The organism is Streptomyces sp. NPDC031426, from assembly GCF_055581585.1.
Window position 1 is genome coordinate 1 of record NZ_JBVIJE010000031.1, and the last position, 54,225, is coordinate 54,225.

A 54,225-nucleotide genomic window follows, 5' to 3' on the forward strand; every position below is an offset into this window, starting at 1 on the left:
GGGGGTAGGGGGGGGGGGGGGGGTTTGGGTGGGATGTCCCCCCCCACGCCCTTTTTTCTTTTAGACACAAAAAACCCCCCCCCCCCCCCCCCCCCCCTCTCCTCCCTCCCCCCCTCCCCCCCCCCCCCCCCCCCCCACCACACGATGCGCTGACCTGGCACCGATCGGTGCGTATGCCGGTGCGTCGGCTCTACGGGCAGGCAGCTGCACCACCTCGACCCCGTACCGCTCCATGAGCCGAGGAAGCAGGTCTGGGAGGCGCTGACCGACGCCGACCTCACGGTCGCCTACTGGGGTCACCGCAACGAGTCCGACCGGCGGCCCGGCTCCCGCTGGGCGCACGTGCGCACCGACGGCTCGGGCATCGAGGACGTGGCCGGCAAGGTGGTGGAGAGCGAGCCGCCCACCCGGCTGGAGCCCTGGCTGGTGCCGGGACGCCGAGCGGACGGGGAGGGAGGCCGGCCCGCCCTGCGGACCGGCCTCCCTGCCACCGGTTCTCTTTCGTGTCCTTTCCCCGCGTCTCCCTTACGGCCTGGGGGTGCTCCGCGCCGCCGTACCGGCACAGACCAGGCCGAGTACGAGCGCCACTGCGCCGATGATGACGTTGTTGATGATCACTCCCTTGTCCGGGCCGCTGCCCACGATCCAGGGAGCGATGATCAGCCAGATGCCCATGGCGCACATGGCCCAGCTGAGGCCGTACATCCGCTCGGGGGCCCGGGTGAATCCCAGTGCCAGCAGACCTATCGCGATGCCCATGATCAGGTTGTGGGTCATCAGCGCGGGCTGGCTCGTCGTGTAGTGCACTATCCACGGCGATGCGGCGCAGTAGAGCCCGAGCAGGAAGACCGGGCCGTCCACGAGTGCCACATCACGACCACCGAGCATGCGGGCGTAGCGTTCCCGCATTTCGGAGACATCGGGGTGAGTCGACAGATCACCCCTGTGCAGGTTGGCCATGACTCGTCTCCTTTGACCGTGCAGGCCAGACTGCGTCTGGTGCGCTGTGCGGTTACCACCGCATACACCCAGTTTGCTCTTACTTTTTCTTTATGTGTAGGTCTCTGCCGCCTCCGTCAGTTCCCGCGCCCGGCGCACGAACGCCGCGTGCAGGTCGCGGGCCGCCCGCGGCACCGACTCCGCGCGCCGGCGCTGCAGCATCAGCAGCACCCGGGTGGTGTCGTCGGCGATCGGCCGGCAGGTGATCGTGCCGGACCGCTCCAGCGGATCCCCGACGACGCTGAAGTCCGGCAGCACCGTCGCCCCGAGCCCCTCGGCGACCATCAGCTTGCCCATCTCCGCCCCGTCGGTGGAGTACGAGAACGCCGGCGTACGACCGGACAGCAGCCGGTGCACATACCGGTGCATCACGTACCCGGTCCGCATCGCGATCAGCGGCACGCCGCGCAGGTCCTCCGCGCCGACCGCCCGGAGCCGGGCTAGCGGGCTGTCCGGACGCAGGCACACCACCGGGCGGCCGCGCAGCAGCTCCGTGGACTCCATGCCGGCGGGCACGTCGTCGCCGTCCAGGTGATTGACCAGCCCGAGGTCGAACCCGCCCTCGGCGAGCCCGCGCCGGATGTCCGTCTGCTGCGCGCCCACCACCTCCACCTGGGTGACCGGGTGTGCCGACCGGAACTCCCGCAGCACGGGAATCAGCAGCGGCACGGTCGCCGCGTTGACCGTGCCGACGCGCACCATGCGGCTGATGCGGTGCTGCTCGCCGGCCGCCGCCCGCAGCCGGTCCACCGCCTCCAGCACGTTCACGATGTGCGGCAGCAGCTCCCGGCCGGCCGCGCTCATCGTGGCCCCCGACCGTTTCCGCTCGAGCAGGTCGACGCCGAGTTCGCGTTCCAGATTGCGCACGGTCTCGCTCAGGGCGGGCTGGGACAGGCGCAGTTCGTCGGCCGCCCGGCGCAGTGAGCCGAGCCGGGTCACGGCCGCTATGTATTCCAGCTGTTCGGTCCGCACCGTCGCACAATGCGTGCTCGCACAGGCCCGGTTCAAGGGTTTTCCTGTCACACCTTCGTGAAATTCAATGGTCCGCGATACGAGACCGGTCGGGTTTTCCTTGACGGTCCTGACCGGCGGCTGCCACGATCGACGGCATGATGATGCGACTGGACCTCACGCGGCGACGCCATGTCGACCTCGCGCGCGTCTCCAGCGCCTCCTGTTGCGCCGCGGCCTGATCACCCGACTCCTCCCGTCGATCCGCCGCTCTCCGCTGCCCCTCCGGCACCGCCCGAATTCCCGGCCTTTCCCGCGCCCGGAATTCCGCATGCCCGGAAAACGTCACCGAGCAATTGCGCACCAGGAGTTCCGCATGCCCGCAGCGCCCGTGAAATTCGCCTACTGGGTCCCCAACGTCAGCGGGGGACTCGTCACCAGCACGATCGAACAACGCACCGACTGGGGATACGAATACAACCGCGAACTCGCCGTCCTCGCCGAGAACAACGGGTTCGAGTACGCCCTCAGCCAGGTCCGCTACATGGCCAGCTACGGCGCCGAGTACCAGCACGAGTCGACCAGCTTCAGCCTCGCCCTGCTGCTCGCCACCCAGCGCCTGAAGGTCATCGCCGCCGTCCACCCCGGACTGTGGCACCCCGGTGTCCTCGCCAAACTCGGCGCCACCGCCGACCACCTGTCGGGCGGCCGTTTCGCCGTCAACGTCGTGTCCGGCTGGTTCAAGGGCGAGTTCACCGCGCTTGGCGAACCCTGGCTGGAGCACGACGAACGCTACCGCCGCTCCGAGGAGTTCATCACCGCCCTGCGCAGGATCTGGACCGAGGACCACGCCGAACTCGCCGGTGACTTCTACCGGTTGCGGGACTTCTCCCTCAAGCCCAAGCCCCTCGCCGCACCCGGACGGCCGCACCCGGAGATCTTCCAGGGCGGCAACTCCACCGCCGCCCGTCGGATGGCCGGCCGGGTCTCCGACTGGTACTTCTCCAACGGCAAGGACTTCGACGGCGTCGTCGAGCAGATCGCGGACGTCCGCGCGGCCGCCGCCGAAGCGGGCCGCACGGCACCGAGGTTCGGCCTCAACGGCTTCCTCATCGCCCGGGACACCGAGGCCGAGGCCCGCGAGACGCTGCGCGAGATCGTCGCCAAGGCCGACACCGAGGCGGTGGAGGGGTTCGGCGCCGCCGTGAAGCAGGCGGGGCAGTCCACGGCCGACAACAAGGGCATGTGGCAGGACTCCGCCTTCGAGGACCTGGTCCAGTACAACGACGGCTTCCGCACCGGGCTCATCGGCACCCCGGAGCAGATCGCCGAACGCGTCGTCGCCTACAAGAAGCTCGGCGTCGACCTGCTCCTGCTCGGCTTCCTGCACTACCACGAGGAGGTCGAGTACTTCGGCAAGCGCGTGCTGCCCCTCGTACGGGAGCTGGAGGCCCGACTCCCCGACAGCGAGCCCGAGTCCGTCCCGGCCCACGCCTGACACCGGAGGTCACTCAGTATGAGCAGCACCGCCACGCCCACCGACTGGTCCACCCGCCCCACCCCCGCCACCGCCCAGGACTGGATCGCCCGCGCCACCGAGGTGGCCGCCGTCCTCGCCACCGACGCCGCCGCCCGGGACAGGGCCGGTGCCACCCCGCACGCCGAGGTCCGGCTGCTGAAGGACTCCGGACTCGTCACCCTGCTCGGTCCCGTCGAGCACGGCGGCGCGGGCCAGGACTGGCCGACGGCCTACCGGGTCGTCCGGGAGATCGCCAAGGCCGACGGCTCGATCGGACAGCTCCTCGGCTACCACTACCTGTGGTTCTGGGCCGCCCGTCTGGTCGGCACCCGCGAGCAGTGGGAGCAGGTGGAGGCCGAGGCCTCCCGCGGCCGCTGGTTCTTCGGCGGCGCCGTCAACCCGCGCGACAAGGACGTGACCGTCACCGAGGACGGCGACGACCTGGTCTTCACCGGACGCAAGTCCTTCTCCACCGGCAGCAGGGTCTCCGACGTCACCGTCCTGGAAGGCGTCTTCGAGGGCACCGACCGGCACGTCTTCGCCATCGTGCCCTCCGACTCCGCGGGCCTGACCTTCCACGACGACTGGGACAACATCGGCCAGCGGCTCACCGAGAGCGGCAGCGTCACCCTCGACGGCGTCCGCACCCCGTGGTCCTCCGCCGCCGGATACGTGGACAAGGAGTTCCGGCCCCGGGTCTACAACACCCTCAACGTCCCCACCATCCAGCTCGTCTTCGCGAGCTTCTACCTCGGCATCGCGGCCGGCGCGCTTCGGACGGCGGCCACCTACACCCGTACCAGGTCCCGCTCCTGGCTGCACGGCGGCCATGAGCGCGCGGTCGACGAGCCGTACGTCATCGACACCTACGGCGACCTCACCGCCAAGCTCTGGGCCGTGGAGGCGTTCGCCGACGCGGTCGCCGCCGAGGGGCAGAGGCTGCACGACGATCCTGACGCGGTGACCACGCAGGCGCGCGGCGAGTTCGAGGTAAGGGTGGCCGCGGTGAAGGCACGCGCCACCGAGGTCGCGCTGGAGATCACCAGCCGCATCTTCGAGGTGACCGGCGCCCGCTCCACCGCCACCGCCGAGGGCCTCGACCGCTTCTGGCGCAACGTGCGCACGCACACCCTGCACGACCCCGTCGCCTACAAGCGCCGCGAGGTCGGCCGCTGGGTCCTCGAAGGCGAACTGCCCGAACCCACCTGGTACTCCTGACCGATCTCCTCCCGGGCGCCCGTCCCCGTACGGGCGCCCGGCGCACCCCAGAAACGAGGCACCCATGGCCACCGTCCTGTCCGTCTCCGGCAGCCCCTCCGCCTCCTCGCGCACCGGCCGCCTGCTGCGCCATCTCGATCAGCGGCTGACCGCCCAGGGCCACGAGGTGATCCAGCTGGACGTCCGCACCATCCCGGCCGAGGCCCTGCTCGGCGCCGACTTCCGGCACCCGGCCATCGCCCGGGCCACCGAGCTGTTCGCCCGCGCCGACGGCGTCCTGATCGGCACACCCATCTACAAGGCGTCGTACTCCGGGGTTCTCAAGGCGCTGCTCGACCTGCTCCCGCAGTACGCGCTCACCGGCAAGACCGTGCTGCCGCTGGCCACCGGTGGCTCCACCGCCCATGTCCTCGCCATCGACTACGCGCTGCGCCCGGTGCTGAACTCCATGGGTGCCGCCCACATCGTTCAGGGCTGGTTCACCCTCGACAAGGACATCACGGTGCACGAGGACGGCTCGGTGACCGTCGCCCCGGCCACCGACGAGGCGCTGGGGCAGGTGGTGGACCAGTTCTCCGCCGCCCTCGACCGCACCCCGGTGCTGGTGGCGGCGAGCTGACCGTCATGACCGCACATGTCATCGCCGACGACGCCGAGGCGCTCGCCGTCGCCGAGGCCCTGGCTGCCGGGTTCCGCGCCGGGGCCGCCGAGCGGGACGCACAGCGGCGGCTGCCCCGGGCCGAGGTGGACCGGCTGTCCGCCTCCGGGCTGCTCGCCGTGACCGTGCCCGCCGAGCACGGCGGCGCCGACGTACGGGCCGTGACCCTGGCGGAGGTCTTCCGGCTGCTCGGCTCGGCCGACGGCAGCCTCGCCCAGATCCCGCAGAGTCACTTCGTCTACGTCAATGTGATCCGCCGTCAGGGAACCGTGGAGCAGCGGAAGTTCTTCTTCGCCGAGCTGCTGGCCGGGCGCCGCTTCGGCAACGCGCAGTCCGAGGCCGGCACCCGGCACGTCCAGGACATCCGTACCCGCCTGGAGCCGCGCCCCGACGGGTCGTACCTGCTGACCGGCGTCAAGCACTACTGCACCGGAGCGCTGTTCGCCGACTGGATTCCGGTGCTGGCCCGCGCCGAGGACGACAACCTGCACGTCGCGTACGTCCCCCGGGACGCCCCCGGCGTGAGCGTGGTCGACGACTGGGACGGCATGGGCCAGCGGACGACGGCCAGCGGCACCGTCCGCCTGGACGCGGTCTCCGTGCCCGCCGACCGCGTCCTGCCGCACCACCTCACCTTCGAAGGACCCCAACTACACGGGGCCGTCGCCCAGTTGCTGCACGCGGCCATCGACACCGGCATCGCCGGGGGAGCGCTCGCCCAGGCGGCGGAGTTCGTCCGCACCAGGAGCCGGCCCTGGTTCGAGAGCGGGAGCGAGACCGCCGCCGAGGACCCGCTCCTGATCCAGCGCTTCGGCGAACTCGCCCTTCAGGTGCGGGCGGCCGAGGCACTGCTGAAGGAGGCCGCCCGCACGGTCGACGCGGCCCGCGACCGCCTCACCGACGACTCGGCGGCCGAGGCGTCCATCGCGGTGGCCGCCGCCAAGGTGCGGGCGGCCGAGGCCGCGGTGGAGGTGGCGAGCGCCCTGTTCGAGGTGGCCGGCACCCGCTCGGCCCTGAACTCCCTCAACCTGCACAGGCACTGGAGGGACGCCCGCACCCACACCCTGCACGACCCGGCCCGCTGGAAGGTCCAGCACATCGGCCGGTACGTGCTCAGCGGAACCCGGCCGCCCCGGCACGGTCTGCTCTGACGGACACTCGCGAACGGAGACCCACGTGTCCCTCACCTTCCACTGGTTCCTGCCCACCAACGGCGACAGCCGCCATGTCGTCGGCGGCGGCCACGGCACCCCGGCCACCGCCTCCGGCCGGGACCGGCCCCCGACGGTCGCCTACCTGAGCCAGATCGCCCGGGCCGCCGAGGACCTCGGCTTCACCGGCGCGCTCACCCCGACCGGCGCCTGGTGCGAGGACGCGTGGCTGACCACGGCCATGGTCAGCCAGAACTCCGAGCGGCTGAAGTTCCTCGTCGCCTTCCGGCCCGGCTTCGTCTCGCCGACACTCGCCGCGCAGATGGCGTCCACCTTCCAGCGGCAGACCGGCGGACGGCTGCTGCTGAACGTGGTCACCGGTGGTGAGAGCCACGAGCAGCGGGCCTACGGCGACTTCCTCGACAAGGACGCCCGCTACCGTCGTACCGGAGAATTCCTGCACGTCGTGCGGGAGCTGTGGGACGGCAAGAGCGTCGACCTGCACGGGGAGCACCTGCGGGTCGAGGACGCCAGGCTGAGCCGGGTGCCCGATCCGGTGCCGGAGGTGTACTTCGGTGGCTCCTCGCCGGCCGCGGGCGAGGTCGCCGCCCGGTACGCCGACGTGTACCTGACCTGGGGAGAGCCGCCCGCCCAGGTCGCCGAGAAGATCGCCTGGATCCGCACGCTGGCCGCGGCACACGGCCGGACCCTCCGCTTCGGCATCCGGCTGCACGTCATCACCCGCGACAGCTCGGCGCAGGCCTGGGCGGAGGCCGACCGGCTGCTCGACGGCTTCGACCCGGAGACGGTCCAGGCCGTACAGGCGGGGCTCGCGCGCAGCGAGTCGGAGGGCCAGCAGCGCATGCTCGCCCTGCACGGCGGCAGCCGGGCGGGCCTGGAGATCCATCCCAACCTGTGGGCCGGGATCGGCCTGGTGCGCGGCGGCGCGGGCACCGCGCTGGTGGGCAGTCACGAGGAGGTCGCCGAGCGGATCGAGGAGTACCGCGCCCTGGGGATCGAGGAGTTCGTGCTGTCCGGCTACCCGCACCTGGAGGAGGCGTACTGGTTCGGTGAGGGGGTGCTGCCCCGGCTCGCCGCTCGGGGCCTGTGGACGCATCCCGACGGTCACGCGCCCGCTCCCTCGGCCCAGGTGCCGTTCGCGGGCTGACCGACCGGCCCTGGCAGACTGCCCGTTCATGACACGAGAACCGAACGAGGTCACCGGGGCCGTCACCTGGGGTCTGCTGGTCGCATGGGCCGTGCACGACACCGAGGAAGTGGTCATGGTGCCGCGGTGGGTGCGCACCCAGGTGCCGGAGCTGCGCAAGAGGTTCCCCGGGGTGCCGGAGTCCGTGTGGCGGCGGCTGGAGGCCGTGGACGCGCGGGAGTTCGGCACCGCGGTCGGCGCGATGGCGGTGGTGCTGGCCGCCGCGTGTGCCGACGGCCACCGGACCGGGGGCCGGTCCGCCGTCTACCAGATCGCGCTCAACGCCTTCGGCCTGCACGGTCTGGTCCATCTGGCCCAGGCGGCGGCGATGCGCGGCTACACCCCGGGCTCCGCGACCACGCCCCTCGTGGTGCTCCCGTTCACCCTGTGGGCCCGCGGCCGGCTCCGCCGCTCCGGCGCCCTGCGCCCCACCCGCGCACGGCAGCTCGCCGAGGGCCTCGCCTTCGCGGCGGCGGCCACGGTCGTCACCCACGCAGTGGCCCAGGGCGTGCTGCGCCGGCGGTGACGGCAGTACTTCCGGCCGGCGGTGATGCCGAAGCCCCGGCTCAGGCACCGCCCAGCGCCCGCAGATGCGCCGACCGCGTCTCCGCCGTCTGCCCCTGCACCAGCAGGAACAACGCCTCCCGGGCGAGGCGCTGGGCTCGGCTCGTCAGGGCCATCGACCGGCCGCCCCCGGCGACCACCGCCGCCGTAGTCGCCGTACGCAGCACCTCGTACGCCTCCGCGCGCACCGCCAGCCGCTCCGCGACCCGCTCCAGCGGCGCCGGATGGTCGGCCAGGGCGTAGGCGCGCCGGCGCACGTCGGCCAGGCGAGCGCGCAGCGGCGCGGCCGTGTCCTCGTCCGGCAGGCAGAGAGCGGCCTCCGCGACGCCGAAGACGGCGGGGTTGGCGTTCAGCGTTCTGGCCCGGTCCCCGGGCGCCCACCGCTCGTACGGCGTACGGAGGGCCACCGCCTCTTCCGGCAACCACAGGCCGGCCAGCTCCAGGGAGACCGTGCGCGAGGCGGTGAGCGCCGCCAGACGCATCGGCTCCGAGGCCCGCAGCCCCGGCTGGTCGCGGGCTTCGGCGAACGCGAACAGCACCTCGCCCGCCTCGGTCGCCCCGGCGAGCAGCATCACGTCGTTCAGGCCCCACCCGGTGTACCAGGGCACGGTTCCGTCGAACCGCCAGCCGTCGCCCTCCCGGCGGACCCGCACCGGCACGCGCGGGTACGACCGCAGATGCGCGTACGCCACCCCGGACAGCAGCTCCCCACGCGCCAGCGGTCCCAGCAACCGCTCGCGCACGGGCAGGTCGCTCTGGGCCAAGGTCTGCACGGGTGTGTGGTGCTGGGTCTGCACGAACCAGGTCGCACAGCACGCCCCGGACAGGATCTCCGCGATCCGGCGGACCACGTCCGGCGGCGCGCCTGAGCCGCCGTACCCGACCGGAGCGCCCGCTCCGAGCAGCCCCGACCGTTTCACCGCCTCGATGTGGCTCGCGGGCACGCCTTCCCGGTCGACCCGCTCGGCCTCGGGAATCAGCAGGTCCGAGGCGAGCCGGTGGGCGCGGTCGAGGAGCGGATGCGCGGTGGAGGCTGTCATACGGAAGATTCTTTCGAAGATTTCTTCCGGCGCCGTGTCGATCGGGAGGCGGGCCGTTCGTGTAGGAGGTGACACAGACCCGAGAGACCCTTGAGTCACCGAGGAGGACGTCATGAAGCACTACCTGCTCAGCGTGGTCCAGCCGGCCGGCGGGACCCCGCCGGCCACCGAGGCCCTCGCCGAGATCATGCGCAACGTCGAGGCCTTCAACGACGAGTTGCGCGCCGCCGGGGCCTGGGTCTTCGCCGGCGGCCTGCACGGCCCGGAGACCGCCACCATGCTGCGCCCCAAGGACGGCGAGGTGCTCATCACCGACGGCCCCTATGCCGAGGGCAAGGAGTACCTGGGCGGCCTCTGCCTGATCAGGGCCGCCGATCTCGACGAGGCGCTGGAGTGGGGCCGCAAGGCCGCCCTCGCGACCACGCTGCCCATCGAGGTACGGCCCTTCGTCGACCAGCACTAGCCTCTGACCGGAACACCTCGGGAGGCTGGTTCATGCCAGCCTCTCGTCCTTGATCGCCAGCTGCCGGTCTCCCCGCCGGTAGCCCACGGTGCGGATGCCGAGCGCGTCCTTCAGCTGTCGGGCGGGCACGACCTCGGGAGCGGGGGCGGGTGCCTGCCCCGGCTTGGGCAGCGGGTAGGCGGTGGTGGTGGCGGAGTGGAAGGTGATGTTGCCCTCCGTCTTGGTGAACAGCTGATGGACGTGCCCATTGAGACAGGTGACCGAGGAGAAGCGGCGCAGCAGCGAGATCACCTTCAACGCGTCGTCCGTGCTCCAGCCCCACCGGGGGTACATGGCGAACAGCGGGATGTGGCTGAAGACCACGACGGGGGTGTCCGACGGCAGACCCGCGAGGTCCTTGCGGATGAAATCGATCTGCTCGGTGCCGAGGTGACCCAGCTTCTCCAGCCTCAAGGTGTTCACCAGGGCGACGAAGTGCACACCGTGGGTGTCGAAGCTGTACCAGCCGTCGCCGAGCGTGCCCTTGCCGAAGGCCTGCCGGTAGGCACGGCCCGCGTCGCCGATGGAGTCGTGCTCGCCCGGCACGGTGAAGACACGATCCGTCCGCAGCCCGGCCAGCATCTGCCTGACCTGGTCGAACTGTCCCGCCGTGGACAGGTGGGTCAGGTCGCCGCTGTGCATGACGAAGTCGGGCCTGTACCCGAGCCCGTTGACCCGATGGATCGCTTCGGTGAACGAGCCGACCACGTCCGTGTTGGCCGGGCCCTGGAAGCCGATGTGGCTGTCGGAGACCTGCACGAACCGCAGTGCACCGGTCGGTGCCGCGGCGGCCCGGGCGGTGGTGTCCCCGGAGTCGGCGACATGGCTGATCACCTCCCCACCGGCCACGGTGAGCACCACGGCGCCGCCGAACCATCCGGCGTGCCGCATGAGTTGACGCCGTGTCATGCCGTGTTCGGAAGGGGTTTCTTCGGCGCCGCCGACCGGTGCCGCGCTCGGCTGGTCGTCGTATGCGGTCATGAGGTCACCTCCACGGTGCCGGTCATGAACGGATGGATGGTGCAGAGGTAGGCGTAGGCGCCGGGCTTGGTGAACGTGTGGGTGTAGGTGCCGTGCTGGGCGAGGGAGGACGAGTGCAGCGGGCCGCCCGAGCCGGCGCTCGTGACGGTGTGGGTGTCGGTGTCCTGATTGGTCCAGGTCACCGTCGTGCCCGCCCTGACCTTGAGCGTGGCCGGGGAGAACGCGAAGTTCTTGATCGTCACGGTGTTCGCGGACACCGGTGTGGCGGCCGTACCGCTGCTCGGAGAGGACATGGGCATGGTCATGCCGGGTGTGCCGGCCAGTTGATGCTGACCCGGGCCGGGCGTGAAGGAGCCGGGGTCCGAGGCGCGGGGCGAGTGACCGCACGCGCTCAGGAGCCCCAGTACACCCGCGGTGGCGACGGCCAGCCCGGCCGCACTGCGCGATCGGCGGCCCACAGGGCGGAAGTTGACGTACATGATGTGTATTCCCCACTGATCAGGTGATGCCGTGTGTGACGGCTCATGCCTGGTTTCACGGACGGTGGTGTCGCGTGGTTCGGTCGGTACGCATCTTTTTCGCGCTTATCGCTGTTTCCCGGTAGTAACTGGGCATGGCACGACAAATACGCGGATATGCGTGATGATCGGCCTATGTCATGGCGTGCCCGAAAACGTGGTGAAGCGGCCGATCCGAATCACTCCGGGCGCCGTGTCTCGGGTAACGGGACCATTTCGACCACGGACGAGGAACTGCTCCGGGCTCTGTATGCCGAGCACGCAGGCCCTCTGTTCCACTACGTGCTGCGACTGACGTCAGGAGACCGGCAGTGGGCCGAGGATGTCGTGCAGGAGACCCTGCTGCGGGCATGGCAGCACCCCGCCGCGTTCGACCCGGCACGCGGCCCGGCCCGCGCCTGGCTGTGCACGGTCGCCCGGCACCTGGTCATCGACGCGCACCGGGCCCGGCAGGCGAGGCCGGTGGAGGTGGGCGGCGAGGCCCTGGAGCGGGCCGCGCAGACGGCGGGCGAGGACCGGATCGAGCAGGCGTTGCAGAGCTGGGCCGTGGCCGACGCCCTCCGGACGCTGTCCGCGGACCACCGCGCCGTACTGCTGGAGACGTACTACCGGGGCCGGACCGTGGCGGAGGCGGCGCGGGTGCTGGGCATCCCGCCGGGCACCGTCAAGTCTCGCACGTACTACGCCCTGCACGCCCTGAAGCTGGCACTGCGGGAACGGGGCATCGAGCCATGACCACGGCATGGAGGAGGTGCCGGCCATGAACGCGGACCACGAGGCCCTCCGGCTGGCGCTCGGAGCATACGTCCTGGGCACGCTGGCCCCGGCGGAGGCGGAACGGGTGCGTGCGCACCTCGCTGAATGCGACGAGTGCCGGGCGGAACACGCCGAGCTGGCCGGACTTCCGGCGCTGCTCGCGACGGTCACCGCGGCGGAGGCCGAGGGCCGGCCCGTGCCCGTCGGCGACGAGGACCCCGCCGATCGGCTGGTGCGGCGGGCGGCGGAGGGCGCCGGGGACTCACTCCAGCCGCCGCCCGGCGCAACGGCGCCTCGGGCCCCCGAGGCGGGACTGCTCGACCGGATGCTCCAGCAGGCCGCCGCCGGGCGCCGCAGGACCCGGCGGCGGCAACTGGCCGGTGCGGTCGCGTCGCTGACGCTGGTCGCCGGGGCCGCGGTCGGCGGCACCTGGCTGGCGATCGGCGGAACCGTGACCGGTCAGGCGACACGACCCGCACCGGTCACCCCGGCACCGTCGCGCGTCTTCTTTGGAAGCGATCCCGGCACCGGCGTCACCGCGTCGGTGCGGGTCTCCCCCTCGGCGTGGGGCAGTGTGCTGCAGATCTCCGCCCATGGGGCACCCGCGGGCATCACCTGCCGGTTGCAGGCGGTCGGGCCCGGGGGAACCAGGTCGGAGGCCGCCACCTGGCGTGCGGGGACGTACCCGCCCGGCACCACCGTACCCGGGGCGGTCCCCCTGTCCCCGGCGGCCATCGAGCACTTCGAGATCGTCGCGGGCAACGGTCAGAAGCTGGTCACGATCCGGGCGTGAGCCGATCCGGGGATGAGTCAAAGAAGTTGGACAAAAAGGGCGAACGGCTCGAACCATATGCGCTCGTCGTCCGTAGAACTGAATGAGTGCTCACATTCGGGTTCCTACGCAGAAGAGCCGGAAGACCATGTTTGTGACCGATTCTGCCCGTGCCGGCTCACCCCCCGCACGGTCCTGCCGCCACCAGGCGACGCTCACGCTGCCCGCTCAGGAGGCGCATGTCCCCGCTGCCCGTCATCTCGCGGCGGAGCTGCTTGAATGCTGGTGCGTGCCCGAGAGCGACCGCGACTCCGCCGTCCTCATCGTCGACGAACTCGCCGCCAACGCTGCCCAGTACGGCCGCGAACGCATGACGCTGCTGCTCGCCCTCGACGGCGGCACCCTGCACATCGTGGTCAGTGACTCCGGAACGGCGGTCGAGCGCGTCCGCCACGACATGGCCCCGGACGAGCACGGCCGCGGCACCGGCATCGTCGACTCCCTCGCCCAGTCGACCGAGGTTCACCAGACGCGCGGTGGCCGAGAAGTCCGCGCCTGTCTGCGCTGTTCGGCATGATCGAGCCCGTACGCTTCGGACGATCGCAGAAGGGCACGGGCGCCCATGGCGGACACCGTCGATGTCGAGGCCGTCTTCCGCGCCGAGTACGGGCGCGCGGTCTCCGTCCTCGTCCGCTTCCTCGGCGACATCGACCTCGCCGAGGAAGCGGTGCAGGACGCCTTCACCACCGCCGTACGGACCTGGCCGGAGTCCGGTGTGCCGCCGAGCCCGGCCGGCTGGATCATCACCACCGCGCGCAACCGGGCCATCGACCGGCTCCGCCGCGAGTCCTCCCGGGACGCCCGGCACGCCGAGTCCGCCCGGCTGTACGCGCCCGACGCGCCGGCCGAGGAGGGCCCCGTGCGGGACGACCGGCTCCGCCTGATCTTCACCTGCTGCCACCCCGCGCTCGCCCTCCAGGCCCGGGTCGCCCTCACCCTGCGCCTGCTCGGCGGCCTGAGCACCGGCCAGATCGCCCGCGCCTTCCTGGTGCCGGAGCCGACCCTGGCCCAGCGGCTGGTAAGGGCCAAGGCCAAGATCCGGGACGCGGGCATCCCGTACCGCGTGCCCAGCGACGCCGATCTGCCCGAACGGCTCGGCGGCGTCCTCGCCGTCGTCTACCTGATCTTCAACGAGGGCTACACCGGCGACCCGGCCCTGGGCGCGGAGGCGCTCCGGCTCGGCCGGCTGCTCGCCGCGCTGATGCCGGAAGAGCCCGAGGTGACCGGCCTGCTCGCGCTGATGCTGCTGACCGAGTCCCGGCGGCCGGCCCGGCAGGGCGCGGACGGCGTCCTCGTCCCGCTGCCCGAGCAGGACCGCACACTGTGGGACCGCGAGCTGATCGCCGAGGGCCAGGACCTGGTCCGGCACTGCCTGCGCCGCGGCAGGCCCGGGCCGTACCAGATCCAGGCCGCGATCAACGCCGTGCACAGCGACGCGCCCACCGCCGAGGCCACCGACTGGGACCAGATCCTGCGCCTGTACGACCAGCTCATGGCCGTGGCACCGTCCCCGGTCGTCGCCCTGAACCGTGCGGTCGCCGTGGCCGAGGCCGAGGGGCCGGCCAGGGCGCTCGGCCTCGTCGACTCCCTCGACCTCGGCCGGTATCACGTGCTGCACGCCGTCCGTGCCGACCTGCTGCGCCGCCTGGGCCGCACCGACGAGGCCGCCGCGGAGTACGGCCTGGCCGTCGAACTGGCCGGCAGCGAGGCCGAGCGGGGCTACCTGGAGCGGCGCCGCCGGGAGACGCACCCCGACGCGAGGTGACCCGCGTCACCATGACCCGCCGGAATGAACTTGAGGACCTGAAAGGTTGGCAAATACACCCAACGACCCAGGCCCGGGCCGCACCGCCCGTGCACCACCAGCGAGGCACACCTGTGAACCGTCCCGCCATCGAGCAGCCCGCCGACATCGTGGCCCGGCTGCGCGCCACCTTCGCCACCGGCCGCACCAAGCCCGTCGAGTGGCGCACCGGCCGGCTGCGCCGACTGCGCGCGATGCTCACCGAGCGCGGCGCCGACCTCGCCGCCGCCCTCCGCGCCGACCTCGGCAAGAGCAGCACCGAGGCCTACCGCACCGAGATCGACTTCACCATCCGCGAGATCGACCACACCTTGGAGCACCTGGCGGACTGGCTGCGCCCGGAGCCGGCGCCCGTCCCGGCCCACCTCGGCGCCGACGCGACGGCCTGGACGCAGTACGACCCCCTCGGCGTCGTCCTCGTCATCGCCCCCTGGAACTACCCGGCGCAGCTGCTGCTCGCCCCCATGGTGGGCGCCCTGGCCTCCGGCAACGCGGTCGTCGCCAAGCCGAGCGAGCTGGCCCCGGCCACCTCGGCCGCCCTCGCCGAGCTGATCCCGGCCTACCTGGGCACCGACGCGGTCGCCGTGGTCGAGGGCGGGGTCCCGGAGACCACGGCGCTGCTGGCCGAGCGCTTCGACCACATCTTCTACACCGGCAACGGCGCCGTCGGCCGGATCGTGCTGCGCGCCGCCGCCGAGCACCTCACCCCGGTCACCCTCGAACTGGGCGGCAAGTCCCCGGTGTTCGTGGACCGCGGCACCGACCTGGACGTGGTCGCGGACCGGCTGGCCCGCGGCAAGTTCCTCAACGCCGGCCAGACCTGTGTCGCGCCGGACTACGTCCTGACCGACCCGGAGACGGCCGCCGCTCTTGAGGCCGCGCTGGCGCGCGCGGTGGAGGCGCTGTTCGGCGCCGACCCGGCCGAGTCGCCGGAGTACGGCCGGATCGTCAACGAACGGCACTTCGACCGGCTCTCCGGCCTGCTCGGCTCCGGGCGGATCGCGGTCGGCGGCGAGAGCGACCGCATGGCGAAGTACATCGCGCCGACCGTCCTCGCGGACGTCGACCCCGCGTCGCCCGTCATGCAGGAGGAGATCTTCGGCCCGATCCTGCCCCTCGTCACCGTGTCCGGCCTGGACGAGGCGATCGCCTTCATCAACGACCGGGACAAGCCGCTCGCCCTCTACGTCTTCAGCGAGTCCGAGCGGACCCGCGCGCGCATCGCCGCCGAGACCTCCTCCGGCGGCCTCGGTCACGGCCTTCCCCTCGCCCATCTCACCGTCTCCGACCTGCCGTTCGGCGGGGTGGGGGAGAGCGGCACGGGCAGCTACCACGGACGCTACTCCATCGAGACGTTCAGCCACCGCAAGGCGGTCCTGCACAAGCCGCTGGGCTGAATTCCCTTGCACGGCGGGCCGGATGTGCGAAACTCCGCCGAATGACCGTTCAAACGATCACCGCGGACGCCTCCGGCACCTTCCAACTCGGTGACCTGCCCGTCCACCGCATCGGCTTCGGAGCCATGCGGCTGACGGGCAGCGCCGCGTTCCACCTCGGCACGCCCAGCGACCGCGCCCGCTCGATCGCCGTGCTGCGCCGGGCCGTCGAACTGGGCGTGAACCACATCGACACGGCAGCCTTCTACTTCTCCGCCACCCGCTCGGCCAACGAACTGATCAACACCGCCCTCGCCCCGTACCCCGAGGACCTGGTCATCACCACCAAGGTCGGCCCCTTCCGCGACTACCACGGCGAGTGGGGCGACCCGGCGCGCCCCGACCAGCTGCGCGGCCATGTGGAGGAGAACCTGCGCCAGCTCGGGCGCGACCACCTCGACGTCGTCAACTTCCGTCGGCAGGAGCAGGATTCGATCGCCGAGCACTTCGGCGCGCTCGCCGAACTGCGCGAGGCCGGCCTGATACGCCACCTGGGCATCTCGGGTGTCGGGCCGCGCCACCTCGCCGAGGCACTGGAGATCGCCCCGGTGGTGTGCGTGCAGAACCGGTACGCCCTGGACCGGCCCGATCCACTCGACGACGAGATGCTGCGCCTGTGCGGCGAACACGGCATCGCGTTCGTCCCCTTCTTCGCCGTCGCGGGCCAGGCCGGACCGCGGGCGGCGGCCGACACCCATGACGACACCGTGCGCGACATCGCCCGCGCCCACGGAGTGAGCCCCGCGCAGCTCCGCATCGCCTGGACCCTGCACCAGGGTCCCCATGTCCTCGCCATACCCGGCACCGGCAACCCGGACCACGTCGCCGAGAACGTCGCGGCGGGCGCGCTGCGCCTCACAGCGGACGAACTGGCCCGGCTCGACGCCCTGCACACCCCGGCGAGCTGACACTCCCGGCCGCAACCCGGGGCCTTCTCCTGGAAGGCGGCCCGCCGGGCCCCGGGTCCTCTGTCGCCCGGACGGCCGCCCCGTACGATCGGCGCTCCCATAATGGGTGCGGGGGCACAGCCGTACGAAGACTCGATTGACTACCATCGTGTAGACGGTCGCCCGGGCCGCACACGAAGACGGGGTGAGGGACGTTCCATGACCGAGGCGAAGGACGAGCGCCGGCCGGCCGGCGAGCTGGAGGCGAGCGTCATGGCCGCACTCTGGGCCGCGGGCGGACCGCAGACGCCCGGCCAGGTCCAGCGGAGCCTCGGCGCGGACCTGGCCCGTACGACGGTGACCACGATCCTCACCCGCCTGTACGAGAAGGGCGTCGTCGAGCGGCACCGCCAGGGTCGCGGCTACGCCTACCTCCCGGTCCGGGACGTCCAGGACGCCCACGGTCTCACCGCCCGCCGGATGCACAGCGAACTCGACCGGGACAGCGACCGCCAGACCGTCCTCGCCCGCTTCGTCGCCCAGCTCAGCCCCGACGACGAACGGATCCTGCGGGACCTGCTCGAACCCGACGAACGATGACCGCGCTCCTGCTGCTGCCCCTGCTGCTGCCGTTCGCCCTGCCGGCCCTGGCCCGCCGGGCCCTGGACCGGCTGGCCCCGGCCGCCGCGCTGTGGGCCGTCACCGGCTGTGCGGTGGTGCTCGCCGGCTGCTCGCTGGCCGCGCTCGGCTCGTTCGTGCTCATCGGGCTGCTCAAGGTCCCGCTCTTCGCCGCGCTCGGCGAGCTGATACACCCGCTGCGCACCGCCTCCGACCTCGTCGTGCTGCCGGCCGCCGCGACCTCCGTCGGCGCGCTCGCCGTCTGCGGCTGGACCCTCGTGCGCTCGGTGCTGCACCAGACCCGCGCCTTCCGTGCGGCCCGCACGGAGGCCGGGCACGGCCCCTCGGCGGGCGATCTGTGCGTGGTGGACTCGCCGCGCCCCGACGCCTACGCGCTGCCCGGCCGCCCGCACCGCATCGTCGTCACCACCGCGATGCTGCGCAGCCTGGACGGCCCCGAGCGGGAGGCGCTGTTCGCACACGAACGGGCGCACAACGACGGCCACCACCACTACTTCCTGGCCGCCGCGGAACTGGCCGCGCACTGTCATCCGGCGCTCCGCCCGGTCCGCGGGACCATCCGCCTCGCCGCCGAGCGCGCCGCCGACGAGGCCGCCGCCGCGAGTGTCGGCGACCGGCGCCTGACCGCCCGGGCCATCGCCCGCGCGGCCCTCGCCGGACAGGCGGCCGGCTCAGCCCACTCGGAGCGTCCCGACTTCGCGCCCGCCGCTACCACCGGCCCCGTCCCGCAGCGCGTCCAGGCCCTGCTGGCCGCACCTCTGGTGCCCCGGGCCGGCCGTGCGATCGCCGCCCTGCTCATCGCCTGCACGGCCGTCTCCTGTGCCGCCTCGGTCGCCGGCATGGCCGACTTCCACCACCGGGTGGAGATCGCCCAGGGCGACGAACGGCCCTGACGCGCCACACCCGAGAACGGCCGCGGCAACCTTTCGGCAACCCTGGCGCAACGCGCGTAGACGAGGACTGGCGCCAGCGAGGTTTTACGTATAACCTCACCCGCTAACCACCTCCACCGGAAGGTCCCGATGCGACGCGTCGCCCTGGTCACCCTCGTCGTCGACGACTACGACGAGGCCATTCGCTTCTACACCGAGGCCCTCGGCTTCCGGCTCGCCGAGGACGCCCCGCGCCCCGACGGCTCCCGCTGGGTCGTCGTGGAGCCGGGCGGCGCCGGCACCGGGCTGCTGCTGGCCCGCGCCAAGGGCGAGGCCCAGCGGGCGCGCGTCGGCGACCAGACCGGCGGACGCGTCGGGTTCTTCCTGCACACCGACGACTTCGCCCGCGACCACGCCCGGATGACCGCGGCCGGCGTGACCTTCCTGGAGGAGCCGCGGCACGAGCCCTACGGCACCGTCGCCGTCTTCCAGGACCTGTACGGCAACCGCTGGGACCTGCTCCAGCCCGCCACCCACTGATCAGCACCGCACCACCTGCCGAGGAACGAAAACGCCATGACCGCGCCCCGCATCGACACCGAGACCCTCCGCCGGCTCCCCAAGGCCGTGCTGCACGACCACCTCGACGGCGGCCTGCGCCCCGCCACCGTCGTCGAACTCGCGGCGGAGATCGGTCACACCCTGCCCACCACCGACCCCGACGAGCTGGCCGCCTGGTACTTCGAGGCCGCCAACTCCGGCGACCTGGTCCGCTACATAGCCACCTTCGAGCACACCCTCGCCGTCATGCAGACCCGCGAGGGCCTGCTGCGCACCGCCGAGGAGTACGTGCTGGACCTCGCCGCCGACGGTGTCGTCTACGCCGAGGTGCGCTACGCCCCCGAGCTGAACACCCAGGGCGGGCTGTCGATGCGCGAGGTCGTGGAGACCGTGCAGGAGGGCCTCGCCGCCGGTATGGCCAAGGCGGCCGCCGCCGGCACCCCCGTACGCGTCGGCACCCTGCTGTGCGGCATGCGGATGTTCGACCGGGTCCGCGACGCCGCCGACCTGGCCGTGGCCTACCGCGACGCCGGTGTCGTCGGCTTCGACATCGCCGGCGCCGAGGACGGCTTCCCGCCCGCCGACCACCTCGCGGCCTTCGAGCACCTGCGCCGCGAGAGCGTGCCCTTCACCATCCACGCCGGCGAGGCGCACGGCCTGCCCAGCATCCACCAGGCCCTGCAGGTGTGCGGCGCCCAGCGCATCGGCCACGGCGTGCGCCTCACCGAGGACATCCCCGACCTCGCGGCCGGCAAGCTCGGCCGGCTCGCCTCCTGGGTGCGCGACCGTCGGATCGCCCTGGAGATGTGCCCCACCTCCAACCTGCAGACCGGCTGCGCCACCTCGATCGCCGAGCACCCGATCACGGCCCTGAAGGACCTCGGCTTCCGGGTCACCCTCAACACCGACAACCGACTGGTGTCGGGCACGACGATGACCCGGGAGATGTCCCTGCTGGTCGAGGAGGCCGGCTGGACCGTCGAGGACCTGCGCACGGTCACGGTGAACGCCCTCAAGAGCGCCTTCATCCCGTTCGACGAGCGCACGGCCCTCATCGAGGACGTGGTCCTGCCGGGTTACGCGGCCGCGCTCTGAACGAGCCCCCTGAGGTAGGCGGCCTGTCCGATGTGCTGAAGGTCGTCGGACAGGACGCTCATCAGGCGGACACCCAGGCTGACCGGGGGATCCCAGCGCTCGTCCACGATCCGTTCCAGATCCTTGGCGGCGAGGCCGCGCAGCGCGCCGAGGGTCTGCTCGTGCACCGCGTCGTAGTACCCGGTGAGCAGGTCGGCGGACTCGACCCGCACCTTCGCGACCTTGGCCGGGCTGTGCCCGTACCCGGTGTCGTGGCGGGGCAGGTCGAGGCCGAAGCGCTTCTCCCAGTCCTGGGAGAGCCACACCTGGTCGAGGTCGAAGGCGTCGGCGATGTGGTCGTCCTGCACCCGGGTCAGATGCCAGACGAGCCAGGCGACGGAGTTGGCGTCGGGCGCCGGGCGGTGGTGCAGCGCGTCCGGTCCGAGGCCGTCGAGGACGGCATGGACTTCTTCCTGGATGCGGCCGTAGCCGTCGATGAGGATGTCCTTTGCATGCATACCGTCCACCATCCCAAACAGCGGGCGTTCACGCGTCCGGAATCCAGCTTCCGTGGAAGCCGAGCGGCACCCGGCCGGGCAGGTGCACGCGGGCCACGGGATCGCCGGTGAAGTCCTGAGCGGCGAGGATCACCAGGTCGGCGGCTCCGCGGTCCGGGTTGTGGACGTACGCGATCGCGTATATGGGGCAAACGCCCCTTCCGGAAAAGGACAGTGACGACCCGTCATCCCTCCTGCGGGATGTGCCGCCGCCCGGCCCGCGCCGAGACCGGTGAGTGCGCCCGCCGCCGCGAGTCCGGCCGTCCCGCGCAGCACGGTCCGCCGGGTGTGTTCCGCCATGACATGTCCTCCTGACCGTCGTCGTGGCCGACGGTCCCGAGTCTGCGGTGGCGGGCGGCCGTGATCAGGAGGGCTGGGACCCCTCCTGGGGTGGTGCCAGGCCCCCTGTTCCGCCGCCGGTCTCCAGCAGCGTGACGAGCGCCCGGGCGGCGGGACTGGTGGCACGGTCCGGCGGCAGCAGCGCCACGGTCTCGTACTCCGTCTCGCCCGTGCCCTTCAGCGGCAGCGCGGTGAGCGAGGGCCGCTTGTGCCGGAAGTGCCGGGGTACGACCGCGATCCCCAGGTTCTCGTCCACCAGGTCCAGCAGGCTGTGCACGTCGTTGACCTCCAGCGCGACCGTGCGCCGGACGCCGGCCGCGGCGAACGCGGCGTCGGTGCTGCGGCGCGGGCCCCAGTCCGGGTGGAAGTCCACGAAGACCTCACCGGTCAGGTCCTCGGGGGTCAGCACCGCGCCGGCCGAGGCCAGCCGGTGGCCGGGATGGCACAGCACGGTCATCGGCTCGCTCGTCAGTGACACCGAACGCAGCTGGTCGCTGTCCGCCTGGGTGCGGTAGGCGAAGGCCAGGTCGAGCCGGCCGGCCGCCACTTCCTCGGCCAGCGCGCCCGAGCCGGCCTGCCGCAGCCGGATCTCCACGTCCGGATGCCGGCCCCGGAACGCGGCCAGCAGCCGTGCCACCTGCACCCCGGCGATGCACTGCTCGGTGCCCAGCGCCAGCGTGCCGCGCAGCACGCCCTGCACCGCCGCGACCGCCTCGTGCGCCGCACGGACCTGCGCCAGGATCCGTTCGGCCTCCACCAGCAGCGCCCGCCCCGCCTCGGTGAGCGTCACCCGCCTGGTGGTACGCACGAACAGCGGCGCCCGCAGCTCCCGCTCCAGCGCCCGGATGGACGCCGACAACCCCGACTGGGACACCATCAGGCGTTCGGCGGCCCGGGTGAAATGCTGGTCCTCGGCGACGGCGACGAAGTGCTGGAGATGGCGCAGTTCCATGATTGAGAAGCCTAGCCGCTGAATTCCATCGGATTCTTCTGTTGGACCGCTGCCCGCGCCCCGGGGAAGAGTAGAGCCGGTAGATCGTGTGCCAACCCCTCTGGAGTCGCGTTGTACACCGCACACCCCGACCGTTACGCCGACATGCCCTACCGGCGCACCGGACACAGCGGGCTGAAGCTCCCCGCGCTGTCCCTCGGCCTGTGGCACAACTTCGGCCCGGACCGGCCCGCCGAGACCCAGCGGGCCATCCTGCGCCGTGCCTTCGACCTGGGCGTCACCCACTTCGACCTCGCCAACAACTACGGCCCGCCGCCCGGCGCCGCCGAGTCCGCGCTCGGCGAGGCCCTGAAGGCCGACTTCGGGCCGTACCGCGACGAGCTGATCATCTCCACCAAGGCCGGTTATCTGATGTGGCCCGGCCCGTACGGCGAATGGGGTTCGCGCAAATACCTGCTGTCCTCGCTCGACCAGAGCCTGAAGCGCATGGGCCTGGACCACGTCGACATCTTCTACTCGCACCGCCCCGACCCGGACACGCCGCTGGAGGAGACGATGGGTGCCCTGCACTCGGCGGTGCAGCAGGGCAAGGCGCTGTACGTCGGCGTCTCCAACTACTCGCCGGAGCAGACCCGCGAGGCCGCCCGCATCCTCGCCGACCTCGGCACCCCCCTGCTCATCCATCAGCCGCGCTACTCGATGCTCGACCGCCGGCCCGAGCAGCAGGACCTCCTCACCACCCTGGACGAGCTGCGGATCGGCTCCATCGCCTACTCCCCGCTGGAGCAGGGCCTGCTCACCGGCCGCTACCTCGACGGCATCCCGGAGGACTCGCGGGCCGCGAGCGACAGTCCCTTCCTGAACTCGGACGCGGTCACCGAGGACCTCGTGGCCCGCCTGCGCTCACTCGACGAGGTCGCCAAGTCCCGCGGCCAGAGCCTGGCCCAGCTGGCCCTGGCCTGGGTGCTGCGCGGCGGCCGGGTCACCTCCGCGCTGGTCGGCGCAAGCAGCCCGCAGCAGCTCGAGGACAGCGTCGGCACCATCCGCAACCTGGACTTCGACGCCGAGGAACTGGAAAGGATCGACGCGATCGTGCAGGGCTGAGCTCCCCCCGTTTCGGGGCCCATCGACCTCAGCCGGGGGAGCGGGGATCTGCTGCGGTACTGCCTCAGCGAGGCCGACGGGCTGCCGCCCGGCCGGCTGCCGGCGCCGGCGGACGAGCGCCTGGCCCCGGCCCCGAGAGCGCCCTCGGCGACCTTCGAGCACTGTGGGTGCCGAGCGCGGCCGGACCGCATGGGTCCGGCCGCCGCTTAGCGGGCGGACCGTCGTGCGCGGCGGACTCACCGCGGCCAGGCGGTGTCAGGCACCGGCCGGCACCCGGTCCAGAAAGCCCAGTACCTGCCGGATCCGGCCCTCGTCGTCCAGCGTGACGACGTCGAACCCGGCCACCGGCGCCGAGCCGTCGGCCTCGTTCACCAGCTCCCAGCCGAAGCGCGCCGTGTCGTGGTGTCCGTCCACCGTACCGAGCGGGCGGAAGACGAACCCGGGGAACTGCTCCTGCGCCGCGGCGATCACGGCCGCGATGCCCTCGTGGCCGCGGACGTCGGCGAGGGGGTCGGTGTAGCCGCCGTCGGTGGTCCACGCGGCGGCGACCGCTTTCGTCAGCGCCTCCGGCTCGGTGGCGTTCCAGGCCTCGAAGTAACGGGCGGCGGCGCTCTCGTAACGGTCGGTGTTCACGGACATGGTGCATCAGCCTCCATCGAGGTCGCATCTGCTGGTTAGTGCTGGTCAAAGCCGGATCCGGGGCTTCGCCGATCCGGTGTGACCACCATGCCGGAGCACCGAGGGACGGGTCGATTACCTGCCTGGTAATGCCCGCGCGAACGCGCCGGTGCGTTCCGGCCAGAACCGGCGGTGAATATGCCAGCAGACTGGCCGGAAAGTCATGGTGACAGTGTTTCGGGAGTGGCGATACTCGAACGTCAGGGGCACTTCACCGCACAGGAGCCGCACGGAGAGCGAGGCCGGTTCGGGCGCAACCAGCGAGGCGACGGGGGAGTGAGACGTGCACGACGAATTCCTGTGCCATGTCACGGCGTACGGCATGTGCGACGGTCGGCGCATCGGGGTACCGCTCGGCACCTATCGCGCGCCCACGCTGGCCCTGGCCCTGTGGTGGCTGCGCGACCGCGCGTCCTGGATCGCCGAGCGCCTGGACCCGAGCCCGGAGGACCCCGCCTTCCCGGTGGGCGCGCTGGTGCCGGTCGCGGACACGGTGGCGGACGTGCCCGCGCTGCTGCGCGCCTGGTGCGCCGACGGCGTCCGGCAGGAGCTGGTGGCCGACGAGCTGGCCGGCGGACGGCTGGTGCGGATCGCCGCCAGCGACGACACCACCGAGTACGAACTGCTCGCCGAGTCCGTCGACGCGCTGCGCATGCAGCGCACCCTGCCGGCGCTCGTCGTACCCGTCGCCTGACACGTGTCCGTCGCGGTGCCGCGCCTCGACTCCAGGCGCATATGTGGACGAATCGGTAGAATTCTGGCCATGGCCGAGCGGCCGATCGCCCCGACGGCGCCCGAACTCGTCCTGGAGACCGACACGGGCTCCACGGTCATGAGCCCGGGCCACGACTACCACGTCGGACGCGACCCGTTGAGCGACATCGTCATCGACGATGCCCGGGTCTCGTGGCACCACGCCGTGCTGCGCTGCGACCAGGACCGCTGGACCCTCACGGACCGGCACAGCACCAACGGCACCTACGCCGACGGCCGCAGGATCAGCGAATGGGGCGTACGCCCCGGCAGCGTGATCCGCTTCGGCAACCCCACCGATGGCCCCCGCGCGGTCCTCGCCGGCGCCCCGCGGCCCGACCCCGACCGCCCCTCCGCGGTGTCCCTGCCCCAGCTGACCGGCACCTTCCGCCGGCCCAGCAGTGTCCGCCCGCTGTCCGTGCGCTCGATCCGCATCGGCCGGGCAGCCGACAACGACTTCGTGGTGAACGACCTGGTCGTCTCCCGCCGCCATGCCGAACTGCGCGCCCACAGCGACGGCACGTACGAGATCGTCGACCTGGGCAGCCACAACGGCACCTACCTCAACGGCCGGCCCGTCACCCGCGCGCCCATGGGGCCCGGCGACATCGTCGGCATCGGCCACTCCGCGTTCTGCCTGGTCGGCGACGAACTCCAGGAGTACGTCGACACCGGCGAGATCTCCCTGGACGTGCAGGACCTCACCGTCGCCGTGGACGGCGGACGCAAGGTGCTCCTCGACCACGTGTCCTTCCCGGTGGGCGAGAAGTCCCTGCTCGCGGTGGTCGGACCGAGCGGCGCCGGCAAGTCCACGCTGCTGAACGCCCTGACCGGGCAGCGTCCGGCCGACCGAGGCACCGTCCTGTACGACGGCCGCGACCTCTACCGCGACTTCGCCGAACTGCGCCAGCGCATCGGCCTGGTCCCGCAGGACGACATCCTGCACCCCCAGCTCACCGTGCGCGCCGCCCTGACCTACGCCGCCGAGCTGCGCTTCCCCGAGGACACCGCCGCGGCCGAGCGGCGGGCCCGGGTGGACGAGGTCATCCGGGAACTCGGCCTCGAAAAGCGCGCCGACCAGCCCGTGCACAGCCTCTCCGGCGGGCAGCGCAAGCGGGTCAGCGTGGCCCTGGAGCTGCTCACCAAACCCTCGCTGCTCTTCCTGGACGAGCCGACCTCCGGCCTCGACCCCGGCATGGACCGGTCGGTGATGAACATGCTGCGCGGCCTCGCCGACGACGGCCGCACCGTCATCGTGGTCACCCACAGCGTCCTCAGCCTCGGCGTCTGCGACCGCCTTCTGGTGCTCGCCCCCGGCGGCAAGGTGGCCTACTACGGGCCGCCCGACGACGCCCTCGCATTCTTCGGCTTCGAACAGTGGCCGGAGGCCTTCGAGGCCTTCGACCGCGACCCGGACCGCGACTGGGCCAGGGAGTACCGCGAGTCGCCGTTCCACCGGCACTACGTCGCCGAGGCCACCACCCAGCCCCACCACCCGGGCCCGGCCGCCGTCTCGCCTGCGCCGCCGCCCCGCCCACGCGGCTGGGGCGCCCAACTCGGCACGCTGATCCGCCGCTACGCGGCCGTCCTCGCCTCCGACCGCACCTTCCTGCTCGTCATGATCGCCCTGCCGTTCGTCATGGGCGCCATGGCCCGCGCCCTGGCCGGCGGCCGGCTCGCCCGGGACACCGCGATGAACGCGCTGCTCATCCTGTGCGTCGGCGCCGTGCTGACCGGCGCCGCCAACGCGGTGCGCGAACTCGTCAAGGAGCGCGTCGTCTACCAGCGCGAACGCGCCGTCGGCCTGCCCCGTTCGGCCTATCTGATGTCCAAGATCGTGGTACTCGGCACGATCAGCGTCGTCCAGGCCGTCGTCCTCACCCTGGTCGCCCTCCTCGGCGTCGACCTGAACACCCCCGGCGGCCGGGGCGTCCTGCTCCCGCCCCTCGCCGAGATCGCTCTGGCCACCGCCCTGCTCGCGTTCACCGCGATGATGCTCGGCCTGCTGGTCTCCGCGCTGGTGCGCAAGGAGGAGGTGACGATGCCGCTGCTGGTGCTGCTCGCGATCGTCCAGGTCGTGTTCTGCGGAGCCCTGCTCCCGCTCAACGGTGTGCCCGGCCTGGAGCAGCTGTCCTGGCTCGTGCCCTCCCGCTGGGCGCTCGGCGCCATGGCCGGCACGGTCGGGCTGTCCCGGATCGTCCCGGGCAACCTGTCCGCCGACCCCCTCTTCCGGCACTCGACAGGCGTCTGGCTGCTCGATCTGGCCATGCTGGTGGTGCTCTCCGTCCTCTACGGACTCGTGGTCGCCCGGCTGCTGCGCCGGCACGAGCCCGCTGTGATGCGGAAGTAGGCGAACGCGATGGCACACACCCGGAAGCAGGCGCCCCGATGAGCAGAGCGGCCAGTCCCGGATTCCAGCCCACGCACGTCGTGCCGCGGCACGGCATGCCCGCCTGGGAGGCCCCCGACCCGGCCCGGCCCACCGTGCCCCTCGACCCACTGCTGCCGGTGGAGCTCGTGGAGCGGCGCGGCGACTGGGGGTACATCCGCTGCGCCAACGGCTGGGGCGCCTGGGTCGACGGCCGCCGGCTCGTCGCCGTACCCGAGGACCCGCCCGCCGCCGACGGCCCGGCCGGCGCCGCCGATCCGCGGCCCCTGCTGGCCCACGTCGAACAGGCCCTGGCGGATTACCGGTCCGCGGTGGAGGAGCTGGCCGCCGGCACCCTGGACGGCGAGGACTTCGAGGACCGCACCCGGGGCCTCAGGCTCGGGATCGTCGTCGACGCGGAGGCCATGTGGCTGTACGACCCCGAGGAGGGCCGCTGGGTGTACGGCGACGGACGGCGGCTGACCACCTACGCCACCGACCGGGAGGTCACCGGCGAGGACGCCGGCGAGGACGCCGCCGGGCACGCCCCGACCCGGCTGGTGGCACCCGAAGGTGAGCGCTGATGGCGGGCGAGACCAGCCTGTTCTCCGGTCGACCCTCGGAACTCATCGGCCGGCAGATCGCGAGCTACCGCATCGAGAGCGAGATCGGGCGTGGCGGCATGGCCGTCGTCTACCGCGCCCGCGACCTGCGCCTGGACCGGACGGTCGCCCTCAAGCTGCTCGCCCCCGAACTCGCCCGCAACGACACCTTCCGCAAGCGGTTCATCCATGAGTCCCAGGTGGCCGCGGCGATCGACCACCCGCACATCGTGCCGGTCTTCGAGGCCGGCGAGACCGACGGGGTGCTCTACATCGCCATGCGGCACGTCTCCGGCAGCGATCTGCGCCACGTCCTCGACCTGCGGGGACCGCTGCCGCTGCCGGATGCCGTGCGGATCGCCGCCCAGGTGGCGTCCGCCCTCGACGCCGCCCACGAGCACGGCCTGGTGCACCGGGACGTCAAACCCGGCAACATCCTGGTCGCCGAGGGCATCGACACCGACCACCCCGAGCACGTCTACCTCACCGACTTCGGGCTCACCAAGAAGTCGCTGTCCCTCACCGGCTTCACCAGCGTCGGCCAGTTCGTCGGCACCCTCGACTACGTGGCCCCCGAGCAGATCTCCGGCCGCCCGGTCGACGGCCGCTGCGACGTCTACGGTCTGGCCTGTGTCGTCTACGAGAGCCTCGCCGGCCGGCCCCCGTTCCTGCGCGACGACGACATGGCGCTGCTCTGGGCCCACCAGTACGACGATCCGCCCCCGCCGAGCGAGGCCCGCCCCGGCCTCGACCCGGCGCTGGACCCGGTCTTCGCCAGGGCCCTGGCCAAGAGCCCCGACAGCCGCTACGACACCTGTCTCGCCTTCGTCGCCGCCCTGCGCGCCACCATGGCGACCCCCGCCGGCCCGGCCGACGTCCGCCCGGCGCAGGAGCCCGACACGGAGACGCACCACAGGGCGACCGGCCCGCCGAGCCCCCCGCACTGGGCGGACCCGGTGTACCGGGCCGACGCAACCGCGCGAAACCCCTCCTGAAACCAACACACCTAGGGCCCGCTCACCTCGCCCCGCCGGTGCACCCGGCGGGCCAGCAGGCCGCCCAGGAATCCGGCGGCCAGTCCCCACAGCGCGCCCAGGCCCACCGCCTGCCACAGCCGGGGCCGGAGGAACAGTTCCCCGGACAGGCCGCCGCCCAGGTTGCCGATGCCGAGCAGGGAGAGTCCGTAGTGCGCGGAGACACGGCACGTCAGACAGATCATCAGCACCGTCAGCGCCAGCGCCACGGCCAGGTGGACGGCGTGCTGCCACAAGCGGATCCGGGCCGGTGAGGTCGCTGCCGTCCAGAAGGCCACCGCCAGCAGCAGCACCGCGTCCACGACCACCAGCCACCACCACCGGCCGTCGTAGTCGGTGAGCGAGCCGAGGTTCAGCGACGAGACGTCCGGGGTGCGCAGGATCGCGTCCAGGACATGCGGCATGGGCAGGCCGAACGGGCCGTGCACCCGGCCGTTCCAGGTCGCTCCCAGGCCGATGGTGAGGGCCAGCCAGGCCAGATTGGGCAGGCCGAGCAGGATCAGCGCGAAGGTCGCCGGGGCGTGACCCCGGGTGGCCGCCGTGATCAGCGCGGCGACCAGGCCGACGACCACGTACGCGAGGAGCAGCACCACCATCGCCTGCGCCGCCGGGCGCACCGACTCCTGGAAACGCAGCAGCCGCCCCGGCACCGGCGCCCCGCGCGCCACCAGCAGCGCCAGCGCCAGCACCCCGGCCAGCCACAGCAGGCCGAACAGCACCGTCAGCGGCACGTCCGCGCTGAAGCCGACGCGGGGCGCGGCATTGAACAGGCCGGTCAGGTCGCTGAGGGTGCCGCTGCCGACGTCCACGGCGAAGGTCTGCCGGGCGCCGAGGGCCAGGCCGATCAGCGCGAGCAGCCACAGCACCGCGATCCGGGCCGCCCAGCCGGCCAGTTCGCCGACCGAGGCGACCGCCCGGTGCCGCAGCGGGCGCAGAAAGCCCCCGCCGATCACCAGCGCGCCGACAAGCGTCACCGACAGCGGGATCATGGTGACCCCGGCCCGGGTCTGCGCCAGCACGCCCGCGTTCCCGGAGAGCTCCACACTTCCGCCGACCGCCGTGACCAGGGTCGCGGCCACCACTCTCGGGAAGGCGTCGTCCGGCAGGTCACCCGCGCCGGCCGCCCACAGGCCCAGCGCCGCCACCAGCACCATGACGGCGAGCCCGGTCAGCACCGCGGCCACGGCCTGCGCCCAGCCATGACGGACGGCGGGCCGCGGGGAAACGGTGGGAACGCTCACGGTTGACACGCTAGGCAGCGGCCGCACACCCCGCCCGCCGGGTGGGCCGTTCGCGTCGGCTTGCGAGCCTCACCGCCCTGCGACACACAATGGGATCAAAGTGCAGCCAAATGCACCAAAGGGAATTTGACTGATCAAAGCCGCGTATCGCACCGCGTGTCGCATCGCGTATCGCGACGATCGCGACGGGAAGAAGTGCTCGTGAGCGCCGATCCTCCGTCCTCCGGCCGCCCGACCGGGCCGCCCTCCGGCCCGCTGTCGGGCTCCTCGCGGCCCCCGTCCGGACCACCGCCCTCCCAACCGCCGGGTGGCGGTGGCGGAGCCCAGGGTCCCCACGGGCCGTGGTGGAAGTCCGTGCCGCGGGTGGCAGCCGTCAGCGCCGCCGTGGTCGCCGCCGTGGTCCTCGCTGTGGTCTTCACCCGGCCGGGCGGCGGATCCGCCAAGGGCGGCGAGGTCTTCCTGCAGTCCGCGAACAGCACCGGCCAGGACCCGTTCACGGAGTCCACCGCGAGGCAGAGTTCCGCCCCTCCGCCGCCCTCCGCCGCGCCCTCCGGTACGACCAACGCGGTCCAGGGAGTCGACGGCGGTGCGCCCGGGCTGTACGGCGGCACCGCCCGCACACCAGCCTGCGACGTCGAGAAGCAGGTCAAGTTCCTCCAGGCCGACCAGGGCAAGGAGAAGGCCTTCGCCTCCGTGGTCGGCGTCCAGCCCTCCGGCGTGCCCGCCTATCTGCGCTCGCTGACCCCGGTTCAGCTGCGCGTCGACACCCGGGTCACCAACCACGGCTACCGCGACGGGGCCGCCACCAGCTACCAGTCGGTGCTCCAGGCGGGCACCGCCGTGCTGGTGGACAGCCACGGCGTCCCCCGCGTGCGCTGCGCCTGCGGCAACCCGCTGAACGCGCCGGTCGCCCAGAAGAGCACGCCGAAGCTGGTGGGCCCGCGCTGGCCCTCGTACCGGCCCTCCAACGTGATCGTGGTGACGCCCGCGCCGCAGGTCGTCAACGTCTTCGTGCTCTACGACAACCACCACCAGGACTGGATCCACCGTCAGCGCGGTGACCAGTACGGCCGGCACGACGAGCACGCCAGGCCGCCGGCGTTCCCGCACCCCTGGAACCCGCCCCGGCCGCCGTCCCCGTCGACGTCGTCCTCGTCGAGCGCGTCGCCGTCCCCGTCGAAGTCCTCCCCGTCCTCTTCGCCCTCGTCATCCTCATCCTCATCCTCGTCCTCGCCGTCGTCGTCGAGTTCGTCGCCGTCGTCCTCCTCCTCGTCCCCGTCGTCGTCCGCTTCGTCCTCCAAGTCCTCGTCTTCGTCGTCGTCCTCGCCGTCCGGATCGAAGTCGTCGGAATCGAAGTCACCGTCGGAGTCGAAGTCGTCGGCATCGCAGTCGTCCGCATCGCAGTCGTCCGGGTCGAAGCCGTCCTCGACCCAGCCGTCCTCCGCCGGGCCGGCGTCGCCGTCCGCGGGCTCTCCCTCGGCGCAGACCTCCAGCGCCGGCGAGAAGTCGTCGCAGCAGCAGACGACCGGCTCCATTCAGCGGTCCTCGGAGAATTCCGTTCCGGCCCCGCCGACCCCGGGGACGCCCGGCGAGTCGGGCGCGATCACGCCCACGCAGCAGGCACCGCAGGGCTCGCCTTCGCAGTGAGCGGTCGCCGCTCCGGGCGGCGTGACCATCGCCACTGTGCGCGGTGGGCGAACGCCCGGGGGGACTGCCGAGCCCGGCACGGGGTACGAGGACAGGTGCACCAGGCGACCGGCCGGGCCGGGCTTTCCGAGAGAGACAGCATGACCAACCACCTTGACGAGGCAGTCATAGCGACTGGCTTCGACGTACCCGTGGAGCCGCTGTGGCGGACGGCGCACTACACCGGCGAACCCGGTTGCATCGCCGAGGCACGCGCCTTCGCCTCCCGGTTCCTGGAGCAACTGCGCACCGAGTGGTGCGCCATCGCCGACCGCCGCGCCTACGGTGAGCTGCTCCTGGTCGTGAGCGAACTCGTCACCAACGCCGACCGGCACAGCAACGGCCCGTACATCCTGGAACTGGAAGGCACGGACAGTGCCGTCACGGTGTGCGTCTACGACAGCAGCTCCGCCCTTCCCCGCCGCTTCCCGAGGGACCCCGAACGCGTCGGACAGCACGGTATGGAGATCGTGCACGCCCTGGCCTCGGAGGTCACCGCGGAGCGCGTGCCCGTGGGCAAACGGGTGCGCGTCCGCTTCGAACTGAACCGCTGAGCCGAACCGGGGCGCCGTCTCAGGCGCGGTCGAGTTCGCCGAGCATCCCCTCGCGCAGCCGGGCGATGATCCGCTTGATCAGCCGGGACACATGCATCTGGGAGCAGCCGAGCCGTTCCCCGATCTCCGCCTGGGTGGCCTCCTCGACGAACCGCATATGGATGATCCGCCGGTCCCGCTCGCTCAGTTCCGCCATCAGCGGCGCGAGCGCCTGGAAGTCCTCGACGAGCCGCAGCCCCTCCTCCTCCACGCCGATGAAGTCGGCGAGCACCGCCTCGCCGTCCTCCGTCCCGTCACCGGTGAGCGCGGCGTCCAGGGAGGAGGAGTTGTACCCGTTGGAGGCGAGCTGGGCCTCGACCACCTGGTCCTCGGGGATGTTCATCAGGGTCGCCAGCTCGGCGACCGTCGGGTCCCGGTCCAGTCGGCTGGACAGCTCCTCGCGCGCCTTGGCCAATTCCACCCGCAGCTCCTGGAGCCGGCGCGGCACGTGCACCGCCCAGGTGGTGTCCCGGAAGAACCGCTTGATCTCGCCGACGATGTACGGCAGCGCGAAGGAGGTGAACTCCACCTCGCGGGCCAGCTCGAACCGGTCGATGGCCTTGATCAGGCCGATCATGCCGGTCTGGACGATGTCCTCCATGTCGTCGCCGCGGTTCCGGAAGCGTCCGGCCGCGAAACGCACCAGCGACATGTTCATCTCGATGAGGGTGTTGCGTGCGTACTGGTACTCGTGCGTGCCCTCCTCCAGCTCGGCCAGCCGGCGGAAGAACTGCCGGGACAGCTCCCGTGCGTCACGTGGTGCGACGGACGCCGGGTCCGCGATGCCGGGCAGTGCTGCCGATACCTCGCCCGGCCTGTCCTGCGCGGTCCTCTCGGCGACCTCTGCTTCCGGCCGGATCCCGGCGGTGTTCATGTGCCTCTCCCACGAAAGTCCTGGTCCTGTGTCTGCCTCGGCGACCTCAGTGTGTCCGTTCTATGTCGTTTGTCCGGTTTACCCATCACTCGGTGTTTCACACGTACCAGCTGATGCCGCTGACGGGGCGAGTACCCCCGGTCACGCCGCGCATGCACACGCGGCCGCCGGTCCGGGGAATCGGCCGACGCCGGACCGGCCGGCGCAGCCCGGGCCCGAGCCCATGGCGGAGAAGGAGCCGCTGTGGCGCGACATGGTCGGCGAGGGTGCTGCGCCGTGAGCGGCGGGCACAGGACCGCAGCCCGAGGGACGTGTCCGACGCGGCCAGGATCTCGCTGCCCTGCTCTGCCCTGCCCCGCCGAGATCGAGCGCGGCCGCACGTGGCCTCCTCGGAGGTCTTCGTGGCCGCGGCGCACGCCCTCGGCGACCTGCTCTCACTGACCCACGACGGGCCGACCAGGCGCACGGGCGCGCAGCACCGGACCATATTGTTCGGCGGCGCGGCCGATGAGTTTTGCCACGAGGATCGGTCGACACTGGTGACCGCGTTCCCTCGCCAAGGAGGTACTCATGACCACCGACGGATTCCTCACCTGTCTCTGGTTCGACGGCCAGGCCGAGGAGGCCGCCGAGTTCTACGTGTCGGTCTTCAAGAACTCCAGCCTCGGCCGGGTCAGCCGCTGCACCGACTCCGCTCCCGGTGAGACCGGCTCCGTGCTGACCGTCGAGTTCACGGCCAACGGCCAGAAGTTCGTCGCGCTCAACGGCGGCCCCCAGTTCAGGTTCAACGAGGCCATCTCCTTCCAGATCCTGTGCGCCGACCAGGCGGAGATCGACCACTACTGGACCAAGCTCACCGAGAACGGCGGCGAGGGCGGCCCCTGCGGCTGGCTGAAGGACAGGTTCGGAGTCTCCTGGCAGGTCGTCTACGACCGGATCCCCGAGATCCTCCACGACCCCGACCCGGAGAAGGTCGACCGCGCCATGAAGGCAGTGATGGGCATGGGCAAGCTGGACGTCGCCGCGCTGGAGAAGGCGTACGCGGGGGAGTAGCGGACCCCGTCGGTCCGCGACCGTCACCCGGCCTCGGCGAGGATCTCGGTGATCACATGCCGGGAGTTCTCCGCCAGGGCCGGGTTCGTGTCCCAGTAGTACGGCAGCTGGATCAGCGAGATCGACAGCGCCCAGCCCCGGCCCCGCGCCCACTGAGCGTCGTCGGCGCCGACGGCCTTGCGGAAGGTGTCCCGGACGGACGAGGGCAGCAGGTTCCAGGCCACGATCAGATCCACCGCCGGGTCACCCGCTCCCGCGCAGCCGAAGTCGAGTACCGCGCTCAGCCGGCCCTCGTCGACCAGCACGTTCCCGGGGGAGAGGTCCCCGTGGGCCCACACCGGCGGTCCCGTGTGCTCCGGGGCCCGCAGGGACTCCTCCCACAGGGCCGTGACCGCGCCGGCGTCGACCCTCGGGCCCAGCTCGGCGACGGCCGCCCGGGTGGGCTCGTCCCGGTCCCGCAGCGGACCACCCCGGTAGCCGGGCGGCGCGTCCTGTGGCGCGATCCGGCGCAGCGCGCGCACGAACGCCGCGAGATCCTCGGCGAAGCGTTCCGGCTCCCGCACGGCGCCGGCCACCGGATTGTGCCCCTGCAGCCAGCGGTAGACCGACCAGGGCCACGGATAACCCTCGCCCGGCTCGCCGATGCCCACCGGTTCGGGCACGGCGACCGGCAGCAGCGGCCCGAGCCGGGGCAGCCAGCGCTGCTCCAGCCCCAGGTCCCCTACGGCGCCGGGCCGCCGGGGCAGCCGCACCAGCAGGTCGGTGCCCAGCCGGAACATGGCGTTCTCGGTCCCGGCGGACGGCAGCCGGCGCACCGGCAGCGCCGCCCACCGCGGGAACCGGCGGGCGATCAGGCGCTGGACCAGCGGGGCGTCGAGGTCGATCTCGTCCGCGTGCATCCTCGGCGGAGTCTGGCTGTCGTGGGCACTCATCGAGGCCCATCCCAGCGCCTCGGCGCGCTCGCCGTCCAATGGATTTCCGTCCTCCTCAGACCCGGTCGGCCGCGATCAGCAGGTACTGGAAGCTGCCGTTGCGGTAGGCGTCCAGGAACGTGTCCTCGATGCCCGTGAGCAGATGGTCGGCCTCCCTGCGCAGTTCCCAGTAGGGGAGTGTCGCCCCGGTCAGGTCCTCGACGTGCACCGGCACCAGGCGGTTGCGGGCCATCGCCTTGAAGTACTCCGAGCGCGGGTGGATGTCGCAGATGTAGTGGGCGTTGATGAGCGACACCTCGCGCGAGGCCTGCCCGTAGGTGTCGTTGTAGCAGCCGGTGATCACCACATAGCGTCCGCCACGGCGCAGCAGCCGGGCGTGCTCGGCGAACAGCAGGTCCAGCTCGACGTACATGGTGGACTCGTTGTTCCACGAGGCCGCGTACGCGCCGGTCTCGAAGCCGGTGTCGAGCATGTTGCGGTGGTGGTAGCGCACCTTGTCGTCGATGGCCCGGGCACGGGCCTGCTCGTTCGCGAACTCGGCCTGCTTGGCGGAGATGGTGACGCCGTCGGCGTGGCAGCCGTACCGCAGATGCGCCACGACACTGCCGCCGCCCCGGCCGCAGCCGGCGTCGAAGACCCGGTCGGCGGGGGACAGCGGGCCGAGATGCGCGGCGAGCAGCTCGGCCTGGGCGTGTTCCAGGCGGTGCAGTTCGGCGGTGACGCGGGCCCGGCGCCGGTCCGGATCAGGCTCGTCGAGCACCGACCGGTCGGCCTCTCCGATGCCGTAGTGATGGTGATACAGGTCGTCGATCTTGCCGAGTTCGAGGTTGACCGGGTTCTCCTCGGCGTTCCAGTAGTCCGCGACCCGGTTCTGGTAGACGGACTGGGTCGGGATCGCAGCGGGCGTGGTCCGGGCGACGGGGGCGGTGGTCAAAGGTGGCTCCTCGCGCATGTGGCGGTGTTCGTCGTGCATGTGACGGTGTTTCGGGAGAGGGCGGTCACCAGTAGTCGGGCAGGTGGTAGCGATGGGTGTTGGTGGCGTGCCACTCGTGGTTGCCGGACACCCAGGCGGCGAGCCCCCGGGCGTAGCGCTCCACCAGCGGCGAGGTGGCCGACAGCAGGGCCGACTCCTCCTCGAAGGCCGCCATGATCCGGTTGTGGATCTCGACGGACTTCAGATAGGCGGCCTTCAGCCCGCGCCGCTCGTTGGCGGCGACGACCTGCGGCAGGTTCAGATGCTCGGGGTCGCCGGCCAGTTCCTTGGTGAAGGAGTACAGGTCGTTGACGATCGTGGTGGCGTTGCAGGCGAGGGCCGTGACCCGCTGGATCTCGGGGCGGGCGTACACCTGCTCGGGCAGCTCGTAGCCGTCCACGGCGTCGACGATCGACAGACAGGGGCGGAAGTTGTTGAACTGCCGCATCACCAGGTACTCCCAGATCCGCGGCTTGTACCGCGTCTCCGCCCAGGCGGCCTCCGCGAGGTAGCCCAGGTGCAGCCGGGCGATGTCGTGCACGAACCGGTCGGTCTGGCTGGGCGTGGCGAAGCCGGCGAAGTCCTCCAGGGCGAAGTGGTACGAGCGCAGCGGACCGTCGGCCCGTACGCCCTGGCGCCATTCCTCCTCCAGCTCCGGAATGCCGTGGTAGGGATCGAGCGCCGACTGGGCCAGGATCAGCCGGCCGGCGAGGCCGCGGCGTGCCGCGCCCCGGCCCTCGTCCTCCTCGCAGTAGCAGGAGTCGACGATGTTCTCGGCGAGCAGCAGCTTCCCGGCGGCCGTCAGCCGGTCCAGGTCCAGCGCGCCCGGATGCTGCAGGACGACGGCCCGGCCGAACTGGAAGCCGGAGAAGTCCCCCTTCCACGCCTCCGGGAACAGATCCAGGCCACGGGCCCAGGTCTCCAGCCTGCGGTCCACCTCGGCTGCCTTCACCGGGTCGGCGGGCACGGCCGGCTGGTGGTGCAGTCCGGGGACGGCCCCGGTGCGGCGGGGTCTGCGCAGGCTCGCGGCGATGTCAGGCGGCCCCGGCAGCGGGTAGGAGGGAGTGGGCGTGCCCGTGGTCTGCTCGGACGTCATTCGGGGAACCGGCCGATCTGCACGTTCTCCAGGATCCCGGCCGCGTCGGGCACCAGGATGGCCATCGAGTAGTAGGCGGTCACGAGGTAGCTGATGATCGCGGCCGAGTCGATGCCCATGAACCGGACGTTCAGCCCCGGCTGGAACTCCTCCGGGATGCCGGTCTGGTGGAGGCCGACCACCCCCTGGTCCGCCTCGCCGGTGCGCAGCGCGATGATGCTGGTGGTGTGGTCCTCGCTGATCGGGATCTTGCTGCACGGGAAGATCGGCACCCCGCGCCACGCCGGCACCTCGTGTCCGTCGACGCTCGCCGTGCCGGGCACCAGACCACGCCGGTTGCACTGCCGGAAGAACGCCGCGATCGCCTTGGGATGGGCGAGGAACACCTTGGTCTTGCGCCGCATCGACAGCAGTTCGTCCAGGTCGTCCGGCACCGGCGGGCCGGTGAAGGTGCTGATCCGCTGGCCGTGGTCGACGTTGTGCAGCAGCCCGAACTCCCGGTTGTTGACCAGCTCCCACTCCTGGCGCTCGCGGATCTCCTCGACCGTGAGCCTCAGCTGCTGCTGGGTCTGGTCCATGGGGTGGTTGTAGAGGTCAGCGACCCGGGTGTGCACCCGCACCACGGTCTGGGTGAGGGACAACTCGTATTCGCGGGGAGCGAGTTCGTAGTCCACGAAGCCGCCCTGCAGGGTGGGCTCGCCGACATGGCCGGCCTGCACCGGCACCTCTGCCTCGCCCTTGCGGTTCATCGGCCGCTGCTGCCGCTCCACATAGGCCCGGAGATGGGCGGCGAGGGACGGGACGCGCTCGGTGAACTCCTGCACGACGGCCCAGGGCAGCGCGAGCACCACCCCCGCGGTCTCGGCCCGCACCGAGGTCAGCCACAGCGGATCGGACTGCCCGACCGCCTCGTCGCCCATCTGGTCGCCGTCGGTGACGACCCCTGTGATCTCCTCGTCGCCGTACTTGCCGGCGGTGTAGCGGGTGAACCGGCCATGGACGACCAGATAGGCCTCCGTCACGGGCTGACCCGCCTCGAACAGCACCTGCCCGGCACGCACCTCCCGGGAGTGGAAGCGGCCGGCGATCTCCCGCAGCACCTCGCCGTCGGGGTAGCCGCGCAGGATCGGCAGCTCGGTCAGCGTCTGAGGGATGACCCGGATGTCGTCGGCGCCGTTCTGCTCGAAGTGCACCCGGCCGCGGCCCGTGCGCAGGGTCAGGCGGCGGTTGACCCGGTAGGTGCCACCCCGGACGTCCACCCACGGCAGTGTCTTCAGCAGCCATCGCGAGGTGATGGCCTGCATCTGCGGTTCGGACTTGGTGGTCGTGGTGAGCTGGCGTGCCGCCCGGGTGCTCAGGCTGGTGAGCTGCCCGTCGGCCGCGGGGTCGGGGGCGGGTTCGTCGACGGCGGAACCGGTGGCGCTGCCCGGTGTGGTCACATTCCCTCCAGCGGAGCTGCGTGCGAACAGGGGTGGCCGGATCGCCGGGTGGTGAGCGTGGTGATCCAGCACCCTGGCCAAGCCAAACAGTCCTCGTGAGGTGCCCGATACAGCGCGAAGGGGGCTGATCATGACACTGGGGTGTGTAAACCTTCCGATCGGGGCACGACCGGCAAACGGTGTGATCGGGCGCCGGTGCACTGCGCCCCGGCCGGCGTCTGCGCGCGCCGGTGTGGTGCGCCCCGGGCGCTCGGGAGAGGCCGTCGACCAGGGCGCAGGACAGGCTCAGGTCAGGTCGTCGACCAGGACGGCCGCCCCGTCGAACCGGCCGGCCTTGAGGTCGGCGAGCGCCTGCGGGGCGCGGGACAGCGGATAGGCGTGCGTGGTTGCGCGCACGCCGTGCCGGGCGGCCAGGGCGAGAAACTCCCGGCCGTCCGCACGGGTGTTGGAGGTGACGCTGCGCAGTTCCTTCTCGTAGAACAGCTCGGTCGCGTAGTGCAGCGGGGGTACGTCGGTCAGGTGGATGCCGGCGAGGGCCAGCACGCCGCCCCGGTCGAGGGCGCGGAGCGCCACCGGGACCAGGTCGCCGACCGGGGCGAACAGGATCGCCGCGTCCAGCGGCTCCGGCGGCGCCTCGTGCAGGTCCCGCGCGGAGGCGGCGCCCAGCTTCAGGGCCAGCCTGCGGGCGGCGGGCTCCCGGGTGATCACATGCACGGTGGCACCCTCGGCGAGCGCCACCTGCGCGCACAGATGGGCGCTGCCCCCGAACCCGTACAGGCCGAGCCGGCCGCCCTTGGGCAGCCCGGTCCGGCGCAGCGCACGGAAACCGATGATCCCCGCGCACAGCAGCGGCGCCGCCGCCACATCGTCCAGCGCGCCGGGCAGCGGGTAGGCGAAGCCGGCCGGCACGGTCGTGTACTCGGCGTATCCGCCGTCGGCGTCCCAGCCGGTGTACTCCGAGTACGGGCACAGGTTCTCGGCGCCCCGCGCGCAGTACGCGCACACCCCGTCGGTGCGCCGCAGCCAGGCCACGCCGACCCGGTCGCCCGGCGCGAAGTCCCGCACCGCGGCCCCGGCCGCCGCGACCTCGCCGACCACCTCGTGGCCAGGGGTGACCCCTTGCCGGTGCACCGGCAGATCGCCCTCGGTGACATGCAGATCGGTCCGGCACACCCCGCAGGCCCGCACCCGCACCAGCAGTTCGTCCGCCCCCGGCACCGGCACGGGCCGCTCCACCAGCCGCAGCGGATGGTCGTCGACCGGCCCCGGCACCACCACCGACCACGCCCGCATCGTGCTCGTCGTCATCGCACCGTCGCCTCCATTCCCATTGTCCGGGCGGTTCCCCGGTTCGGCGCGCGGGCCGACGGCCGGATGGCTAGCGTGAGCTTCGGGACGCAAGCCTCACAGGCGGGGGACCATCCGTACGGGACCGAAGACCAGGAGGGCCACGAGTATGGCCGTGCAACCCGAGGGAACGCCCTGTTGGGCCGATGCGATGTTCAGCGACGTCGAGGGAGCCAAGCGGTTCTACGGCGACGTCCTCGGCTGGACCTTCGGCGAGTCGTCGTCGGAGTACGGCAACTACACGCAGGCCTACGCGGAGGGCAAGGCGGTCGCGGCCGTGGTCCCGCCCATGCCCGGCCAGGAGGGCCAGTCGCAGTGGTGCCTGTACTTCGCCTCGCCGGACGCCGCCGCCACCGCCGAGAAGATCCGGGAGAACGGCGGCGAGGTGCTGATGGAGCCGATGCAGGTCGGGGACTTCGGCACGATGTGCCTGGCCCGCGAGCCCAGCGGGGCCGTCTTCGGCGTCTGGCAGGCCGGCCGCCACGAGGGCTTCGAGGCGACGGCGACCCCGGGCGCGTACTGCTGGGCCGAGGTCTTCACCCGTGAGCCCGAGAAGGCCGACGCCTTCCTCTCCGCCGTCTTCCCGTACCGGATGACGGACATCGTGGACGACGCGGTGGACTTCCGGATGTTCGACATCGGCGAGGACACCGTCCTCGGCCGGATGCGGATGACCGACGACTTCCCGCCCGAGGTGCCCTCGTACATCAACGTCTACTTCACCGTCGACGACTGCGACGAGGCCGTGGCCCGCGCCACCAAGCTCGGTGGTGTCCTCCGCTTCGGGCCGATGAGCAGCCCCTTCGGCCGGTTCGCGGCGCTCAGCGACCCGCAGGGCGCGAACTTCTCCGTGATCGACATCACGACCACGGAGGGGGAGATGCCCAAGGTCAAGGCGGTCTGACCGGCCCGTCACGGCGTCCCGCGCCGCCGTGGCATGATCGTGCGTATGCGTGAACGTGTGGTGGCCGCGTGCGACGGGGCTTCGAAGGGAAACCCCGGACCGGCCGGATGGGCGTGGGTGGTCTCGGACGGCGACGAGCGGACCCCCGCCCGCTGGGAGGCGGGCCCGCTCGGTCGGGCCACCAACAACGTCGCGGAACTCACCGCCCTGGAGCGGCTGCTCACGGCCGTCGAGCCGGATGTGCCGCTGGAGATCCGCATGGACTCCCAGTACGCGATGAAGGCCGTCACCACCTGGCTGCCCGGCTGGAAGCGCAACGGCTGGAAGACCGCGGCCGGCAAGCCCGTCGCCAACCAGGAGCTGGTCGTCCGCATCGACGCACTTCTCGACGGCCGCACGGTGGAGTTCCGCTACGTCCCGGCCCACCAGGTCGACGGCGACCCGCTGAACGACTTCGCCGACCGCGCCGCCAGCCAGGCCGCCTCCGTCCAGGAAGCGGCCGGCAGCGCGCTCGGCTCCCCGGAGCCGCCGCCCTCGCCCGGCACCCCGAAGGGGGCCGCCCCGCGCGGGAAGGCGCCCCGCCGCACCAGCGGCGCGACCTCCTCCCGCACCATCAAGGCGAAGTTCCCCGGCCGCTGCCTGTGCGGCCGCGCCTACGCGGCCGGCGAGTCCATCGCCAAGAACGCGCAGGGCTGGGGCCACCCGGAGTGCCGCACCGCCGAGGCCTGAGCGCGGCAGGTCCGATCAGCTGTCGAAGGTGTAGTACCGCGTGTGGTCCAGCAGGTCGGTCGGACGCACGTCGTTCCACGGCTTCATCGTCTCGTTCAGGTCGACGACGTCGGGCGTGCCGTCCGTGGGCAGGTAGCCCGCGTCCGGATGCCGCCGCTGCCACTCCGCCCACAGCTTGTCCACGAAGGCGTGGTGCAGCCAGAACACCGGGTCGTTGGGGGAGACCCCGGTGCCCATCTGCCCGCCGACCCAGACATGGACCCGGTTGTGCAGATTGACCCCGCGCCATCCCTCCAGGTTGTTGCGGAAGCCGTCCGAGGCGCTGTTGTACGGCGCCATGTCGTACGTGGGTATCGACAGCACCGACTCCACCTCCGCGCGTGTCGGCAGCTCGCGCACGGCCGTGCCGAGCGAGCGGCGCAGGAACGTACGGCCGTCCACCCGTATGTTCATCGGCCAGTTGCCGGCCGACGCGGCGAACGGCCCGTCCATCACCCGGCCGTCCGTGCTGCGCCCGGTGCCGCCGAGGAAGTCCGGTGCCCACAGCGAGGCACGCACCGTGCGGTCGGTACTCCAGTCCCAGTACGGCAGCGCGACGGAGGAGTCCACCGACTGCAGCGCCTGCTCGAAGTCGAGCAGGAATCTGCGGTGCCAGGGCAGGAACGACGGTGAGCGGTGGCCGGTCCGCTCGCCGGTGTCGGTGTCCGACATGATGAACTCGTTGTGCGTGCGGACGAACTCGTCGTAGCGCCCGTTGCGCTTGAGTTCGAGGACGGCGGACACGAACCGCTTCTTCTCGTCGGCGGTCAGGGCGGCCTGGTTCTTGCGTACGGTCATGGTGCGCGATGCTCCGGAAGGTCCTTGCGGGGGCGGTCAGTTGGCGGGGAAGGGCAGCAGCGGGGCGCCCTGCAGTTCGTCCACCGCGGCCCGGGCGGCGGCGCGCGGGGTGGACACCGGGGCGTAGTGGCTGACGACGCTGATCCAGCTGCCGTCTGCGTTGCGCATCACATGCAGCTGCACGCCGTCGATCAACACCTCGTAGCCGCCGCCGTGTTCGTGATGGTGACCACCGGAGCCCGGCGTCATCGGCCGGCCCTGTATCCGGCGGCCCTTGTAGACCTCGTCGAAGGTCTGCGGCATCGGCATGGGGTGGTCGTGGCCGGCGGCCGAGGCGGTGGGGGCAGCGAGGGTGGTCACGGCGGCCGTCGCGGCGAGCGCCGCGGTCGCGGTGAGCGCGCGGCGCCGGGTGATGTCGGGCATACGGGTCCTCCTGGAGGCTGTTCGGGTGGTGACGACGTATGCCTATCGGGGGCTGTGAGGCGGGCGGAAATCTCCCGGAACCGGTTGGCTGCGATCAGGACAATTGGCCACATGTCGTAAAGCGTTGAACCAAGATGATCTTGCTGTGGGTGGCGGTTGGTGCGGCCCCGAACAGGGAATTCCTTGCCCCGCTCGCCCCGTTTCCGGTGATCCTTCTCGGCTGCCGTCCGTCCGAGTGGCCCGGCTCACCACGTCAAACTGGCGCGATCAGGCGACCCGACCGCCCTGCTACTCTGTGTATCCGGCCGACCGCAACCGGTGACTGTCTGGGGCGTGCACGTGAAGGTCGTCTGTGTCGGAGGCGGGCCCGCCGGCCCGCACCTCGCCATCCCGCACGAGCGCGACCCCGAGGGCTCGGCCTACGGCCGGGGCGTGACGTACCGGCACTGCCTTCTCGACCGGCTGCAGGAGCACGATCCCGCCTCGGCGCGGGTGATCGAGGACGCCTCCCTCCGTAGGAGCGACGGCGTCGCGCACGTACCCGTCCTGACGTCCCGTCACCAAGGTGACGAGGGCTTCGGCACCGGCCGGCACCGGCTGCTCGACCTGCTCGCCGACCGGGCCCGCACGCTCGGCGTCACCGGGCTCGGCATGGACCGGGCGACCGAGGCGGACAGCCTCGTGCTGCTGGAGCGGCTCTTCGCGAGCGTCCTCGACGGCCACCCGCTCATCGGCCGTCCCGGCGGGGGCCGGCCGAACTTCCGCATCCCTCCCCAACCTGGCACCACGGCAACCTGGTACTGCTCGGCGACGCCGCCCACACCACCCACTGCCGTCGGCGCCGGCACCACCCTCGCCCTGGAAGACGCCATGTGCCTCGCCCGCGCCCGGCACGCCGGTCGTCGGACCACCGCGGCCGCGTCCCCGCCCGTTCCCGGCGCCGCCGGGCCACACCGGCTTCCCGCACCCGACTCCGGTTTCTCCCATCTCCCCACACCGAGGAGTTCCGTCCATGGCCGTACCCCTCTCGTTCGATCAGACGTCCACCGGCTACAGCCTGCAACGCGCCTACTGGCTGGCCCGCGCCGCCGACCTGGCCTACAAGGACCGCGCCGTCATCGAGGACCAGGCCGCCCAGTGGGGCTTCGACCATGTGCGCCACCACGAGACCCGTTTCACCCCGCCGTTCCCGCTGCAGGACACGCAGGCGTACACCGTGGCCGGCGACCGGATGATCGTCACCGCGTTCCGCGGCACCGAACCCGACCAGATCAAGGACTGGCTCACCGACGCCACCACCCCGCCGAGGCCGGGACCCGGGGGCAACGGCTACGTCCACCACGGATTCGCCGAGGCCCTGGAATCGGTCTATCCGGCCGTCCACCAGACCCTCGCCGAGCTGCGCACCGACGGCCAGACCGTGTACTTCACCGGGCACAGCCTGGGCGGCGCCCTCGCGATGCTGGCCGGCGCCCGGATGTATCTGGAGGACCCGCACCTGGCCGCCGACGGCGTGTACACCTACGGCCAGCCGCGCACCTGCGACCGGCTGCTCGCCGAGGCGTTCCACAAGGGGTTCGGCGGCCGTATGTACCGCTTCGTCAACAACAACGACATCGTCCCCCAGTTGCCGCCCGAGCCCGTCTTCACTCATGTCCGCGCCCTGCGCTACATCGACTCCCACGGCCGGCTGCGCGAGAGCATGCCCATGCTGTCGGCGCTCACCGACCGCGCGACCGGACTGACCGCCGACGCCTTCGCGCCCGCCTCCGACGGCATCCGCGACCACTTCATGCACAACTATCTGACGGCCCTGGAGAAGAACCTCGACTGAGGGCCCCGACCAGGGCCTGTGCCCACTTGCAGCCTCTCCGCCCCGGCCTGACGGCGTTCGCACTTGTCCTCGAAGTCGTTGACGTACCGGCCGTCGCGAGCCGGGCACCCGTCGGGGCACGGGTCGATGCGCCAGAACGCGTGGACGGGAAGGACGCCGACGCGCGGCTCGTACTGGGAGCCGCGCGAGACGGGACTGCGCGCGGACCTGGACGAGGACCACTGCTTCAACGCACAGCCCCCCCGTCGGAGCGGCTCGTTCCGCGCGTCCCGGTGCCGGATGACACACTGGCGCCATGGACGAACGCGTAATGGGCAGGTCGGGTCAGTGGGCGTCGGTGATCGGTCTCGGCACATGGCAACTGGGTGCCGACTGGGGCGACGTGGACGACAAGGAGGCGCTGTCCGTCCTCGAGGCCGCGGCCGAGGCGGGTGTCACCTTCTTCGACACGGCCGACGTGTACGGCGACGGACGCAGCGAGGAGACCATCGCCTCGTTCCTGCGCGGCCGGCCCGATCTGCACGTCCTGGTGGCGACCAAGATGGGCCGCCGGGTCGAGCAGATCGCCGAGAACTACGTCCTGGACAACTTCCGCGCCTGGAACGACCGCTCCCGCCGCAACCTCGGCGTCGACCGCATCGACCTGGTCCAGCTGCACTGTCCGCCGACGCCCGTCTACTCCTCCGACGCGGTGTTCGACGCCCTGGACACGCTGGTCGAGGAGGAGCGCGTCGCGGCGTACGGGGTGAGCGTGGAGACCTGCGCCGAGGCGCTGACCGCGATCGCCCGGCCGAACGTGGCGAGCGTGCAGATCATCCTGAACCCGTTCCGCATGAAGCCCCTGCAGGAGGTGCTCCCCGCCGCCCGTGAGGCCGGCGTCGGCGTCATCGCGCGGGTGCCCCTCGCCTCCGGCCTGCTGTCCGGCAAATACACGAAGGACACGGTGTTCGCCGCCAACGACCACCGCACCTTCAACCGGCACGGCGAGGCCTTCGACCAGGGCGAGACCTTCTCCGGCGTCGACTACGAGACCGGTGTCGAGGCCGCCGCAGAGTTCGCCGCGCTGGCCCCCGAGGGGTACACCCCGGCCCAGCTGGCGCTGCGCTGGATCACCGAGCAGGACGGCGTGACCACGGTCATCCCGGGCGCCCGCAACCCGGAGCAGGCCCGGGCGAACGCGGCCGCCGCCAAGCTGCCGCCGCTGCCCGAGCAGACGTTCACCGTGATCCGCGAGCTGTACGACCGACGGATCAAGGACCAGGTCGAGCACCGCTGGTAGTCGCCGTGTCACCCGCCGTTTGAACGGACGTCCGGGCGGTTACCCGCAAGCGCATGAAGGAGGAAGAACCGCGCAGGGGGCGGCACGAGACCGAGGAGGAGCGGGCCGACCGGATGTGGGGCGAGCTCATCCAGGAGGTCCGCGTCGCCCAGACGGGCGTGCAGATCCTGTTCGGCTTCCTGCTGACCGTCGTCTTCCAGCCGAAGTACGCGACGCTGCCCCACGCCGACCGGGTCATCTACATCGTGACCGTCGTCCTGGGCGCCTGCGCGACCGGCGCTCTCGTCGGCCCGGTGTCCCTGCACCGGCTGGTGTCGGGCCGCCGGATCAAGCCGCAGACCGTGCGGCTGGCGGCCCGGATGACCTTGGTGGGCCTGGTCCTGCTCCTCGCGACGATGACGTCCGCCCTGCTGCTGATCCTCCGGGTGGCCACGCGGGGCGGCTATGTGCCGTATCTGCTGGCGGCCGTCGTCCTCTGGTACCTGGTCTGCTGGTTCGGCCTGCCGCTGTGGGCCCGGCACCGGCACACGACCGGACCGGCCACCGACCACCTCGGGCCGGGGCCGTCCCCTCCAGCGTCCGGAGCTGACGGCCGTGGACACCGCTGAGCAGCAGCACGGAATCTCCGCGGCGAGCCAACGCGGTTACGGGACAGACGGATTCCCGCCGGCTCCGCGCAGCGCGGCCAGGCAGCTGCCGATGGCCTGCTGGAGTTCCTCCAGGCGCCGGACCATGTCGTCCTCGTAGAAGTCCTGGGCGTCGTCGAAGGTCAGCTCCTCGAACGCCCTCGTCGCCTTCTGCAGGCTGTTGTAGAACTTCGTCCGCCGTTCCTGGACGCGCAGTCCGGGATCGGCCTCGACCGCCTCGGCGACGAGCGACTTCATGGTGTCGTAGGCGTCGGCGGCCCACTCGCCGCCGCCCTCGCCGCCCTCCAGCTCGTCGATCAGCGACAGGTGGCGCTCGGCCTCCTCGCGCAGCTCCGCCGGGGCGTCGACGGTCTGCCCGGCCGGTGTCTTGATCCGCCCGGACTCCGCGATCTGCCGGACGTACCCGATCCGGTCGGCCGCCCGGCTCTCGGTCGCGACGGCCTTCTTCAGGTCGTCGGTCCGTACGACGTCACGCGCCAGTTCCGCCTGCAGCTCGGGGTCCTCGCGCAGCCGGTCCAGCAGTGCGGCGCGGGCCGTGCGGGCGGTGGCGGGGTCGGCGAGGATCGCGGCGCGCAGTGCGGTCGGGTTCTCGGCGACCTCCAGCGCCTTGGTGGGACGGATGCCCTCGGCCTCGGCCGCCTCGGCGATCGCGGTGCCGCGCTCGGAGGTCGCGCTGTTGCGGGAGACGTAGTAGCTCAGCCACACGTCCGCGTCCGGCAACTCGACCCCCTGGCCCGGCCGCAGGGCCTCGAAGTGCGGCACGAGCCCGTCGTCAGCGGCCCGGTCCCAGGCCCTGTAGTAGCGCATGACCCGCTCCGGGGAACAGCCGGCCAGCTGCGCGAACTCCTTCGCGGACACCTTCGGCGTCTCACCGGCGGCCTGTCCGCCCGGCCGCACGCTGCGGGCCACCATCAGCGCGAACGCCCAGCTCCCGGTGCGCGCGTAGCCGCCGAACTCACGGGCGTCGCGCGCCACCAGGTCGGACAGCGGCACCGCGGCCGCAGCGGACGTCTCGGCCGGGGCGGATGCCTCGGACGGGTCGATGACCAGGGTCACGGATGACTCTCCTGCAAGAATGCTCAAGGGACCGCGCCCGGGAGCGGGCGCAGCCAGGAAAGCCTATATGGACGCATTGGCCATGTTGGGCGGACCCGTTACGGCGCGGTCCGCGCGCGTCAGCCGAAGGCCTCCCGCAGCGCGGGCAGCAGCGTCTTCGCCGACCAGTCCAGATACTCCGCCTGCGCGTCGCCGCCGATCTGCACGAGCGCGATCTCCCCGAACCCGGCCTCGGCGTACGGCCGTACGGCCGCCACGAAGGCGTCCGGGTCGTCGCCGCACGGGATGGAGGCGGCGACGTCGTCCTCGTCCACGAACCGCGTCGCGGACTCGAAGGAGTCGGGGTGCGGCAGTTCGGCGTTCACCTTCCAGCCGAGCCCGAACCAGCGGAACTGGGAGTGGGCGCGCTTGACCGCCGTGTCCCGGTCGGGGTCGTAGCACACCGGCAGCTGGCCGACCCGGGGTTTGCCGCTGCCGCCGTGCCGGTCGAAGGCCTCCAGCAGTCCCGGTTTCGGTTCGGTCGCGATGACCAGGTCGGCGAGGTGCCCGGCGAGTGCGCAGGACTGGTCGCCGGAGACGGCGATGCCGATCGGCGGGGGCTGGTCCGGCAGATCCCACAGCCGGGCCGACTCCACGTCGTAGTGCGGCCCGTGGTGGGTGACGTGGCCGCCCTCGAACAGGGCGCGAATGATCCCCACGGCCTCCTCGAGCATCTCGTGGCGCACGTCCACCGGGGGCCAGCCGCCGCCCACCACATGCTCGTTCAGGTTCTCGCCGGCGCCCAGCCCGAGCCGGAACCTGCCCTGGGACAGCAACTGCACGGTGGCCGCCTGCTGCGCCACGATCGCCGGGTGGTAGCGGAGGATGGGGCAGGTCACATAGGTCATCAGCGGAATCCGCGAGGTGGCCTGGGCGGCGGCCCCGAGCACGCTCCACGCGTACGGGGAGTGGCCCTGCGAGGGCAGCCACGGAAAGTAGTGGTCGGAGATCACCGAGAAGTCGAACCCGGTCTCCTCGGCCCGGACGACGTGGTCCACGAGGTCCCGGGGGCCTGCCTGCTCGGTCATCATCGTGTATCCGATTTGCACCATACGTGGCGAGTCCCCGGGGAGGCGGCTCGAAAACGAGCCACGGGTGCCGGTCAGTGCTGCGGCACCCGGAACGTCTGCAGGAACGTCCTCAGCGCCAGCCGGTTCGCGGCGTCGCCCCAGGTCGCGGCGGGGGTCGTGAAGCGCAGCGAGAAGCTGTCGCCGCCGCCCGTCAGAAAGCCCCGCCCGAAGGTGTGCACCCGCGCGTCCCCCGTCCCCGCCAGCCACTCCAGATCGGCGGCCCGGTACCCCTGGTACGTGGTGGCCCGGACGGTGCCGACGCCCTGGTAGCCGGGGAGCCGCTCAAGTCCGGGCTCGACGTCGTCCCGCCAGACGGCCACGGGATCCGGGCCGACGTGTTCGCTGTGCGTGACGGCGAGGGTGGGGGAGGTGCCGCCCCGGCCGAAGATGACGCGGTAGGCGCCGGTGACGCGGGTGGTGGTCAGCCGCTGCCAGCCGTCCGGCAGGGCGACGGAGAAGCCCTCCGGGGCGGTGTAGCGGTGGAAGCCGGACGGCAGGGCGGCCGAGGCGCTCGGCGCCGGGGCCGGTGAGGAGGGCGCGGTGCCCGCGGTGCGCCGGCCGGCCGAGATGGTGGGCTGGGCCGGTGCCTGCGCGTTGCCGACGCCCGGCGACTCGTGGGTCGCGGCCAGGACGGCGGCCGCCACGGTGACCACGGCCAGCGCGGTACCGGCCGCCAGCAGCCCTCTGCCCCGCTCCCGCCCGGCGAGGCGGACACCCGCGTACGCGGCGCGCAGCCGGGGCATGGGGGCCGGCTCCCGGTCGGCGTCGGCGTCCTCGTCCAGGGTCCGGACCAGGGCCTCCCGGACCACCGGCCGGGTCAGCCGCTCCCGCGAGTTCTTCCGCAGCAGCCCCTGCACGGCCTGGGTGAGCGGGCCCGTGCGCAGCGGGGTGCGCAGCGGCAGCCGGTCCACGGCCTTCAGGGTGGCGTCGGGCCGGCCGCGGTCGCGGAACGGCGGCCGGCCCTCCGCCATCGTGTACAGCAGCGCCCCCAGCGCCCACAGGTCGGCGGCCGGTCCGATCCGCTCGTCGCGGGCCTGCTCGGGCGAGGCGTACGACGGTGCCGTGAGCCGTGGCACCAGCGTCGCGCCGGCCAGCCCGAACCCGGTGACGACGACCGGCCCGCTGTCGCGCACGAAGACCTGGCCGGGACTCAACTCGCCGTGGGTGATGCCCTCCTCGTGCGCGGCCTGCAGCACATCGAGCAGTTCCACGCCGATCCGGGCCGCCCGAGCGACATTGAACGCGCCCTCGCGATCGAGGAGTTCGACGAGAGACGTGCCGTCGATCCACTCGGTGACCGTCCACAGGATGCCGGCCTCCACCACGGCGTCCACGACCGTGGCGACCTGGCCGGGGCACAGCAGCCGCATGGTCTCGGAGGTCCGGACGACCCGGGCCGTGACCCGGCGCGCGGTGTCGTCGGCGGAGGGTTCCGGCAGGGTGGTCTGGGCCACCAGCCGGGGCTGCTCCGCCGGCACGTCCTCGGCGTACCACCACAGGCGGTTCGTCTCGCGGGCGAAGACCTCCAGGAGCCGGTACCGTCCGGCGACCAACTGGTGTGCGGAGACGTGCGCCTTGGTCATGGTCATCCCTCGCTGAAACCCTGTTGCGTGTCTCACAGAGGTACGCGGGGCGTGCGGGGGTGTGTTCAAAGAATCCGCGAGTCCGGTGCCGTTCCTGCCTTTCATTCAATTCTTCGAAAGGGCTTGCGAGTTTGGGATGGTCGCACTCGGGGGGCGTTCGACCTGCGGGTAACCGAGGGTAAATACCCGGGTGCGCCCCTGGCTCACAGCAGCCCGAACCGCTCGGCCCAGCCGGTCAGTTCCCGGGGTGTCGAATTTCCGCCGCACACCACGAGTCCGATCCGGGCGCCGTCGCCGACCCGGGCCACGACCTGGCGGACCGCCGGCAGCAGACAGCCCGCCGCCGGCTCGGCCCACACCTTGGCGTGCTCGGCCAGGTCCAGCGAGCCCCGCACCGCGTCCCGGTCCGGCACCACCAGCACCTCCTCCACCAGCGCCGACACATGCTCGTACGTCAGCTGGGACACAGAGGGCGCGCTGAGCGTGGTGACCAGCGACGACAGGGGCACCGGCACCGGTCCGCCGGCCTTCAGCGCGCCCGACATGGCCTCGGCGCCCTCGGTCTCCACACCCCAGACGCGGACCCCGGGGCGCCTGGCGGCGAGTGCCGCGGCGACCCCGGCGATCAGCCCACCGCCGCCGATGCTGACCAGGACGTCCGTTGGGCCGTCCGCCGCGTCCTCGGCCAACTCCAGCCCGACCGTGCCCTGCCCGGCGATCACCATCGGGTCGTCGAACGGGTGGACCAGGGTCAGCCCCTCGTCCCTGAGCCGTGTCACCAGCGCGAAGGCGCTGTCCATGCCGTCGGTCAGCCGCACCTGGGCGCCCGCCTGCCCGGCGAGGGCGACGGAACGCTCGGGCGCGGTACGGGGCATGACCACGGTCGCCTTCACATCGAGGGCCGCGGCCATCACCGCGAGGGCGATCCCATGGTTGCCGCCGCTGACGGCGACCACGCCCGCCGCCCGCTCGGCCGCGCTCAGCGACAGCAGCTTCGCCGTCGCCCCGCGCGCCTTGAACGAGCCGGTGCGCTGCAGCAGTTCGAGCTTGGCGGTGACCGGGACGCCGAGCAGCTCGGTCAGACCCGGACTCGGCACGGTCGGCGTCCGCACGACGTGTCCGGCGATCCGCTCCGCAGCGGCTTCGATCTCCGTGATGCCGATCAAGGTGCTTCACCCTTCCGGCGCGGGGGTGAGGGCCGCGCCGATCGCACCCTGACCCGCCTGGACCGTCGAGGTCAACACGGATTCACCGGCCGGCAGTGATCACAGCTGACGGCCCGCCAGGTGATCGAGGAGCTGGACGAGTTGTCCGGCCGCTTCGGTGGCCAGTGGTGCGGCCGAGAGGAGTGCCCGGGCGGTGGCCGTGTGTGCACGGGCCTGGGTGAGTGCCGCCGTCCGGCCGCCCGCCGCGTCGATCAGTGCGGCGGCCTCCGCCTCCCGCCCCGGTGCGTCGAGGAGCTCGGGCAACCCGCGGGCCGCCGGGGAATCGAGTGCGGCCAGCACCGGGTACGTCTTCTTGCGCTGCCGCAGATCGCCGCCCACGGGCTTGCCGGTGACGGCCGGGTCGCCCCAGATGCCCAGCACGTCGTCGACCAGCTGGAAGGCGATGCCGAGATGCCGTCCGGCCCGGTCCAGCGCGTCGGCCGTGGCCTCGCCCGCCCCGCCGAGCACGGCGCCCAGCGCGGCGGCGCAGCCCAGCAGGGCGCCGGTCTTCCCCTCCGCCATCGACCGGTACTCATCGGCCGTGACCCGCTCCGGCCCGGTCCAGGGCCGGGTGGCGAACAGCAGGTCGTCGGCCTGCCCACGCACCAGGTCGGCGAGGGCCGCCGACAGCAGCCGTACGGTGCCGGCGCCCTGCGGCGCGGTCGCGAGGGTCTCCACCGCCAGCGCGAACAGGGCGTCCCCGGCCAGTACCGCCGGGCCGGTGCCGTACGCCTTCCACACGGCGGGGCGGCGGCGCCGGGTCGCGTCGCCGTCCATGATGTCGTCGTGCAGCAGCGAGAAGGTGTGCACCAGCTCCACCGCGACCGCGGCCGGCACGCCGGCAGCTCCGTCGGCGCCGGCCGCCTCGGCGCCGAGCACCGAAAGCGCCTGCCGTACACCCTTGCCGCCCGGAGCGGCGGCGGGCGCCCCGCCGACCTCGCACCAGCCGAAGGAGTACCCGGCCATCTCGGCCACCCACGGATGCAGCCGCCCGACCGCCTCCCGAAGCGCCGGCTGCACCAACCCCCGGCAACGACCGAGGACTTCTGGAGCCGAAGGCGGAGCCTGTACGGCGGTCACCGGGCACCCTCCGCGTCGAGACCGAACTCCTCCTGGGCCCGGGCCACCATCTCCCGGGCGTGTTTCAGCCCGCTCCGCTCCAACGTCGCTGCCAGATCGGCGAGTTCCGCCGCCGTCAGGGACCGGTCCCGGCCCAGCTGCGCCAGCGACTTGACCAGGCCCAGCCGGGCCAGCGCCTCGCCGCGCGGCTCGCTCATCGCACGGAACTCCGCCAGCGCCAGCTCGTACAGATCCCGCGCCTCGCCGTATCGCCCGGCCCGGTACAGGACGTTGCCACGCATCTTGTGGTTGTAGGCGAGCGCACTGGACAGGTTCATCGCCCGGCAGGAGGCCTCGGCGCGGGACAGCAGCTCCAGTGCCCTTTCGGTGTCCTTGTCGCGCACCGAGAGGATGTCGGCGAGTCCGCGCAGCGCCCAGGCGTGCCCCCGCCGGTCCTCCGCCCGCTCGGCTATCTGCGCGGCCTCCTCGAACAGCGCGTACGCCCGGTCGAGGTCGCCGGTGTTGCGGTGCATCTGTGCGATGCCCTCCAGCGCCCACACCGTGTGCCGGGCCTCCCCGCGCCGGCGCGCCTCGGCCAGCAGCTGCTCGTGCAGCCGGCCGACGGCCGCGTAGTCGCCCTGGATGCGCCCGGTCTCCGCGAGACCGGCCAGCGAGTAGCCGCGGACAACGATATCGCCGCCCCGCTCGCCGAGTTCGGCCGCGAGCCCCAGCAGCCGCCAGGCCAGCGGGAAGGCCCCACGCTGCCGGGCGAGGGTGCCGCCGCTCCACAGCGCCCACGCCATCGCGGCGGTGTCGCCGGCCGCGCGGGCGGCGCGGTAACTCGCCTTCCAGGCCCGGTCCGCCTCCGCCGTGTGGCCGAGCCGACGGTGCGCCTCGGCGACGGCGAGCCCGCAGCGGGCCGCCTCGGCGGGGCACCCGGACCGCTCGGCCTCGCGCAGCTTCTCGGTGCCCTCCGCCAGCACATCGACGAGCGAGGAGTTCACGGACAGGGTGGTCAGGGCGCCCTGGTACTCCGGGGCGAATGCCTTGCCGTACATGCGTACCTTTCTATACACGACGTGTATACATCGCGTGTATAGGGTCTCGGAAAATCACCCCGGCCGAGGGGACCGGGGCATGTCGGTCTGTTGCCGATCAAGACGCGGGTACGGCGACGGGGGTTGCCCGTGCGATGTGGATCACCCTGTGAAGGTTCAGTGCTGCTGGGCCTTCTGCGGGGTCAGCTCGCTCGGGCGCACCACGACGAAGCCCTCACCCTGGAGCATCAGCTGTACGGCTTCACCGGAACCGCCGCGCAGCATCGAGCCGATGGACTGGGAGCGGTGCAGCGAGGTCTCCAGATGCGCGGTCCAGCCGACCGCAGCGTCCGTGTCGACGTACACCGGGGACTGCGCGGAGACCGGGATGACCAGCGGGTTGCCCTCGCACACCAGACCGAGCCGGCCCTGCCCGCTGAACACGCTGTTGAACAGGCCGCCGCCGGCGATGCCCGACCCCTTCACCGTCCTGATGTCGTAGGACAGCGAGGCGTCGAAACACAGCACGTTGCGGCCGTTGACCGTGAACCGGTCGCCGGGCTCGACCTCGACGATGAAACAGTTCTGCGCCTCGTGCGCGAACCAGGCCTCGCCCTGTCCGCGCACCGCCATGAGAGGCAGCCCCTCACCGGTGACGGCACGCTTCAGCATGCCGCCGACGCCCTGGCCCTTGCGCTCGAACTTGAGGCTGCCGCGATAGGCGACCATGGCG

At 72.1% G+C, this 54,225-nt stretch carries 54 protein-coding genes and 4 pseudogenes (1 of these 58 only partly in view); 33 read left to right on the forward strand and 25 right to left on the reverse strand.

What is annotated here, in order from left to right; translation table 11 throughout:
* Positions 1–204: 204 nt before the first annotated feature.
* Positions 205–405: pseudogene (locus ACZ5NH_RS38065) on the forward strand (SRPBCC domain-containing protein); the annotation flags it as partial.
* A 120-nt stretch (positions 406–525) separates the two neighbouring features.
* Here ACZ5NH_RS38065 and ACZ5NH_RS38070 read toward each other — a convergent pair.
* On the reverse strand, positions 526–960 hold the full coding sequence (locus ACZ5NH_RS38070) for an SPW repeat protein (RefSeq protein WP_468781962.1): 435 nt from the start codon (positions 958–960) through the stop codon (positions 526–528).
* Positions 961–1,050: 90 nt separating this feature from the next.
* On the reverse strand, positions 1,051–1,971 hold the full coding sequence (locus ACZ5NH_RS38075; RefSeq protein ID WP_468781964.1) for a LysR family transcriptional regulator: 921 nt from the start codon (positions 1,969–1,971) through the stop codon (positions 1,051–1,053).
* A gap of 143 nt (positions 1,972–2,114) precedes the next feature.
* Between ACZ5NH_RS38075 and ACZ5NH_RS38080 the strand changes: the two genes are divergently transcribed.
* From ACZ5NH_RS38080 to ACZ5NH_RS38110, 7 genes are all read left to right on the forward strand, one after another.
* The gene (locus ACZ5NH_RS38080) at positions 2,115–2,192 is read left to right on the forward strand and encodes a putative leader peptide (RefSeq protein ID WP_350786652.1); all 78 of its coding nucleotides are present in this window, start codon (positions 2,115–2,117) and stop codon (positions 2,190–2,192) included.
* A gap of 134 nt (positions 2,193–2,326) precedes the next feature.
* Entirely contained in the window at positions 2,327–3,448 is a 1,122-nt protein-coding gene (gene sfnG, locus ACZ5NH_RS38085; RefSeq protein WP_468781966.1) for a dimethylsulfone monooxygenase SfnG, read from the forward strand.
* An 18-nt stretch (positions 3,449–3,466) separates the two neighbouring features.
* On the forward strand, positions 3,467–4,687 hold the full coding sequence (locus ACZ5NH_RS38090) for an acyl-CoA dehydrogenase family protein (protein WP_468781968.1): 1,221 nt from the start codon (positions 3,467–3,469) through the stop codon (positions 4,685–4,687).
* A 64-nt stretch (positions 4,688–4,751) separates the two neighbouring features.
* Complete coding sequence (ssuE, locus tag ACZ5NH_RS38095; protein WP_468781970.1) at positions 4,752–5,306, forward strand: NADPH-dependent FMN reductase; 555 nt, start codon at positions 4,752–4,754, stop codon at positions 5,304–5,306.
* Positions 5,307–5,311: 5 nt separating this feature from the next.
* Positions 5,312–6,496, forward strand: a complete 1,185-nt coding sequence (locus tag ACZ5NH_RS38100; RefSeq protein ID WP_468781972.1) for an SfnB family sulfur acquisition oxidoreductase — start codon at positions 5,312–5,314, stop codon at positions 6,494–6,496.
* Between the two features lie 25 nt (positions 6,497–6,521).
* The gene (locus ACZ5NH_RS38105; RefSeq protein ID WP_468781974.1) at positions 6,522–7,664 is read left to right on the forward strand and encodes an LLM class flavin-dependent oxidoreductase; all 1,143 of its coding nucleotides are present in this window, start codon (positions 6,522–6,524) and stop codon (positions 7,662–7,664) included.
* A gap of 28 nt (positions 7,665–7,692) precedes the next feature.
* Complete coding sequence (locus ACZ5NH_RS38110) at positions 7,693–8,229, forward strand: HXXEE domain-containing protein (RefSeq protein ID WP_468781976.1); 537 nt, start codon at positions 7,693–7,695, stop codon at positions 8,227–8,229.
* A 40-nt stretch (positions 8,230–8,269) separates the two neighbouring features.
* Here ACZ5NH_RS38110 and ACZ5NH_RS38115 read toward each other — a convergent pair whose 3' ends face one another.
* A complete protein-coding gene (locus ACZ5NH_RS38115) occupies positions 8,270–9,307 on the reverse strand; it encodes an acyl-CoA dehydrogenase family protein (protein WP_468781978.1) in 1,038 nt (345 codons plus the stop codon).
* A gap of 112 nt (positions 9,308–9,419) precedes the next feature.
* Between ACZ5NH_RS38115 and ACZ5NH_RS38120 the strand changes: the two genes are divergently transcribed.
* Entirely contained in the window at positions 9,420–9,770 is a 351-nt protein-coding gene (locus ACZ5NH_RS38120; protein WP_388634247.1) for a YciI family protein, read from the forward strand.
* A gap of 30 nt (positions 9,771–9,800) precedes the next feature.
* Here ACZ5NH_RS38120 and ACZ5NH_RS38125 read toward each other — a convergent pair whose 3' ends face one another.
* Both ACZ5NH_RS38125 and ACZ5NH_RS38130 read right to left on the reverse strand, forming a co-directional pair.
* Entirely contained in the window at positions 9,801–10,790 is a 990-nt protein-coding gene (locus tag ACZ5NH_RS38125; protein ID WP_468781980.1) for a metallophosphoesterase family protein, read from the reverse strand.
* Complete coding sequence (locus tag ACZ5NH_RS38130) at positions 10,787–11,269, reverse strand: cupredoxin domain-containing protein (RefSeq protein WP_468781982.1); 483 nt, start codon at positions 11,267–11,269, stop codon at positions 10,787–10,789. The genes ACZ5NH_RS38125 and ACZ5NH_RS38130 overlap by 4 nt, the downstream gene beginning before the upstream one ends.
* Positions 11,270–11,425: 156 nt before the next feature.
* Here ACZ5NH_RS38130 and ACZ5NH_RS38135 point away from each other — a divergent pair, with 156 nt between their 5' ends.
* From ACZ5NH_RS38135 to ACZ5NH_RS38180, 10 genes are all read left to right on the forward strand, one after another.
* Positions 11,426–12,043 carry a sigma-70 family RNA polymerase sigma factor gene (locus ACZ5NH_RS38135; RefSeq protein WP_468781984.1) on the forward strand — a complete coding sequence of 206 codons (618 nt, stop codon included), beginning with the start codon at positions 11,426–11,428 and terminating at the stop codon, positions 12,041–12,043.
* Positions 12,044–12,068: 25 nt separating this feature from the next.
* Positions 12,069–12,857: a zf-HC2 domain-containing protein gene (locus tag ACZ5NH_RS38140; RefSeq protein ID WP_468781986.1), complete on the forward strand. Its 789-nt coding sequence runs from the start codon at positions 12,069–12,071 to the stop codon at positions 12,855–12,857.
* Between the two features lie 127 nt (positions 12,858–12,984).
* The gene (locus tag ACZ5NH_RS38145; RefSeq protein WP_468781988.1) at positions 12,985–13,413 is read left to right on the forward strand and encodes an ATP-binding protein; all 429 of its coding nucleotides are present in this window, start codon (positions 12,985–12,987) and stop codon (positions 13,411–13,413) included.
* Positions 13,414–13,458: 45 nt separating this feature from the next.
* Positions 13,459–14,661, forward strand: a complete 1,203-nt coding sequence (locus ACZ5NH_RS38150; RefSeq protein WP_468781990.1) for an RNA polymerase sigma factor — start codon at positions 13,459–13,461, stop codon at positions 14,659–14,661.
* 113 nt (positions 14,662–14,774) lie between these two features.
* Positions 14,775–16,097, forward strand: coding sequence for an aldehyde dehydrogenase family protein (locus ACZ5NH_RS38155; protein ID WP_388634266.1), 1,323 nt, complete (start codon positions 14,775–14,777; stop codon positions 16,095–16,097).
* Between the two features lie 41 nt (positions 16,098–16,138).
* Positions 16,139–17,044 (forward strand): aldo/keto reductase, encoded by a 906-nt coding sequence (locus ACZ5NH_RS38160; RefSeq protein WP_451557770.1) that lies wholly within the window; start codon positions 16,139–16,141, stop codon positions 17,042–17,044.
* A 198-nt stretch (positions 17,045–17,242) separates the two neighbouring features.
* Positions 17,243–17,623: a BlaI/MecI/CopY family transcriptional regulator gene (locus ACZ5NH_RS38165; RefSeq protein ID WP_388634271.1), complete on the forward strand. Its 381-nt coding sequence runs from the start codon at positions 17,243–17,245 to the stop codon at positions 17,621–17,623.
* Positions 17,620–18,555 carry a M48 family metalloprotease gene (locus tag ACZ5NH_RS38170; protein WP_468781993.1) on the forward strand — a complete coding sequence of 312 codons (936 nt, stop codon included), beginning with the start codon at positions 17,620–17,622 and terminating at the stop codon, positions 18,553–18,555. Before ACZ5NH_RS38165 ends, ACZ5NH_RS38170 begins: the two co-directional genes overlap by 4 nt.
* A gap of 129 nt (positions 18,556–18,684) precedes the next feature.
* Positions 18,685–19,074, forward strand: a complete 390-nt coding sequence (locus ACZ5NH_RS38175) for a VOC family protein (RefSeq protein WP_388634276.1) — start codon at positions 18,685–18,687, stop codon at positions 19,072–19,074.
* 36 nt (positions 19,075–19,110) lie between these two features.
* A complete protein-coding gene (locus ACZ5NH_RS38180) occupies positions 19,111–20,190 on the forward strand; it encodes an adenosine deaminase (RefSeq protein WP_468781995.1) in 1,080 nt (359 codons plus the stop codon).
* On the opposite strand, the gene ACZ5NH_RS38185 is transcribed toward ACZ5NH_RS38180, so the two are convergent.
* The 3 genes and pseudogenes from ACZ5NH_RS38185 to ACZ5NH_RS38195 all read right to left on the reverse strand — a co-directional run bounded on the left by ACZ5NH_RS38185 (position 20,172) and on the right by ACZ5NH_RS38195 (position 22,017).
* A complete protein-coding gene (locus ACZ5NH_RS38185; protein ID WP_388634280.1) occupies positions 20,172–20,687 on the reverse strand; it encodes a mycothiol transferase in 516 nt (171 codons plus the stop codon). The genes ACZ5NH_RS38180 and ACZ5NH_RS38185 overlap by 19 nt on opposite strands.
* A gap of 28 nt (positions 20,688–20,715) precedes the next feature.
* A pseudogene (locus tag ACZ5NH_RS38190) lies at positions 20,716–20,868 on the reverse strand (carotenoid oxygenase family protein); the annotation flags it as partial.
* Between the two features lie 222 nt (positions 20,869–21,090).
* A complete protein-coding gene (locus ACZ5NH_RS38195; protein ID WP_388634283.1) occupies positions 21,091–22,017 on the reverse strand; it encodes a LysR family transcriptional regulator in 927 nt (308 codons plus the stop codon).
* A 111-nt stretch (positions 22,018–22,128) separates the two neighbouring features.
* Here ACZ5NH_RS38195 and mgrA point away from each other — a divergent pair, with 111 nt between their 5' ends.
* On the forward strand, positions 22,129–23,121 hold the full coding sequence (mgrA, locus tag ACZ5NH_RS38200; RefSeq protein WP_468781998.1) for an L-glyceraldehyde 3-phosphate reductase: 993 nt from the start codon (positions 22,129–22,131) through the stop codon (positions 23,119–23,121).
* Between the two features lie 255 nt (positions 23,122–23,376).
* Here the strand turns inward: mgrA and ACZ5NH_RS38205 are convergent, their stop codons facing one another.
* Positions 23,377–23,760: a nuclear transport factor 2 family protein gene (locus tag ACZ5NH_RS38205; RefSeq protein ID WP_468782000.1), complete on the reverse strand. Its 384-nt coding sequence runs from the start codon at positions 23,758–23,760 to the stop codon at positions 23,377–23,379.
* A gap of 322 nt (positions 23,761–24,082) precedes the next feature.
* Here ACZ5NH_RS38205 and ACZ5NH_RS38210 point away from each other — a divergent pair, with 322 nt between their 5' ends.
* The 4 genes from ACZ5NH_RS38210 to ACZ5NH_RS38225 all read left to right on the forward strand — a co-directional run bounded on the left by ACZ5NH_RS38210 (position 24,083) and on the right by ACZ5NH_RS38225 (position 28,517).
* Positions 24,083–24,493 carry a hypothetical protein gene (locus ACZ5NH_RS38210; protein WP_388634290.1) on the forward strand — a complete coding sequence of 137 codons (411 nt, stop codon included), beginning with the start codon at positions 24,083–24,085 and terminating at the stop codon, positions 24,491–24,493.
* 69 nt (positions 24,494–24,562) lie between these two features.
* Positions 24,563–26,902, forward strand: a complete 2,340-nt coding sequence (locus tag ACZ5NH_RS38215; protein ID WP_468782002.1) for an ABC transporter ATP-binding protein/permease — start codon at positions 24,563–24,565, stop codon at positions 26,900–26,902.
* Between the two features lie 38 nt (positions 26,903–26,940).
* Positions 26,941–27,504, forward strand: a complete 564-nt coding sequence (locus ACZ5NH_RS38220; protein WP_468782004.1) for a hypothetical protein — start codon at positions 26,941–26,943, stop codon at positions 27,502–27,504.
* Positions 27,504–28,517: a serine/threonine-protein kinase gene (locus ACZ5NH_RS38225; RefSeq protein WP_468782006.1), complete on the forward strand. Its 1,014-nt coding sequence runs from the start codon at positions 27,504–27,506 to the stop codon at positions 28,515–28,517. The genes ACZ5NH_RS38220 and ACZ5NH_RS38225 overlap by 1 nt, the downstream gene beginning before the upstream one ends.
* Before the next feature lie 11 nt (positions 28,518–28,528).
* On the opposite strand, the gene ACZ5NH_RS38230 is transcribed toward ACZ5NH_RS38225, so the two are convergent.
* The gene (locus ACZ5NH_RS38230; RefSeq protein WP_468782008.1) at positions 28,529–29,797 is read right to left on the reverse strand and encodes a streptophobe family protein; all 1,269 of its coding nucleotides are present in this window, start codon (positions 29,795–29,797) and stop codon (positions 28,529–28,531) included.
* A 201-nt stretch (positions 29,798–29,998) separates the two neighbouring features.
* On the opposite strand from ACZ5NH_RS38230, the pseudogene ACZ5NH_RS38235 reads away from it, so the two are divergent.
* Positions 29,999–31,234 (forward strand): annotated as a pseudogene (locus ACZ5NH_RS38235) (DUF6777 domain-containing protein); the annotation flags it as partial.
* 350 nt (positions 31,235–31,584) lie between these two features.
* Positions 31,585–32,037: an ATP-binding protein gene (locus ACZ5NH_RS38240; RefSeq protein ID WP_468782010.1), complete on the forward strand. Its 453-nt coding sequence runs from the start codon at positions 31,585–31,587 to the stop codon at positions 32,035–32,037.
* A 19-nt stretch (positions 32,038–32,056) separates the two neighbouring features.
* On the opposite strand, the gene ACZ5NH_RS38245 is transcribed toward ACZ5NH_RS38240, so the two are convergent.
* On the reverse strand, positions 32,057–32,950 hold the full coding sequence (locus ACZ5NH_RS38245) for an RNA polymerase sigma factor SigF (protein ID WP_468782012.1): 894 nt from the start codon (positions 32,948–32,950) through the stop codon (positions 32,057–32,059).
* Positions 32,951–33,520: 570 nt separating this feature from the next.
* Here ACZ5NH_RS38245 and ACZ5NH_RS38250 point away from each other — a divergent pair.
* Positions 33,521–34,003, forward strand: a complete 483-nt coding sequence (locus tag ACZ5NH_RS38250; RefSeq protein WP_468782014.1) for a VOC family protein — start codon at positions 33,521–33,523, stop codon at positions 34,001–34,003.
* 23 nt (positions 34,004–34,026) lie between these two features.
* Here ACZ5NH_RS38250 and ACZ5NH_RS38255 read toward each other — a convergent pair whose 3' ends face one another.
* The 5 genes from ACZ5NH_RS38255 to ACZ5NH_RS38275 all read right to left on the reverse strand — a co-directional run bounded on the left by ACZ5NH_RS38255 (position 34,027) and on the right by ACZ5NH_RS38275 (position 39,736).
* On the reverse strand, positions 34,027–34,902 hold the full coding sequence (locus ACZ5NH_RS38255) for an aminoglycoside phosphotransferase family protein (RefSeq protein ID WP_468782100.1): 876 nt from the start codon (positions 34,900–34,902) through the stop codon (positions 34,027–34,029).
* Positions 34,903–34,990: 88 nt separating this feature from the next.
* On the reverse strand, positions 34,991–35,869 hold the full coding sequence (locus tag ACZ5NH_RS38260) for a geranyl diphosphate 2-C-methyltransferase (protein WP_468782016.1): 879 nt from the start codon (positions 35,867–35,869) through the stop codon (positions 34,991–34,993).
* A gap of 64 nt (positions 35,870–35,933) precedes the next feature.
* Complete coding sequence (locus ACZ5NH_RS38265; RefSeq protein WP_468782018.1) at positions 35,934–37,004, reverse strand: family 2 encapsulin nanocompartment cargo protein terpene cyclase; 1,071 nt, start codon at positions 37,002–37,004, stop codon at positions 35,934–35,936.
* Positions 37,001–38,443 (reverse strand): family 2B encapsulin nanocompartment shell protein, encoded by a 1,443-nt coding sequence (locus tag ACZ5NH_RS38270; protein ID WP_468782020.1) that lies wholly within the window; start codon positions 38,441–38,443, stop codon positions 37,001–37,003. The genes ACZ5NH_RS38265 and ACZ5NH_RS38270 overlap by 4 nt, the downstream gene beginning before the upstream one ends.
* Positions 38,444–38,728: 285 nt before the next feature.
* Positions 38,729–39,736 carry a zinc-binding alcohol dehydrogenase family protein gene (locus tag ACZ5NH_RS38275; RefSeq protein WP_468782102.1) on the reverse strand — a complete coding sequence of 336 codons (1,008 nt, stop codon included), beginning with the start codon at positions 39,734–39,736 and terminating at the stop codon, positions 38,729–38,731.
* 163 nt (positions 39,737–39,899) lie between these two features.
* On the opposite strand from ACZ5NH_RS38275, the gene ACZ5NH_RS38280 reads away from it, so the two are divergent.
* Together ACZ5NH_RS38280 and ACZ5NH_RS38285 are read left to right on the forward strand one after the other, a co-directional pair.
* Complete coding sequence (locus ACZ5NH_RS38280) at positions 39,900–40,694, forward strand: VOC family protein (RefSeq protein WP_468782022.1); 795 nt, start codon at positions 39,900–39,902, stop codon at positions 40,692–40,694.
* A 33-nt stretch (positions 40,695–40,727) separates the two neighbouring features.
* Complete coding sequence (locus ACZ5NH_RS38285) at positions 40,728–41,423, forward strand: ribonuclease H family protein (protein WP_468782024.1); 696 nt, start codon at positions 40,728–40,730, stop codon at positions 41,421–41,423.
* A 15-nt stretch (positions 41,424–41,438) separates the two neighbouring features.
* Here the strand turns inward: ACZ5NH_RS38285 and melC2 are convergent, their stop codons facing one another.
* Entirely contained in the window at positions 41,439–42,260 is an 822-nt protein-coding gene (gene melC2, locus ACZ5NH_RS38290) for a tyrosinase MelC2 (RefSeq protein ID WP_468782026.1), read from the reverse strand.
* A 36-nt stretch (positions 42,261–42,296) separates the two neighbouring features.
* A complete protein-coding gene (gene melC1, locus ACZ5NH_RS38295) occupies positions 42,297–42,683 on the reverse strand; it encodes an apotyrosinase chaperone MelC1 (protein WP_388634327.1) in 387 nt (128 codons plus the stop codon).
* A gap of 339 nt (positions 42,684–43,022) precedes the next feature.
* On the opposite strand from melC1, the pseudogene ACZ5NH_RS38300 reads away from it, so the two are divergent.
* From ACZ5NH_RS38300 to ACZ5NH_RS38315, 4 genes and pseudogenes are all read left to right on the forward strand, one after another.
* Positions 43,023–43,580: pseudogene (locus ACZ5NH_RS38300) on the forward strand (FAD-dependent monooxygenase); the annotation flags it as partial.
* 115 nt (positions 43,581–43,695) lie between these two features.
* Positions 43,696–44,517 carry a lipase family protein gene (locus ACZ5NH_RS38305; RefSeq protein WP_468782028.1) on the forward strand — a complete coding sequence of 274 codons (822 nt, stop codon included), beginning with the start codon at positions 43,696–43,698 and terminating at the stop codon, positions 44,515–44,517.
* 295 nt (positions 44,518–44,812) lie between these two features.
* Positions 44,813–45,796, forward strand: coding sequence for an aldo/keto reductase (locus ACZ5NH_RS38310; protein ID WP_468782030.1), 984 nt, complete (start codon positions 44,813–44,815; stop codon positions 45,794–45,796).
* Positions 45,797–45,849: 53 nt separating this feature from the next.
* Entirely contained in the window at positions 45,850–46,404 is a 555-nt protein-coding gene (locus ACZ5NH_RS38315; protein WP_468782032.1) for a DUF6328 family protein, read from the forward strand.
* A gap of 36 nt (positions 46,405–46,440) precedes the next feature.
* Here the strand turns inward: ACZ5NH_RS38315 and ACZ5NH_RS38320 are convergent, their stop codons facing one another.
* The 7 genes from ACZ5NH_RS38320 to ACZ5NH_RS38350 all read right to left on the reverse strand — a co-directional run.
* Positions 46,441–47,499 carry a hypothetical protein gene (locus ACZ5NH_RS38320; protein ID WP_468782034.1) on the reverse strand — a complete coding sequence of 353 codons (1,059 nt, stop codon included), beginning with the start codon at positions 47,497–47,499 and terminating at the stop codon, positions 46,441–46,443.
* 119 nt (positions 47,500–47,618) lie between these two features.
* A complete protein-coding gene (locus ACZ5NH_RS38325; protein ID WP_468782036.1) occupies positions 47,619–48,590 on the reverse strand; it encodes an LLM class F420-dependent oxidoreductase in 972 nt (323 codons plus the stop codon).
* A gap of 50 nt (positions 48,591–48,640) precedes the next feature.
* Positions 48,641–50,197, reverse strand: coding sequence for a protein kinase domain-containing protein (locus ACZ5NH_RS38330; protein WP_468782038.1), 1,557 nt, complete (start codon positions 50,195–50,197; stop codon positions 48,641–48,643).
* A gap of 197 nt (positions 50,198–50,394) precedes the next feature.
* Entirely contained in the window at positions 50,395–51,357 is a 963-nt protein-coding gene (locus ACZ5NH_RS38335) for a threonine/serine dehydratase (protein ID WP_468782040.1), read from the reverse strand.
* Between the two features lie 99 nt (positions 51,358–51,456).
* Positions 51,457–52,476, reverse strand: a complete 1,020-nt coding sequence (locus ACZ5NH_RS38340) for a polyprenyl synthetase family protein (protein WP_468782042.1) — start codon at positions 52,474–52,476, stop codon at positions 51,457–51,459.
* A complete protein-coding gene (locus tag ACZ5NH_RS38345; RefSeq protein WP_468782044.1) occupies positions 52,473–53,513 on the reverse strand; it encodes a tetratricopeptide repeat protein in 1,041 nt (346 codons plus the stop codon). The genes ACZ5NH_RS38340 and ACZ5NH_RS38345 overlap by 4 nt, the downstream gene beginning before the upstream one ends.
* 156 nt (positions 53,514–53,669) lie before the next feature.
* Positions 53,670–54,225 carry the 3' portion of an AIM24 family protein gene (locus tag ACZ5NH_RS38350; RefSeq protein ID WP_451557714.1) on the reverse strand. It continues 122 nt past the right edge of the window, so the window shows 556 of its 678 coding nt (coding positions 123–678); its start codon lies off the right edge, out of view — the gene reads right to left on this strand; its stop codon occupies positions 53,670–53,672.

What these genes read in the sequence shown, in the direction of transcription:
- ACZ5NH_RS38070 (WP_468781962.1), bottom strand. Translation starts at nt 960, where the DNA reads ATGGCCAACCTGCACAGGGGTGATCTGTCGACTCACCCCGATGTCTCC.
- ACZ5NH_RS38080 (WP_350786652.1), top strand. Translation starts at nt 2,115, where the DNA reads ATGCGACTGGACCTCACGCGGCGACGCCATGTCGACCTCGCGCGCGTC.
- sfnG (WP_468781966.1), top strand. Translation starts at nt 2,327, where the DNA reads ATGCCCGCAGCGCCCGTGAAATTCGCCTACTGGGTCCCCAACGTCAGC.
- ACZ5NH_RS38090 (WP_468781968.1), top strand. Translation starts at nt 3,467, where the DNA reads ATGAGCAGCACCGCCACGCCCACCGACTGGTCCACCCGCCCCACCCCC.
- ssuE (WP_468781970.1), top strand. Translation starts at nt 4,752, where the DNA reads ATGGCCACCGTCCTGTCCGTCTCCGGCAGCCCCTCCGCCTCCTCGCGC.
- ACZ5NH_RS38100 (WP_468781972.1), top strand. Translation starts at nt 5,312, where the DNA reads ATGACCGCACATGTCATCGCCGACGACGCCGAGGCGCTCGCCGTCGCC.
- ACZ5NH_RS38110 (WP_468781976.1), top strand. Translation starts at nt 7,693, where the DNA reads ATGACACGAGAACCGAACGAGGTCACCGGGGCCGTCACCTGGGGTCTG.
- ACZ5NH_RS38115 (WP_468781978.1), bottom strand. Translation starts at nt 9,307, where the DNA reads ATGACAGCCTCCACCGCGCATCCGCTCCTCGACCGCGCCCACCGGCTC.
- ACZ5NH_RS38120 (WP_388634247.1), top strand. Translation starts at nt 9,420, where the DNA reads ATGAAGCACTACCTGCTCAGCGTGGTCCAGCCGGCCGGCGGGACCCCG.
- ACZ5NH_RS38125 (WP_468781980.1), bottom strand. Translation starts at nt 10,790, where the DNA reads ATGACCGCATACGACGACCAGCCGAGCGCGGCACCGGTCGGCGGCGCC.
- ACZ5NH_RS38130 (WP_468781982.1), bottom strand. Translation starts at nt 11,269, where the DNA reads ATGTACGTCAACTTCCGCCCTGTGGGCCGCCGATCGCGCAGTGCGGCC.
- ACZ5NH_RS38135 (WP_468781984.1), top strand. Translation starts at nt 11,426, where the DNA reads ATGCGTGATGATCGGCCTATGTCATGGCGTGCCCGAAAACGTGGTGAA.
- ACZ5NH_RS38140 (WP_468781986.1), top strand. Translation starts at nt 12,069, where the DNA reads ATGAACGCGGACCACGAGGCCCTCCGGCTGGCGCTCGGAGCATACGTC.
- ACZ5NH_RS38145 (WP_468781988.1), top strand. Translation starts at nt 12,985, where the DNA reads ATGTTTGTGACCGATTCTGCCCGTGCCGGCTCACCCCCCGCACGGTCC.
- ACZ5NH_RS38150 (WP_468781990.1), top strand. Translation starts at nt 13,459, where the DNA reads ATGGCGGACACCGTCGATGTCGAGGCCGTCTTCCGCGCCGAGTACGGG.
- ACZ5NH_RS38160 (WP_451557770.1), top strand. Translation starts at nt 16,139, where the DNA reads ATGACCGTTCAAACGATCACCGCGGACGCCTCCGGCACCTTCCAACTC.
- ACZ5NH_RS38165 (WP_388634271.1), top strand. Translation starts at nt 17,243, where the DNA reads ATGACCGAGGCGAAGGACGAGCGCCGGCCGGCCGGCGAGCTGGAGGCG.
- ACZ5NH_RS38170 (WP_468781993.1), top strand. Translation starts at nt 17,620, where the DNA reads ATGACCGCGCTCCTGCTGCTGCCCCTGCTGCTGCCGTTCGCCCTGCCG.
- ACZ5NH_RS38175 (WP_388634276.1), top strand. Translation starts at nt 18,685, where the DNA reads ATGCGACGCGTCGCCCTGGTCACCCTCGTCGTCGACGACTACGACGAG.
- ACZ5NH_RS38180 (WP_468781995.1), top strand. Translation starts at nt 19,111, where the DNA reads ATGACCGCGCCCCGCATCGACACCGAGACCCTCCGCCGGCTCCCCAAG.
- ACZ5NH_RS38185 (WP_388634280.1), bottom strand. Translation starts at nt 20,687, where the DNA reads ATGCATGCAAAGGACATCCTCATCGACGGCTACGGCCGCATCCAGGAA.
- ACZ5NH_RS38195 (WP_388634283.1), bottom strand. Translation starts at nt 22,017, where the DNA reads ATGGAACTGCGCCATCTCCAGCACTTCGTCGCCGTCGCCGAGGACCAG.
- ACZ5NH_RS38205 (WP_468782000.1), bottom strand. Translation starts at nt 23,760, where the DNA reads ATGTCCGTGAACACCGACCGTTACGAGAGCGCCGCCGCCCGTTACTTC.
- ACZ5NH_RS38215 (WP_468782002.1), top strand. Translation starts at nt 24,563, where the DNA reads ATGGCCGAGCGGCCGATCGCCCCGACGGCGCCCGAACTCGTCCTGGAG.
- ACZ5NH_RS38220 (WP_468782004.1), top strand. Translation starts at nt 26,941, where the DNA reads ATGAGCAGAGCGGCCAGTCCCGGATTCCAGCCCACGCACGTCGTGCCG.
- ACZ5NH_RS38225 (WP_468782006.1), top strand. Translation starts at nt 27,504, where the DNA reads ATGGCGGGCGAGACCAGCCTGTTCTCCGGTCGACCCTCGGAACTCATC.
- ACZ5NH_RS38240 (WP_468782010.1), top strand. Translation starts at nt 31,585, where the DNA reads ATGACCAACCACCTTGACGAGGCAGTCATAGCGACTGGCTTCGACGTA.
- ACZ5NH_RS38245 (WP_468782012.1), bottom strand. Translation starts at nt 32,950, where the DNA reads ATGAACACCGCCGGGATCCGGCCGGAAGCAGAGGTCGCCGAGAGGACC.
- ACZ5NH_RS38250 (WP_468782014.1), top strand. Translation starts at nt 33,521, where the DNA reads ATGACCACCGACGGATTCCTCACCTGTCTCTGGTTCGACGGCCAGGCC.
- ACZ5NH_RS38255 (WP_468782100.1), bottom strand. Translation starts at nt 34,902, where the DNA reads ATGCACGCGGACGAGATCGACCTCGACGCCCCGCTGGTCCAGCGCCTG.
- ACZ5NH_RS38265 (WP_468782018.1), bottom strand. Translation starts at nt 37,004, where the DNA reads ATGACGTCCGAGCAGACCACGGGCACGCCCACTCCCTCCTACCCGCTG.
- ACZ5NH_RS38275 (WP_468782102.1), bottom strand. Translation starts at nt 39,736, where the DNA reads ATGCGGGCGTGGTCGGTGGTGGTGCCGGGGCCGGTCGACGACCATCCG.
- ACZ5NH_RS38280 (WP_468782022.1), top strand. Translation starts at nt 39,900, where the DNA reads ATGGCCGTGCAACCCGAGGGAACGCCCTGTTGGGCCGATGCGATGTTC.
- ACZ5NH_RS38285 (WP_468782024.1), top strand. Translation starts at nt 40,728, where the DNA reads ATGATCGTGCGTATGCGTGAACGTGTGGTGGCCGCGTGCGACGGGGCT.
- melC2 (WP_468782026.1), bottom strand. Translation starts at nt 42,260, where the DNA reads ATGACCGTACGCAAGAACCAGGCCGCCCTGACCGCCGACGAGAAGAAG.
- melC1 (WP_388634327.1), bottom strand. Translation starts at nt 42,683, where the DNA reads ATGCCCGACATCACCCGGCGCCGCGCGCTCACCGCGACCGCGGCGCTC.
- ACZ5NH_RS38305 (WP_468782028.1), top strand. Translation starts at nt 43,696, where the DNA reads ATGGCCGTACCCCTCTCGTTCGATCAGACGTCCACCGGCTACAGCCTG.
- ACZ5NH_RS38310 (WP_468782030.1), top strand. Translation starts at nt 44,813, where the DNA reads ATGGACGAACGCGTAATGGGCAGGTCGGGTCAGTGGGCGTCGGTGATC.
- ACZ5NH_RS38315 (WP_468782032.1), top strand. Translation starts at nt 45,850, where the DNA reads ATGAAGGAGGAAGAACCGCGCAGGGGGCGGCACGAGACCGAGGAGGAG.
- ACZ5NH_RS38325 (WP_468782036.1), bottom strand. Translation starts at nt 48,590, where the DNA reads ATGGTGCAAATCGGATACACGATGATGACCGAGCAGGCAGGCCCCCGG.
- ACZ5NH_RS38330 (WP_468782038.1), bottom strand. Translation starts at nt 50,197, where the DNA reads ATGACCATGACCAAGGCGCACGTCTCCGCACACCAGTTGGTCGCCGGA.
- ACZ5NH_RS38345 (WP_468782044.1), bottom strand. Translation starts at nt 53,513, where the DNA reads ATGTACGGCAAGGCATTCGCCCCGGAGTACCAGGGCGCCCTGACCACC.